At 61.9% G+C, this 55,160-nt stretch carries 58 protein-coding genes (1 of these 58 only partly in view); 38 read left to right on the forward strand and 20 right to left on the reverse strand.

Going from position 1 to position 55,160, the window contains the following annotated elements:
- Positions 1-249 (forward strand): porin (locus LPJGGPFB_RS08040; protein WP_173419499.1); only part of this gene is annotated, 249 nt, incomplete at its 5' end.
- A 112-nt stretch (positions 250-361) separates the two neighbouring features.
- Here the strand turns inward: LPJGGPFB_RS08040 and LPJGGPFB_RS08045 are convergent.
- Positions 362-1,258, reverse strand: a complete 897-nt coding sequence (locus LPJGGPFB_RS08045) for an alpha/beta fold hydrolase (RefSeq protein WP_173419500.1) — start codon at positions 1,256-1,258, stop codon at positions 362-364.
- 436 nt (positions 1,259-1,694) lie between these two features.
- The gene (locus LPJGGPFB_RS08050) at positions 1,695-3,767 is read right to left on the reverse strand and encodes a lytic transglycosylase domain-containing protein (protein WP_173419501.1); all 2,073 of its coding nucleotides are present in this window, start codon (positions 3,765-3,767) and stop codon (positions 1,695-1,697) included.
- Between the two features lie 296 nt (positions 3,768-4,063).
- Here LPJGGPFB_RS08050 and dapA point away from each other — a divergent pair, with 296 nt between their 5' ends.
- Together dapA and smpB are read left to right on the forward strand one after the other, a co-directional pair.
- On the forward strand, positions 4,064-4,948 hold the full coding sequence (gene dapA / locus LPJGGPFB_RS08055) for a 4-hydroxy-tetrahydrodipicolinate synthase (protein ID WP_173419502.1): 885 nt from the start codon (positions 4,064-4,066) through the stop codon (positions 4,946-4,948).
- Positions 4,948-5,427: an SsrA-binding protein SmpB gene (gene smpB, locus LPJGGPFB_RS08060; RefSeq protein ID WP_173419503.1), complete on the forward strand. Its 480-nt coding sequence runs from the start codon at positions 4,948-4,950 to the stop codon at positions 5,425-5,427. The genes dapA and smpB overlap by 1 nt, the downstream gene beginning before the upstream one ends.
- Positions 5,428-5,498: 71 nt before the next feature.
- Here the strand turns inward: smpB and LPJGGPFB_RS08065 are convergent, their stop codons facing one another.
- On the reverse strand, positions 5,499-6,080 hold the full coding sequence (locus LPJGGPFB_RS08065) for a LabA-like NYN domain-containing protein (protein WP_077503977.1): 582 nt from the start codon (positions 6,078-6,080) through the stop codon (positions 5,499-5,501).
- Between the two features lie 470 nt (positions 6,081-6,550).
- Between LPJGGPFB_RS08065 and rpoZ the strand changes: the two genes are divergently transcribed.
- The 9 genes from rpoZ (at position 6,551) to LPJGGPFB_RS08110 (ending at position 14,741) form a co-directional block, all read left to right on the forward strand.
- Positions 6,551-6,958 (forward strand): DNA-directed RNA polymerase subunit omega, encoded by a 408-nt coding sequence (gene rpoZ, locus LPJGGPFB_RS08070; RefSeq protein WP_077503976.1) that lies wholly within the window; start codon positions 6,551-6,553, stop codon positions 6,956-6,958.
- A gap of 103 nt (positions 6,959-7,061) precedes the next feature.
- Positions 7,062-9,287: a RelA/SpoT family protein gene (locus LPJGGPFB_RS08075; protein WP_173419504.1), complete on the forward strand. Its 2,226-nt coding sequence runs from the start codon at positions 7,062-7,064 to the stop codon at positions 9,285-9,287.
- 203 nt (positions 9,288-9,490) lie between these two features.
- Positions 9,491-9,643 carry a DUF3563 family protein gene (locus LPJGGPFB_RS08080; protein WP_065787305.1) on the forward strand — a complete coding sequence of 51 codons (153 nt, stop codon included), beginning with the start codon at positions 9,491-9,493 and terminating at the stop codon, positions 9,641-9,643.
- 284 nt (positions 9,644-9,927) lie between these two features.
- Entirely contained in the window at positions 9,928-10,392 is a 465-nt protein-coding gene (locus LPJGGPFB_RS08085) for a DUF2062 domain-containing protein (protein ID WP_234902787.1), read from the forward strand.
- Positions 10,389-10,808 (forward strand): holo-ACP synthase, encoded by a 420-nt coding sequence (gene acpS / locus LPJGGPFB_RS08090; protein WP_173419506.1) that lies wholly within the window; start codon positions 10,389-10,391, stop codon positions 10,806-10,808. Before LPJGGPFB_RS08085 ends, acpS begins: the two co-directional genes overlap by 4 nt.
- Before the next feature lie 161 nt (positions 10,809-10,969).
- Entirely contained in the window at positions 10,970-11,713 is a 744-nt protein-coding gene (gene lepB / locus LPJGGPFB_RS08095; RefSeq protein WP_173419507.1) for a signal peptidase I, read from the forward strand.
- Positions 11,713-12,429 carry a ribonuclease III gene (gene rnc / locus LPJGGPFB_RS08100; protein WP_173420992.1) on the forward strand — a complete coding sequence of 239 codons (717 nt, stop codon included), beginning with the start codon at positions 11,713-11,715 and terminating at the stop codon, positions 12,427-12,429. The genes lepB and rnc overlap by 1 nt, the downstream gene beginning before the upstream one ends.
- The gene (era, locus tag LPJGGPFB_RS08105) at positions 12,426-13,367 is read left to right on the forward strand and encodes a GTPase Era (RefSeq protein ID WP_171986893.1); all 942 of its coding nucleotides are present in this window, start codon (positions 12,426-12,428) and stop codon (positions 13,365-13,367) included. Before rnc ends, era begins: the two co-directional genes overlap by 4 nt.
- A 327-nt stretch (positions 13,368-13,694) precedes the next feature.
- Entirely contained in the window at positions 13,695-14,741 is a 1,047-nt protein-coding gene (locus LPJGGPFB_RS08110) for a glutathione S-transferase family protein (RefSeq protein ID WP_173419508.1), read from the forward strand.
- A 34-nt stretch (positions 14,742-14,775) separates the two neighbouring features.
- Here LPJGGPFB_RS08110 and LPJGGPFB_RS08115 read toward each other — a convergent pair whose 3' ends face one another.
- Positions 14,776-14,925, reverse strand: coding sequence for a hypothetical protein (locus LPJGGPFB_RS08115; protein ID WP_173419509.1), 150 nt, complete (start codon positions 14,923-14,925; stop codon positions 14,776-14,778).
- A gap of 111 nt (positions 14,926-15,036) precedes the next feature.
- Here LPJGGPFB_RS08115 and LPJGGPFB_RS08120 point away from each other — a divergent pair, with 111 nt between their 5' ends.
- From LPJGGPFB_RS08120 to LPJGGPFB_RS08130, 3 genes are all read left to right on the forward strand, one after another.
- The gene (locus LPJGGPFB_RS08120) at positions 15,037-16,293 is read left to right on the forward strand and encodes a cyclopropane fatty acid synthase (RefSeq protein WP_173419510.1); all 1,257 of its coding nucleotides are present in this window, start codon (positions 15,037-15,039) and stop codon (positions 16,291-16,293) included.
- Positions 16,294-16,503: 210 nt separating this feature from the next.
- Positions 16,504-18,810 (forward strand): Tex family protein, encoded by a 2,307-nt coding sequence (locus LPJGGPFB_RS08125; protein ID WP_173419511.1) that lies wholly within the window; start codon positions 16,504-16,506, stop codon positions 18,808-18,810.
- Between the two features lie 209 nt (positions 18,811-19,019).
- Positions 19,020-19,337 (forward strand): hypothetical protein, encoded by a 318-nt coding sequence (locus LPJGGPFB_RS08130; RefSeq protein WP_173419512.1) that lies wholly within the window; start codon positions 19,020-19,022, stop codon positions 19,335-19,337.
- A gap of 69 nt (positions 19,338-19,406) precedes the next feature.
- Here the strand turns inward: LPJGGPFB_RS08130 and rkpK are convergent, their stop codons facing one another.
- The 3 genes from rkpK to LPJGGPFB_RS08145 all read right to left on the reverse strand — a co-directional run bounded on the left by rkpK (position 19,407) and on the right by LPJGGPFB_RS08145 (position 22,236).
- Positions 19,407-20,720 carry a UDP-glucose 6-dehydrogenase gene (gene rkpK, locus LPJGGPFB_RS08135; protein WP_173419513.1) on the reverse strand — a complete coding sequence of 438 codons (1,314 nt, stop codon included), beginning with the start codon at positions 20,718-20,720 and terminating at the stop codon, positions 19,407-19,409.
- A 70-nt stretch (positions 20,721-20,790) separates the two neighbouring features.
- On the reverse strand, positions 20,791-21,834 hold the full coding sequence (locus LPJGGPFB_RS08140; RefSeq protein WP_173419514.1) for an NAD-dependent epimerase: 1,044 nt from the start codon (positions 21,832-21,834) through the stop codon (positions 20,791-20,793).
- Between the two features lie 69 nt (positions 21,835-21,903).
- The gene (locus LPJGGPFB_RS08145; protein ID WP_173419515.1) at positions 21,904-22,236 is read right to left on the reverse strand and encodes an ArsR/SmtB family transcription factor; all 333 of its coding nucleotides are present in this window, start codon (positions 22,234-22,236) and stop codon (positions 21,904-21,906) included.
- Positions 22,237-22,285: 49 nt separating this feature from the next.
- Here LPJGGPFB_RS08145 and LPJGGPFB_RS08150 point away from each other — a divergent pair, with 49 nt between their 5' ends.
- On the forward strand, positions 22,286-22,768 hold the full coding sequence (locus LPJGGPFB_RS08150) for an SRPBCC domain-containing protein (protein WP_173419516.1): 483 nt from the start codon (positions 22,286-22,288) through the stop codon (positions 22,766-22,768).
- Positions 22,769-22,809: 41 nt separating this feature from the next.
- Complete coding sequence (locus LPJGGPFB_RS08155) at positions 22,810-23,136, forward strand: VOC family protein (RefSeq protein WP_210264452.1); 327 nt, start codon at positions 22,810-22,812, stop codon at positions 23,134-23,136.
- 16 nt (positions 23,137-23,152) lie between these two features.
- Here LPJGGPFB_RS08155 and LPJGGPFB_RS08160 read toward each other — a convergent pair whose 3' ends face one another.
- Positions 23,153-23,890 carry a L,D-transpeptidase gene (locus LPJGGPFB_RS08160; protein ID WP_173419517.1) on the reverse strand — a complete coding sequence of 246 codons (738 nt, stop codon included), beginning with the start codon at positions 23,888-23,890 and terminating at the stop codon, positions 23,153-23,155.
- Between the two features lie 235 nt (positions 23,891-24,125).
- On the opposite strand from LPJGGPFB_RS08160, the gene recO reads away from it, so the two are divergent.
- The 5 genes from recO to LPJGGPFB_RS08185 all read left to right on the forward strand — a co-directional run bounded on the left by recO (position 24,126) and on the right by LPJGGPFB_RS08185 (position 30,020).
- A complete protein-coding gene (gene recO, locus LPJGGPFB_RS08165; protein ID WP_173419518.1) occupies positions 24,126-24,872 on the forward strand; it encodes a DNA repair protein RecO in 747 nt (248 codons plus the stop codon).
- Positions 24,873-24,886: 14 nt separating this feature from the next.
- A complete protein-coding gene (locus tag LPJGGPFB_RS08170) occupies positions 24,887-25,396 on the forward strand; it encodes a PaaI family thioesterase (RefSeq protein ID WP_173419519.1) in 510 nt (169 codons plus the stop codon).
- A gap of 192 nt (positions 25,397-25,588) precedes the next feature.
- Positions 25,589-28,423, forward strand: coding sequence for a DUF2339 domain-containing protein (locus LPJGGPFB_RS08175; protein WP_173419520.1), 2,835 nt, complete (start codon positions 25,589-25,591; stop codon positions 28,421-28,423).
- A gap of 9 nt (positions 28,424-28,432) precedes the next feature.
- On the forward strand, positions 28,433-29,089 hold the full coding sequence (locus tag LPJGGPFB_RS08180) for an HD domain-containing protein (RefSeq protein WP_173419521.1): 657 nt from the start codon (positions 28,433-28,435) through the stop codon (positions 29,087-29,089).
- Between the two features lie 79 nt (positions 29,090-29,168).
- A complete protein-coding gene (locus LPJGGPFB_RS08185) occupies positions 29,169-30,020 on the forward strand; it encodes an MOSC domain-containing protein (protein WP_173419522.1) in 852 nt (283 codons plus the stop codon).
- 28 nt (positions 30,021-30,048) lie between these two features.
- Here LPJGGPFB_RS08185 and LPJGGPFB_RS08190 read toward each other — a convergent pair whose 3' ends face one another.
- A complete protein-coding gene (locus LPJGGPFB_RS08190; protein WP_173419523.1) occupies positions 30,049-30,972 on the reverse strand; it encodes a phytanoyl-CoA dioxygenase family protein in 924 nt (307 codons plus the stop codon).
- Between the two features lie 129 nt (positions 30,973-31,101).
- On the opposite strand from LPJGGPFB_RS08190, the gene LPJGGPFB_RS08195 reads away from it, so the two are divergent.
- From LPJGGPFB_RS08195 to nadC, 5 genes are all read left to right on the forward strand, one after another.
- On the forward strand, positions 31,102-31,968 hold the full coding sequence (locus LPJGGPFB_RS08195; RefSeq protein ID WP_173419524.1) for a helix-turn-helix domain-containing protein: 867 nt from the start codon (positions 31,102-31,104) through the stop codon (positions 31,966-31,968).
- A 105-nt stretch (positions 31,969-32,073) separates the two neighbouring features.
- Entirely contained in the window at positions 32,074-33,312 is a 1,239-nt protein-coding gene (locus LPJGGPFB_RS08200; RefSeq protein WP_173419525.1) for an MFS transporter, read from the forward strand.
- 169 nt (positions 33,313-33,481) lie between these two features.
- Positions 33,482-34,561, forward strand: coding sequence for a quinolinate synthase NadA (gene nadA / locus LPJGGPFB_RS08205; RefSeq protein WP_173419526.1), 1,080 nt, complete (start codon positions 33,482-33,484; stop codon positions 34,559-34,561).
- A gap of 55 nt (positions 34,562-34,616) precedes the next feature.
- Entirely contained in the window at positions 34,617-36,215 is a 1,599-nt protein-coding gene (locus LPJGGPFB_RS08210; RefSeq protein ID WP_173419527.1) for an L-aspartate oxidase, read from the forward strand.
- A gap of 55 nt (positions 36,216-36,270) precedes the next feature.
- Positions 36,271-37,179, forward strand: coding sequence for a carboxylating nicotinate-nucleotide diphosphorylase (gene nadC, locus LPJGGPFB_RS08215; RefSeq protein ID WP_173419528.1), 909 nt, complete (start codon positions 36,271-36,273; stop codon positions 37,177-37,179).
- A 97-nt stretch (positions 37,180-37,276) separates the two neighbouring features.
- Here nadC and LPJGGPFB_RS08220 read toward each other — a convergent pair whose 3' ends face one another.
- The 9 genes from LPJGGPFB_RS08220 to LPJGGPFB_RS08260 form a co-directional block, all read right to left on the reverse strand.
- Positions 37,277-37,591, reverse strand: coding sequence for a hypothetical protein (locus LPJGGPFB_RS08220; RefSeq protein WP_173419529.1), 315 nt, complete (start codon positions 37,589-37,591; stop codon positions 37,277-37,279).
- A gap of 145 nt (positions 37,592-37,736) precedes the next feature.
- Positions 37,737-38,732 (reverse strand): NUDIX hydrolase, encoded by a 996-nt coding sequence (locus LPJGGPFB_RS08225; RefSeq protein WP_173419530.1) that lies wholly within the window; start codon positions 38,730-38,732, stop codon positions 37,737-37,739.
- The gene (locus LPJGGPFB_RS08230) at positions 38,719-39,258 is read right to left on the reverse strand and encodes a tyrosine phosphatase family protein (protein WP_173419531.1); all 540 of its coding nucleotides are present in this window, start codon (positions 39,256-39,258) and stop codon (positions 38,719-38,721) included. Before LPJGGPFB_RS08230 ends, LPJGGPFB_RS08225 begins: the two co-directional genes overlap by 14 nt.
- A 1-nt stretch (position 39,259) precedes the next feature.
- Positions 39,260-39,868 (reverse strand): HD domain-containing protein, encoded by a 609-nt coding sequence (locus LPJGGPFB_RS08235; protein ID WP_173419532.1) that lies wholly within the window; start codon positions 39,866-39,868, stop codon positions 39,260-39,262.
- Positions 39,865-40,710: a CAF17-like 4Fe-4S cluster assembly/insertion protein YgfZ gene (gene ygfZ, locus LPJGGPFB_RS08240; RefSeq protein ID WP_173419533.1), complete on the reverse strand. Its 846-nt coding sequence runs from the start codon at positions 40,708-40,710 to the stop codon at positions 39,865-39,867. Before ygfZ ends, LPJGGPFB_RS08235 begins: the two co-directional genes overlap by 4 nt.
- Before the next feature lie 258 nt (positions 40,711-40,968).
- On the reverse strand, positions 40,969-41,739 hold the full coding sequence (locus tag LPJGGPFB_RS08245) for a hypothetical protein (protein WP_173419534.1): 771 nt from the start codon (positions 41,737-41,739) through the stop codon (positions 40,969-40,971).
- 17 nt (positions 41,740-41,756) lie between these two features.
- Entirely contained in the window at positions 41,757-42,026 is a 270-nt protein-coding gene (locus LPJGGPFB_RS08250; protein WP_115420638.1) for a hypothetical protein, read from the reverse strand.
- A 159-nt stretch (positions 42,027-42,185) separates the two neighbouring features.
- Positions 42,186-42,638, reverse strand: coding sequence for a TIGR02301 family protein (locus LPJGGPFB_RS08255; protein WP_173420994.1), 453 nt, complete (start codon positions 42,636-42,638; stop codon positions 42,186-42,188).
- Positions 42,638-43,108, reverse strand: a complete 471-nt coding sequence (locus tag LPJGGPFB_RS08260) for an NUDIX hydrolase (RefSeq protein WP_173420995.1) — start codon at positions 43,106-43,108, stop codon at positions 42,638-42,640. Before LPJGGPFB_RS08260 ends, LPJGGPFB_RS08255 begins: the two co-directional genes overlap by 1 nt.
- Before the next feature lie 58 nt (positions 43,109-43,166).
- On the opposite strand from LPJGGPFB_RS08260, the gene LPJGGPFB_RS08265 reads away from it, so the two are divergent.
- Positions 43,167-43,946 (forward strand): SOS response-associated peptidase, encoded by a 780-nt coding sequence (locus LPJGGPFB_RS08265; RefSeq protein WP_173420996.1) that lies wholly within the window; start codon positions 43,167-43,169, stop codon positions 43,944-43,946.
- 13 nt (positions 43,947-43,959) lie between these two features.
- On the opposite strand, the gene LPJGGPFB_RS08270 is transcribed toward LPJGGPFB_RS08265, so the two are convergent.
- A complete protein-coding gene (locus LPJGGPFB_RS08270; protein WP_173418166.1) occupies positions 43,960-44,148 on the reverse strand; it encodes a hypothetical protein in 189 nt (62 codons plus the stop codon).
- A gap of 377 nt (positions 44,149-44,525) precedes the next feature.
- Here LPJGGPFB_RS08270 and cysS point away from each other — a divergent pair, with 377 nt between their 5' ends.
- The 8 genes from cysS to rarD all read left to right on the forward strand — a co-directional run bounded on the left by cysS (position 44,526) and on the right by rarD (position 51,656).
- Positions 44,526-45,917 carry a cysteine--tRNA ligase gene (cysS, locus tag LPJGGPFB_RS08275; protein WP_173419535.1) on the forward strand — a complete coding sequence of 464 codons (1,392 nt, stop codon included), beginning with the start codon at positions 44,526-44,528 and terminating at the stop codon, positions 45,915-45,917.
- 111 nt (positions 45,918-46,028) lie between these two features.
- Positions 46,029-46,424, forward strand: coding sequence for a VOC family protein (locus LPJGGPFB_RS08280; RefSeq protein WP_173419536.1), 396 nt, complete (start codon positions 46,029-46,031; stop codon positions 46,422-46,424).
- Positions 46,421-46,912, forward strand: coding sequence for a GFA family protein (locus tag LPJGGPFB_RS08285; RefSeq protein WP_173419537.1), 492 nt, complete (start codon positions 46,421-46,423; stop codon positions 46,910-46,912). The genes LPJGGPFB_RS08280 and LPJGGPFB_RS08285 overlap by 4 nt, the downstream gene beginning before the upstream one ends.
- Positions 46,909-47,385, forward strand: a complete 477-nt coding sequence (locus tag LPJGGPFB_RS08290; RefSeq protein WP_173419538.1) for a GFA family protein — start codon at positions 46,909-46,911, stop codon at positions 47,383-47,385. Before LPJGGPFB_RS08285 ends, LPJGGPFB_RS08290 begins: the two co-directional genes overlap by 4 nt.
- Positions 47,382-47,882: a GFA family protein gene (locus tag LPJGGPFB_RS08295; protein ID WP_173419539.1), complete on the forward strand. Its 501-nt coding sequence runs from the start codon at positions 47,382-47,384 to the stop codon at positions 47,880-47,882. The genes LPJGGPFB_RS08290 and LPJGGPFB_RS08295 overlap by 4 nt, the downstream gene beginning before the upstream one ends.
- Positions 47,882-48,844, forward strand: a complete 963-nt coding sequence (gene pip / locus LPJGGPFB_RS08300) for a prolyl aminopeptidase (protein WP_173420997.1) — start codon at positions 47,882-47,884, stop codon at positions 48,842-48,844. Before LPJGGPFB_RS08295 ends, pip begins: the two co-directional genes overlap by 1 nt.
- Positions 48,845-48,870: 26 nt before the next feature.
- Entirely contained in the window at positions 48,871-50,487 is a 1,617-nt protein-coding gene (gene cimA / locus LPJGGPFB_RS08305; protein WP_173419540.1) for a citramalate synthase, read from the forward strand.
- 230 nt (positions 50,488-50,717) lie between these two features.
- Positions 50,718-51,656 (forward strand): EamA family transporter RarD, encoded by a 939-nt coding sequence (rarD, locus tag LPJGGPFB_RS08310; protein WP_173419541.1) that lies wholly within the window; start codon positions 50,718-50,720, stop codon positions 51,654-51,656.
- Positions 51,657-51,729: 73 nt separating this feature from the next.
- On the opposite strand, the gene LPJGGPFB_RS08315 is transcribed toward rarD, so the two are convergent.
- Complete coding sequence (locus LPJGGPFB_RS08315; protein ID WP_173419542.1) at positions 51,730-52,350, reverse strand: LOG family protein; 621 nt, start codon at positions 52,348-52,350, stop codon at positions 51,730-51,732.
- 243 nt (positions 52,351-52,593) lie between these two features.
- Here LPJGGPFB_RS08315 and LPJGGPFB_RS08320 point away from each other — a divergent pair, with 243 nt between their 5' ends.
- Positions 52,594-54,390, forward strand: coding sequence for a LysM peptidoglycan-binding domain-containing protein (locus LPJGGPFB_RS08320; protein WP_173419543.1), 1,797 nt, complete (start codon positions 52,594-52,596; stop codon positions 54,388-54,390).
- Positions 54,391-54,585: 195 nt separating this feature from the next.
- On the forward strand, positions 54,586-55,160 hold the 5' portion of the coding sequence (locus tag LPJGGPFB_RS08325) for an ABCB family ABC transporter ATP-binding protein/permease (protein ID WP_173419544.1). Its footprint extends 1,336 nt past the window's final position; only the first 575 of its 1,911 coding nucleotides appear in the window; the start codon lies at positions 54,586-54,588; its stop codon lies off the right edge, out of view.

The raw sequence follows: 55,160 nt of genomic DNA on the forward strand, positions 1-55,160 counted from the left end.
TCGTACGCCTTCAAGGCAACCGACAAGCTGAAGATCACCCCCGGTGCTCAGTACTTCGGCGATCTGAACGACGGCAACTTCGGCTTCGACAGCGGCCTCGACAAGTGGCGCGCTGGCGTGACCCTCGACTACGCGATCACCGAAGGTCTGGCGACCCGCGTGTCGGTTCAGTACGAAGACGAAGATCAAGTCGGCGGTGGCTCTGAGGACCAGGTTTTTGGTTTCGTCCGCCTGCAGCGCGACTTCTAATCTGATCTGACCTCGGTCAGATTAGAGAAGCCCGGCTTTCGAGCCGGGCTTTTTCGTTTTTGCGCAAAGGTCGGTGGAGCCGTTTCGTTGTGATGAATGTCACAGGCCCTGTTTAAGCACCGCGCACAATAGTCTCCAGAAATTCAGCGATGTCTTGCTTGAGGTCACCGACATGCAGCAGTGGCGCGTGTCCCTGGCCAAGTGCGGTAACGGAAGTCATTTTCTGATGCCGACGGTGCATTTCGGTGGCTGTTTCTTCGGCCAGCAACCGTGTGTTTTCTCCTCGGACGAGTAACAAAGGGTATTGGCCGAGCGCCTGAAAGGGCTCCCAGAGATCGGGCAGGGGAGTGCTGTCGTCGAGTGGTAGCAACTGCTTCGCAATTGCCTGGTCAAAGTCCGGGACTGGATATCCATTTTCATCGCGGTAAATGGCGTTCGCCATGTCGCGCCAATCGGTTTCGCCAAGTACCGGAAACTCTGTGCCGTGCAAGGCTCGAAGATGAGCCGGCGCATCTTCCCAGGTCTGCGGTCTGCCACCGTTATTGAGGTATTCGCGGATTGCGAGCAATCCACCACGTTCGATCACGGGGCCGATATCGTTTAGCACCACGGCGGCAATGAGCGACGGCGTCTGTTGCGCGAGCAGATGCAGGATCAATCCGCCGCGGGACGTGCCGATGAAAACTGCTCTCTCAATTCCAAGTGTATGGCAGGCCGTGATCACGTCGTTCGTTTCTACGGGGATGCTGTAGCGGCTCTTGTCCGGATCGCGCTCCGATTGTCCACGGCCGCGGTAGTCGAGGCAGAAGACAGTGCGCGAGCCACCGACCGGCGATGAGAGATGTTGTGCGAGGAAATGGAAGTCGCGGCTGTTGCGCGTGAGGCCCGCAAGGCACACGACGGGTAAAGAACCGCCAACTTCGAGCGATTTGTGGCCATAGATACGTGCGTAGAGCCGCAAGCCGTCGTTCGATAAAAAATAGCGCTCGCTAAAACCGTCCTGCCGCATGGCTCTGGCCTTTCCTCTGATCGTCAAAGAGAGAATAGAGCGCATTCGGGGAAAGTGCGAAGAGCTTCTTCGTCAGAAAATTTGTAAAAACAAAGAGGTAGAGCTGTTTCGGTGACCCCGTTCGAGCTTGAACAACTTTAGTGACCGCGCTTGGGTCGCCATGTCGTGATGCCGCGACCTTTGTCAGTGCGACAGGCGTAAGCATGGGGGTGAAAAATCGCGCTCCCGCAGTTTGCCAGCGTAAATTTTAGAGCATGTCGCGCAAAAGTGTGCCGCGGTTTTGCGATAACGACATGCGCAAAAACAAGAACTTAAAGCGCACCAAGCGAATCTGAAAGATCGCGAAGCGCTTAACTGCGCAGATGTCTTGCTGCAGTGGCTTGAGTGGACGCCCGTCTCGGGCGTTTACCAGGGGCTTTGCTGCCGTTTCACGTCGCTAGGACGGTGAACGTCCCATCCTGAGATCTTCAACGATATCAGCGCTTTGGCCGAGCCGCACCTTGTAGACCTGGTAGTTTTCCATGACACGCTGGACATAATTGCGCGTTTCCTGGAACGGGATGCGCTCGATCCAGTCGACGACCTCGTCGATTGGCTTGCCGCGGGGATCGCCATAGCGGCTGAGCCAGTCCGGGACGCGGCGCGGGCCGGCATTGTAGGCGATGAAGGTGAGAATGTAGGACCCGCCGAAGCTGTTGATCTGTTCGCCGAGATAATGCGCGCCGAGGGTGGCGTTGTATCCGGCATCGCTCGTCAACCTGTCCTTGGAATAGGCAAGACCGTAGCGGCTTGCCACGCCTTTGGCGGTTCCCGGCAGCAGCTGCAGCAGGCCTCGCGCGTTGGCGGTTGAGACAGCCGCAGGATTGAAGGCGCTTTCCTGGCGCGCGATCGCATAGGCGAGCGCCTTGCCCGAGCCGTCGATGTTGGCGGTCGGCGGGATGACGCCGACGGGAAAGGCGAGGGCTGCGACGTCGATGCCGCGGCCGAAGGCCGTCTTGCCGATCTGAAGCGAAAGCTGGTGATTGCGGGTTTTTTCGGCGCGGGCCGAAAGGATGGCCAACTCGCCAGGGCTTGTCAGTTCCTCGGCCAATGCCCGGTAGATGCTGTCGGCGCGCCAGCCGTGGCCTGCCGATTCGAGCCGTGAGATGGCGCGAACCGCCTCGCGGCTTTCGAAACGGGCGCGGTCTTCGGCTGAGGGCGCCGGATAGGTCACGTTAAGCACCTTGCGGCCGAGCCGTGCGGCCGCGAGCTGGCCGTAGAACGTGCCTGGAAACCGGGCGGCATTGGCGAAATAGTCCTTGGCGTTCCCCGGTCCACCGGCTTCCGCCGATCGTCCAAGCCAGTACCAGGCGCGCGATGCGGAAAGCGGTCTGGTGGAAACATCGAGAATGCGTCGGAAATGCCGCGCGGCGGCAGCCGGGTCTTCCTTGCCACGCAGTGCGTACCAGCCGGCATGAAACTCCGCATCGACGATATCGGTCGCTTCGGTTGCCCTGTGGTTGGCGGCGACCTGATAGGCGCCGCGGAAATCCCCCTTGTCAAGCAGCCCGCGGCTGATGATCCGCTGCTCGGTCCACCACTCTCCGGGATTGATCAGCGCGTCCTCGTCGCTTGGCATCGTCGCCAGCAGCTTGGCGGCCTCCGCATACTTGTCCTGTTTGCGGAGGTTCTCGATGCGGATAAACAGGTAGGCTGGGTCCTTATGCCAAGAGGGGTCCACCGCCGATATCAGCGCCGTGGCATTGGTGCCGCCACGGTTGACCGCCGCCCAGGCGCGATAGAGAGACTGCGCCTTGCCAAGATCGCTGAAGCGTTCCGCCTGCTCGACGCGATTGCGATAAAGCAGCATCGCCATTCGCCGTCTGTGATCGGCGACTGTCAGCAGGCCCGAAAATTCGGAAAGGATCTGGGTCTCCACATCCTTGTCGAGCCCTTGCTTGAACCAGAGCGCACGCAAGCGCGTGGCGGCCGTCGCACTTTGCCCCTGGGCCACAAGCGCGCGGGCAAGAATGATCGTGCCTTCCGTGGTTTCAGGCTGTGTCTGGCCGAAGGCCGCAACAACGTCGGCTGCCTGCGGGTTCTCGCGATAGAGAGCACGTTCGGAGTTGGCACGCAGCGATTTGAGGCCGGGCCACCCCTGCAGTTCGCGCTGGGCACTGGCGATTTCGAAGGAGCGGATGCCGCGTTGGCCCGAGACGGCGATCGCCCAGGTCAGAATGTGACGGTCGAGCGTGCCGTCAGCCATGCGGTTTCGCACGGCGATTGCCGTGGCGGGGTCCTTGTTGGAAAGCGCGTTCAGCCCGAGTTTCAGCTCACTTTGGATCGGCGATGGCGTTGCGTGGATCGCGCCGGTGATGTCCTTACCGGAAACGCGACCAGCCTTGTCAGAGATCGCCGGTTTGGCGCCCGGTACCGGCACTTTGTTTGGGGGCTCGGAAGAAAGGGCCGACGAGGCCAGAAGCGCTGCGCCGACCATGGCGGCGACAGGCAGAAGAATTGATCCGCGCATCAAGAGCCCCGTGTTTCCCCGTGTCTCGCATTCATTTGCCGCCGGATTGCCTAACGAAAGGTTACCGGGATTTACCGATCATCGCAATTGCATCGCCGGGCGCCTTAGTACCGGATGGCAAGCGACGAGGATTATACGGCTTCAACGTCAAGCTTTTACGTGAAAACCGGCATGAAATGCCGTGTCACGGCGCTTGCCGCAGCCCCCTCACATGATTATGGTGCGGCAGTTTTTTAACCGTCGATTACGGCCAAAGCGTGAGTGTGCTTGCGTCTTTGAGCCGTCAGGAGTTGTGCATGTTCAAGGGTTCCATTCCCGCTCTCGTAACACCGTTTACCGCCGCGGGCGCTGTGGATGCGGAAGGTTTCGTCGCGCATGTGGAATGGCAGATAAAAGAGGGCAGCACTGGCCTCGTGCCCGTCGGCACGACTGGCGAATCCCCGACCCTTTCGCATTCCGAGCACAAGCAGGTCGTCGAACTCTGCATCAAGGCGGCCGCCGGGCGAGTGCCCGTGATTGCCGGCGCCGGCTCCAACAACACCATCGAAGCCGTCGAGCTTGCGCAACATGCCGAAAAGGCGGGTGCGGATGCGGTGCTTGTCGTCACGCCTTACTACAACAAGCCGACGCAGAAGGGCCTGTTCGCCCACTTTTCGGCGATCGCGGAAAGCGTGAAGCTGCCGATCGTCATCTATAATATCCCCGGCCGTTCCGTCGTCGACATGAGCGTCGAAACGATGGCTGCGCTCGCCAAGGCCTACCCGACGATCATTGGCGTCAAGGATGCGACCGGCAAGATCGAACGCGTATCCGAGCAGCGCATGGCCTGCGGCAAGGATTTCGTCCAGCTTTCCGGCGAAGACGCAACGGCGCTCGGCTTCAACGCCCATGGCGGCGTCGGCTGCATCTCGGTGACGGCAAACGTCGCGCCGCGGCTTTGTGCTGAATTCCAGCAGGCCACGCTTGCCGGCGACTATGCGAAGGCGCTGGACTATCAAGACAAGTTGATGCCGCTGCACAAGGCCATCTTCATGGAGCCTGGCCTTTGCGGCGCCAAGTACGCGCTGAACCGTCTCGGCCGCATGAGCCGCGCTGTTCGTTCGCCGTTGCTTTCGACACTCGAGCCAGCAACGGAAGCCGCAATCGATTCGGCGCTCAGGCATGCAGGATTGATGAACTGATGGCACCCAAGGGAAGCCAGCGCACAGTCAAGAAAATTGTCGCGGAAAACCGCAAGGCCCGCTTCAACTACGAGATCGTCGATACCTACGAGGCCGGTATGGTTCTGACCGGAACCGAGGTCAAGTCGCTGCGCGAAGGCAAGGCAAATATTGCGGAATCCTACGCCACCGACGAGGGCGGGGAGATCTGGCTGATCAATTCCTATCTGCCGGAATACCTGCAGGCAAACCGCTTCAACCACGAGCCTCGCCGTCGGCGCAAGCTGTTGCTGTCCAAGCGCGAGGTCAACCGGCTGCAGGGCGCCGTCAACCGTGAAGGCATGTCGCTCATTCCGCTCAAGATCTATTTCAACGATCAGGGCAGGGCCAAGCTTGAATTGGCGCTGGGCAAGGGCAAGAAGTTGCACGACAAGCGCGAAAGCGCCAAGGAGCGCGATTGGAACCGGCAGAAGAGCCGGTTGCTCAAGGACCGGGGCTGAACGCAGCCCCGCGCTCGCCACGGCGCGGACGTGGCTCTTTCTTTACTGATTGGCGAGTGGTGGGGTTGGGCTCAGATCTCGACGGGGTCTGCCACTGGCTCGATATGCTGGCGGGGGGTGCGCTCGGACGGGTCGCGGCCGATTTCCGCGCGCAGCGTGACGAGATCGATAAAGTGATCGGCCTGGCGACGCAGGTCATCGGCGATCATTGGCGGCTGGGTCGACATCGTCGACACGACCGAGACCTTTCGACCCTTGCGCTGCAGCGCCTCGACGAGCGTGGTGAAGTCGCCATCGCCCGAGAAGATCACCAGGTGATCAACGGTTTCCGATTGTTCCATGGCGTCGATCGCGAGTTCGATGTCCATGTTGCCCTTGATCTTGCGACGGCCGAGCGAGTCGGTGAATTCCTTGGCCGGCTTGGTCACGACCTTGTAGCCGTTGTAGTCCAGCCAGTCGATCAGCGGACGGATCGAAGAATATTCCTGGTCCTCGATGAGAGCCGTGTAGTAGTAGGCGCGCAGCAAGTAGCCGCGTTTCTGAAATGCCTTGAGCAGTTTGCGATAATCGATGTCGAAACCGAGGCTCTTCGATGCGGCGTAGAGATTGGCGCCGTCGATAAAAAGAGCGATCTTCTCGCGTGGATCAAACATCGTTATTCCTTTTTAGTGCGCATCTCGCTCGGCTAAGCGGCCCTTCGGCGAATGCGCGAAAATACGTCGATTACATTAATAATTGCTGATATTGCAAATAATGTAGTTAACCACTTGCATTATTCCAAGCGGCTTCCCGCGAATATAGCTAGTTTTAGCAGTTGCTGCAGTTCGTCCACATCGCAAGTCTGCAGTTTCTACCAGACGTTTCCGGTCTGCATTTGGAAGTGCAACCAGGGTATGTATTCGCGAAGTCTAGCCCGCCCGCGTGGCATTTTACCATGCAACACGGGGTGATGTGAGCGCTCAGTGCAGGAAAAACTTGAACTCCTGTTGTTTTGATTGTATCCGAGCGGCTAATTCCAGAAATCGGAGCCGATGAGGCCGTCATCCGGCGGCCGTTCCGGTCTCGTGTCGTTAATCCGTGCTGCGGCGATGATCGCCGCGCTTTGAGCCCAAAAGGACAGGCAATGGCCCGCGTCACCGTCGAAGATTGCATTGACAAGGTCGACAACCGTTTCGAACTCGTGCTGCTCGCCAGCCACCGCGCCCGCCTGATCTCGCAGGGCGCAGCGATCACCATCGATCGCGACAATGACAAGAACCCCGTGGTCGCACTGCGCGAAATCGCCGACGAGACCCTCTCGCCGGGCGACCTCAAGGAAGACCTGATCCATTCGCTGCAGAAGCATGTCGAAGTGGACGAGCCCGAGCCCGATCCGGCTTCGCTGGTTCAGGCCGATGCCGACACGACGTTTGCCGCGACGGCGGAAGACGACGATCAGCCGGAAGCAATCACCTTCGACCGCATGTCGGAAGAAGAGCTGCTGGCCGGCATCGAGGGCCTGGTGCCCCCGGAAAAGAGCGACGACTACTGAGATCCGTAACGGAACAAACGTTCCCGCGTGTTATCAAAGCAGTGCGCCACTCGTATGATTGGCGCACTTTTTTTATTGTCTTTTCCCACGGAGCCGCCCGCGAATGATGCGCCAATACGAGCTCGTTGAGCGCGTTCAGAAGTACAAGCCCGACGTCAATGAAGCCCTGTTGAACAAGGCTTACGTCTACGCCATGCAGAAGCATGGGCAGCAGAAGCGGGCAAGCGGCGACCCCTACATTTCCCACCCGTTGGAAGTCGCGGCGATCCTGACTGAAATGCATCTGGACGAATCGACCATCGCGGTCGCACTCCTGCACGACACGATCGAGGATACGACAGCGACCCGGCAGGAGATCGACGATCTCTTCGGCGAGGATATCGGCGCGCTCGTCGAGGGCCTGACCAAGATCAAGAAACTCGATCTCGTCACCAAGAAAGCCAAGCAGGCCGAAAACCTGCGCAAGCTGTTGCTGGCGATCTCCGACGACGTGCGCGTCCTCCTGGTCAAGCTTGCCGATCGTCTGCACAATATGCGCACGCTCGACCATATGACGGCCGAGAAGCGCGCGCGCATCTCCGAGGAGACGATGGACATCTATGCGCCGCTCGCCGGGCGCATGGGCATGCAGGATATGCGCGAGGAACTGGAAAACCTCTCGTTCCGCCATATCAATCCGGAGGCTTTCGAGACCGTCACCCGGCGCTTGGAAGAATTGTCCGAGCGCAACGAGGGCCTGATCAAGAAGATCGAAGACGAACTGACCGAGCTGCTCCAGGCTGAGGGCTTGAAGGGCGCGCAGGTCAAAGGGCGGCAGAAGAAGCCCTATTCGGTCTTCCGCAAGATGCAGTCGAAATCCCTGTCCTTCGAGCAGCTATCCGACGTCTGGGGCTTTCGTATCGTCGTCGACGATATCCCGTCGTGCTATCGCGCGCTCGGCATCGTGCACACACGCTGGCGCGTCGTACCCGGTCGTTTCAAGGATTACATCTCGACCCCGAAGCAGAACGACTATCAGTCGATCCACACGACCATCGTCGGGCCTTCGCGTCAGCGCATCGAGCTGCAGATCCGCACACGACGGATGAACGACATCGCCGAGTACGGTATTGCGGCGCATTCGCTCTACAAGGACGGCGAGGGCGCATCGACAGAGACTGCCCTGTCGCCGACATCGAATGCCTATTCCTGGCTGCGGCGCACGATTGAATCGCTGGCCGAAGGCGATAATCCGGAGGAGTTTCTCGAGCACACCAAGCTCGAGCTTTTCCAGGACCAGGTGTTCTGCTTCACGCCGAAGGGGCAGCTCATTGCGCTGCCGCGCGGCGCGACGCCGATCGACTTCGCATATGCGGTCCATACCAACATTGGCGACACCTGCGTCGGGGCCAAGATCAACGGCCGCATCATGCCGCTGGTGACGCGCCTCAACAACGGCGACGAAGTCGAGATCATCCGCTCGGGCATCCAGGTGCCGCCGCCCGCATGGGAAGAGATCGTTGTCACCGGCAAGGCGCGCTCCGCCATCCGGCGCGCGACGCGGGCGGCCATCCGCAAGCAATATGCCGGCCTCGGCTACCGAATTCTCGAGCGAACCTTCGAGCGCGCCGGCAAGACGTTTTCGCGTGAGGCCCTGAAGCCTGCGCTGCACCGGCTCGGACACAAAGAGGTCGAGGATGCGATCGCATCGGTCGGGCGCGGCGAGCTGTCGTCGCTCGATGTCCTGCGTGCAGTGTTCCCCGATCACCAGGATGAACGCGTCACCGTCAAGCCGAATGCCGACGACGGCTGGTTCAACATGCGCAGTGCGGCCGGCATGGTGTTCAAGTTACCCGGTCGATCCAAGGAAGCGGGCGAGCCGGCGCAGGCGGAAGGTCCGGAAGCGTTGCCGATCCGCGGGCTCTCGGGCAATGCCGGCGTGCATTTCAGCGCTGCCGGCGCTGTTCCCGGAGATCGTATCGTCGGCATCATGGAGAAGGACAAGGGGATCACCATCTATCCGATCCAGTCACCGATCCTGCAGAAGTTCGATGACGAGCCCGAGCGCTGGATCGACGTGCGCTGGGATCTGGACGAGGCCAACAGCAGCCGGTTCATGGCGCGGATCGCCATCAGTGCCTTGAACGAGCCAGGCACGCTGGCCGAAGTCGCGCAATCGATCGCAACGAGCGATGTCAATATCCGCTCGCTCTCCATGGGGCGCGTGGCTGCGGACTTCAGTGAGTTGCAGTTCGATCTGGAGGTCTGGGACCTCAGGCAGCTGAACCATCTGATTACCCAGCTGAAAGAACTGCCGAGCATTTCGACGGTCAAGCGCCTCTTCGAATGAAGGGGCGCTGGTTGTCGTCATCGCACTCCCATCGGCTCGGCATGCGCGTGCGTTTTACGCAGCTGCCTTGAAATCAGGCAGACCAAGGCTTGAAAAGCGGCAAGGCATGCTTGCCGCGCATGGCTGCCGTCTTTTCATGGCTCTGGTGGAACAGTGACCTCTAAACTATCTTCTGGATCGGGAGGTAAACGAAGAGGTTTGCCATGTTTAATCAGTTGAAGAAGATCACCCGCGCTCTGCGCGTCGCCACTCAGGAAGAGCGCGAGCTTGCCTATCTCAACGGTTCGGTCGATCGCATCGATCTCGAATACCGTCAGCGTCAGATCGATCGCGGCCTGTTCCGCAACGGCTACTAAGCTGCTGCCTGTTCCCGCATGAGGGTGGGAAAGGCGAGCCATGCGTCAGGCGAATGGCTCATTCGTGATCGCTGCACCATACGCCACCGGGTTGCAAGCAGCAGGCATGACGCCTATCTTGCGGCCTTCAAACAGGCGGACACGCTGTCTTGTGCCGACTGGCGGTGTCGAGATGCGGTCATGACGGCATAATGTTATTCAGACGTAGAAAACCGGTCACGATTTCCGAAAGGCTTCGCGCGCTTGTTTGGCCGCGCAAGGGCTTTCGGCGCGGCCCGCGTTATATGGCGCTGCGTGTTCTGCGCCTGTCATCGTCACCGCATTCGATTGCGGTAGGCGTTGCCGCAGGTGCGGCGTCGTCATTCACGCCGTTCTTCGGGCTGCATATCGTCATTGCGGTCGCGCTTGCTTCCGTGTTCTCCGGCAATCTGCTTGCTGCAGCGATCACGACGGCGCTCGCCAATCCGGTGACGATCCCGATGATCCTGACGGCGTCCTACGAGCTTGGCAGCGTCATCATCGGCCAGCAGGCGGCAGAGGTGGCGACTGGCGCGGATGTCGCGCATATGGTCGAACACCTGGAGTTTTCGGCCCTTTGGGGCCCTGTGTTCAAGCCGATGCTGATCGGATCGGTTCCGCTTGCCGCCGCCGGCGCCTTGATCTTCTATCCCCTGGCCTATCAGGCCGCCCGTCTCTTTCAGTCCCGCCGTCGACGCGCACGCTCGACCGGGACAAGGTCCACACCATGATTATCGGTATCGGCAGCGACCTCATCGACATCAGGCGCATCGAAAACTCGCTCTCGCGTTTCGGCGAGCGTTTCGTCAATCGCTGCTTCACCGAAGTGGAGATCGCAAAGTCCGAGGGCCGGAAGAACCGCGCCGCCTCCTATGCCAAACGCTTCGCAGCCAAGGAGGCCTGCTCAAAGGCACTCGGCACGGGGATAGCGCACGGCGTCTTCTGGAAAGACATGGGCGTCATCAATTTGCCCGGTGGCAAGCCGACCATGCATTTGAGCGGTGGTGCTGCCGAACGGCTTCAGGCGATGGTACCGAAGGGGCATCGCGCGGCAATCCATCTGACGATTACCGACGATTTTCCGCTGGCGCAGGCCTTCGTGATTATCGAAGCACTGCCCGTTGCCCCGCCAGAGGGAACGGTTTAGAGCATTCCGTTGAGAAAACCGGGGCTGCCCGTTTGCGTGGGCCGGCCATCGCGGCAGAGCTAACAAGTGCGCATCCCCCTTTGGGGCTGGAACGAGCGCAAACGACAGTTGATTGAGCGGCACGCTTCAAGCGCGTGCCGATGACAAAGGAAGACAGCAGCGTGGCAGAAAAGACAGAAGCGAAGCAGAGCGGTCTCTGGGAGAATGTGAAGGTCATCATCCAGGCACTGCTCCTGGCCGTGGTCATTCGCACCGTCTTCTTTCAGCCCTTCACCATTCCGTCCGGCTCGATGATGCCGACCCTGCTTGTCGGCGACTACATCTTCGTCAACAAGTTCGCCTACGGCTACTCCAAGTATTCGCTGCCGTTCTCGCCGGATCTGTTTTCCGGCCGCATCTTCGCAAGCGAGCCGGAGCGCGGCGATATCGTCGTCTTCCGCTTCCCGCCGAACCCGGACATCGACTACATCAAGCGTCTGGTCGGCCTGCCGGGCGATCGCATCCAGGTGCGCAACAGCATTCTCTATGTCAACGACAAGCCCATCGACCGGGTGCCTGACGGCGTCTTCCGCGCCGACGACCAGTACGACACCGGCGGCGACGTGCCTGTCTACCGCGAAACCATGGACAACGGCGTTTCCTATGACACGCTCGACCAGTTCCCGGATTCGCGCGGCGACAACACCCGCGAGTTCATCGTGCCCGAAGGGCATTACTTCATGATGGGCGACAATCGCGACAACTCGGCCGACAGCCGCTTTGACGTGGGCTTCGTGCCCGCCGAAAATCTTGTCGGCCGCGCCAGCCTGATCTTCTTCTCGCTCGGCAACGACACCTCGTTCCGCGAGATCTGGAAGTGGCCGGCGAACCTGCGCTACGACCGCCTGTTCAAGGCGGTCGAATGATGAAGGCGCGGTCGCTAAGCGCGGAAGATCGGGCCAAGCTCGAGGCCGTGATTGGCTATCAGTTCAGCGAGAAGGAACGGCTCGACCGGGCGCTGACCCATTCCAGCGCCCGCAATGCCAGAGGCTCGAATTATCAGCGGCTCGAATTCCTCGGAGATCGGGTGCTGGGGCTTTGCATCTCCGAGCTTCTCTTCCAGACATTTCACGACGCCAACGAGGGCGAGCTTTCGGTGCGACTGAACCAGCTCGTCAGCGCCGAGAGCTGCGCTTTGGTCGCCGACGACCTGGAACTGCACCAGTTTATCCGCACCGGTTCCGACGTGAAGAAAATCACCGGCAAGGCGATGATGAATGTGCGCGCCGATGTGGTAGAGTCGCTCATCGCCGCGATCTATCTTGACGGCGGGCTGGAGGCGGCGCGCAAATTCGTGCTGCTTCACTGGAAAGAGCGTGCGACCCGCGCCGACGGCGCCCGTCGCGATGCCAAGACTGAATTGCAGGAATGGGCGCATGCCAAGTTTGGTATCGCGCCGGCATACCGGACGGATGACCGTTCCGGCCCCGACCACGATCCGCGTTTCACCGTGACTGTTGAGGTCGCCGGCGTTGCGCCTGAGACCGGGACGGATCGATCCAAGCGCGGCGCCGAGCAGGTGGCCGCGACGAAATTGTTGGAACGCGAAGGCGTGTGGCGGAAAATCTCCGCCGGAAAATGACGGAAAACATGACGGATATGGAAAAAGATACGGGCGCCGAAAGCGCGCCGACCCACTCGGGTTTCGTGGCGCTGATCGGCGCCACCAATGCCGGCAAGTCGACGCTGGTCAACCGCCTCGTGGGCGCCAAGGTTTCGATCGTCAGCCACAAGGTGCAGACGACCCGGGCGATCGTGCGCGGCATTGCCATCCACGACAACGCACAGATCGTCTTCATGGATACGCCCGGCATCTTCAAGCCCCGGCGCCGGCTCGACCGGGCCATGGTGACGACCGCCTGGGGCGGCGCCAAGGATGCCGACGTGATCATGCTGTTGATCGACAGCGAGCGTGGCCTGAAGGGCGATGCGGAAACGATCCTGCAGGGCCTGAAGGAAGTCCACCAGCCGAAGATCCTGGTTCTGAACAAGATCGACCAGGTCAGGCCGGAGGATCTGCTGAAGCTCGCGGCAGCGGCCAACGAGACGATCCAGTTCGAGCGCACCTTCATGATCTCGGCGCTGACCGGCTCCGGTTGCAAGGACCTTATGGATTATCTCGCCGAAAAGCTGCCGGAAGGTCCCTGGTATTATCCTGAGGATCAGATCTCCGACCTGCCGATGCGCCAGCTTGCGGCCGAAATCACCCGCGAAAAGCTGTTCCTGCGCCTGCACCAGGAGCTTCCCTATGCCTCGCATGTCGAAACCGAGAAGTGGGAAGAGCGCAAGGACGGGTCCGTTCGTATCGAACAGGTGATCTACGTCGAGCGCGAAAGCCAGAAGAAGATTGCACTCGGCAAGAACGGCGATGCGATCAAGGCGATCTCCACCGCGTCGCGCAAGGAAATCTCCGAGATCCTCGAACAACCGGTTCACCTCTTCCTATTCGTCAAGGTGCGCGAAAACTGGGGCGACGACCCCGAGCGCTTCCGCGAAATGGGTCTTGAGTTCCCGCGCTGATCGGCGCGTTTCACAAACTGCATTGACGCCGCTCGCCAGCCTTGCTGGCGGGCGGTTTTATTTGAAACGTGAACCTCGGCTTCACAGGCACTCGCCGGACCATCAAGGCGCAAGCTGGATCGTCTCCGCACGGTTGGTCAAGACGTAGTCCGAGCGGCTCTCCGGCACCAATTCACGATCTTCGGCACTGTCGACACCCGTGGCGACGCCGCCGCTCTTTGCATGTGGTCGCCATATTGCGAACGATCTGTCACCCCGCGGTCGAATTGACCGGCTTGCGTACGCGTGAGAGGGAAGCAGCGTTCCCGCAGGTTCAGGAGAGAAGTCATGCCGCAGCTCGTCGATGGAAAATGGGTCAAGGGCGACGTTGCAGCGAGCGAGATGAAGGGTGGGGCCTTTCATCGCGAGCCGACCCGTTTCCGCAGCTGGATCACGGCCGATGGCGGCCCCGGGCCGAACGGGCAGCCAGGCCTTCCGGCGGAAGCCGGACGCTACCGCCTGTTCGTTTCCTATCTCTGCCCCTGGGCGTCGCGCACGATCGCCTTTCGCAATCTGAAGGGGTTGGAGGACGTTATCGGTCTGACGGTTTCCAGCCCAATGCTTGGCGACGACGGCTGGGTCTATGATGAGCCTGTCGATGCCGGCGCGCGCGTCGGTCTGATCCGCTACCATCACGAACTCTATACAGCGAGCGACGCCGGCTACACCGGCAAGGTATCGGTTCCCGTTCTCTGGGATATGAAGGAAGGGCGCATCGTCAACAACGAGTCCGCCGACATCATCCGCATTCTGAATTCGGCCTTCGACGAGCTCACCGGCAACCGCCTCGATTTCTATCCGGATGCGTTGCGCGCGGAGATCGATCGCTGGAACAGCCCGATTTACGAGCGCGTCAACAACGGCGTCTATCGCGCCGGTTTTGCGAAGACTCAGAATGCCTATGACGAGGCGGTCGCGAGCCTGTTCGAGATGCTCGACACACTCGAGCACCACCTGACGACCAACCGGTACATCGCCGGTGAATACCTGACCGAGGCCGATATCCGTCTGTTCGTGACACTCGTCCGTTTCGACGCGGCCTATCACGGCGTCTTCAAGTGCAACATCCGCCGGATCGAAGACTATCCGGTGCTGTCCAACTATCTCAGAGAAATCTACCAATGGCCGGGGATCGCCGAGACGGTGCGCATCGACCATATCAAGCAAGGCTACTACGGCATCACACATGTCAATCCGACCCACATCGTGCCCGCCGGCCCCTTGCTCGATTTCACCCGCCGCCATGATCGCCATTCGCTACCGGGTCGCGGGGTCGCCGGCGCTGACGTGAGGTCGGCCGATTTGCTAAGCAAACAAATCTTTGAGGGCGCATAAAGAGCCCATTGCCAATCGATCGAAGCTTACTACGTTAGTGGAAGTTCTGATGGATAGGAGCCCGATGGCGGCTGGCCTCAAGCGGCTCCGGCAATGCGCGCACGAGGAGCGTGGGATGTTTGCCGGATGCGGTGCGGCCACGAACGAGCCGGTTTTCGCCGCTTCCGGACGTACGCCGCGTCATGTCTCGCGCTCCGCGTCATGCCGCATCGCCTCTCGGAAGCCCCGATAGAACCCGGCCCCGCCGCCGTGCCCTTGCCACGGGACGGATGCGTTGATCTGGCAGGGGATGGCTATGAATGCGGCATTGTTGAATATGCTTCGCCGTCTGGTGCGCAAGGGCAATCTGACGGTGTTCTTTTCGTCCGGTGAACAAGTGATTCTGGGCGACGGCTCGGGCAAGCCGGCAACGGTCCGTATTATCGATGCAGAAGCTGAAAAGGCGATTGCCGTCGATCCCAGCCTTCGTTTTGGCGAACTCTACATGGACGGACGGGCCGTCATCGAGCACGGCGATATCTTCGACGTGCTCTCGATCGCCAAGGTAAACGGCCTCGAGCATGCGGCGACCGTTTCCAACATGCTGGTTGCTCTTCAGCATGTGCTGCGCCAGCAGGTGAAGAGCCGGATGCCGGTCAATCGCAACCGGCACAATGTTGCCCATCACTATGATCTCGACCGCAAGCTCTTCAATCTGTTTCTGGATCAGGACTGGCAATATTCCTGTGCCTATTTCGAGCTGCCGGGCATCTCGCTCGACGAAGCCCAGCTCGCCAAGAAGCGCCATATCACCGCCAAGCTGTTGCTGAAGCCTGGTCAGAAGGTGCTTGAGATCGGCTCCGGCTGGGGCGGGATGGCCATGTATCTGGCGGAATCCTCCGGCGTCGAGGTGACGGGCATCACGCTGAGCGAAGAACAGCTGAAGATCTCGCGTGAGCGGGCAGCCAAGCGTGGCCTGTCCGATCGCGTCCGCTTCGAACTCCAGGATTACAGGACGATGCAGGGGCGGCAGTTCGATCGCATTGTCTCGGTCGGCATGTTCGAACATGTCGGCATTGGCAACTATGGCCGGTTCTTTCGCAAAGTCAGGGAGCTGCTGAAGCCGGATGGCGTCATGCTGCTGCACTCCATCGGGCAAGTCTACAAGCCCTGGGCAACCAATCCCTGGATCGAGAAATACATCTTTCCCGGCGGATACATTCCCGCACTCTCCGAAGTCTTTCCGTCAGTGGAAAGCACACGTCTTCTGGTCAAGGATGTCGAGATCTTGCCGATGCACTATGCCTGGACATTGAGAGCGTGGCGGCAGCGCTTCCTGGCGCGACGCGAAGAGGTGGTAAAACTGTTCGACGAACGCTTTTTCCGGATGTGGGAGTTCTATCTTGCCGCGTCCGAAGCGGCCTTCCTGCATGACAAACACTTCATCTTCCAGCTGCAGCTGTCGCCGTCGCTTGAAACCGTGCCTTTCGCGCGCGGTTACATCGAGGCGAAGGAACGGGAGCTGATGGAATTCGAGAAGACCCGTCCGCCGCTCGAGCCGGTGGACATCTAAGGCATGCCGCCCGAAAGCGCGGCGCCTTCGGCAAACCGACACGCCTAAAAGCCAAAGTCCATGACGCGTCGTATGGATCCGTTCATAGGCGACGTGTTCTGATCGCCCATCTCCTGTGGAGTTCCGGTTTTGCCGCGCAGGCCTTCACTTGGCCTTGAAGGCCTGCGCCTTTATGGTCGCCGACTGAAAACAGGAAAGACGGATCCCACCATGGCCAGCCCAGCAAAACCAATCGCCGCCATCATTGCCAGCGAGATCAAGGCGACGATCCCCCAGGTCATCGCCGCCGTGGAGCTGCTCGACGAGGGCGCGACGGTGCCGTTTATCGCCCGTTACCGCAAGGAGGTGACCGGCGGGCTCGACGACACGCAGCTGCGGACGCTGGCCGAACGGTTGACCTATTTGCGCGAACTGGAGGCAAGGCGGGGTTCGATCATCGAATCCATCCGCGGACAGGGCAAGCTGACCGACGAACTCGAAGCCAAGATCGCCGCAGTCGAAACCAAGGCCGAGCTCGAGGACATCTATCTGCCGTACAAGCCGAAGCGGCGCACCAAGGCCGAGATTGCCAGGGAGCGTGGACTCGGTCCGCTTGCCGAAGCCATTCTTGCCGACCGGACGATTGCACCGGCTGATCGTGCCGGCGCGTTTCTGACGGCCGATGTGCCCGATGTGAAGACGGCCCTCGACGGCGCGCGCGACATTATCGCCGAAGGCATGACGGAGAATGCCGACCTGCTCGGGCGCCTGCGCAATCATATGAAGGGCGCGGCGTTCCTGCGAGCCAAGGTCGTCGACGGCAAACAGGATGCGGGTGCAAAGTTCTCGGACTATTTCGACCATTCCGAACGCTGGGCGACGACGCCGGGTCACCGGGCGCTCGCCATGCTGCGCGGCTGGAACGAAGAGGTGCTGTCAGTCGATATCGTCGTCGATCAGGACGATACGTCCCCGGTCAAACCGGTGGAGCGCATGATCGCCGCCGCCTACACTGTCGGCGGGCAGCTGCCGGGCGACAAGTGGCTGGCGGAAGTCATCGGTTGGACCTGGCGCGTGAAGCTGTCCATGTCCCTCTCGCTCGACCTGATGCGCGAACTGCGCGAGCGGGCAGAAGAGGAAGCGATCCACGTCTTTGCGCGCAATCTGAAGGATTTGCTGTTGGCAGCTCCTGCCGGTTCGCGCGCTACCATGGGGCTGGACCCAGGCATCCGCACCGGCGTCAAGGTTGCCGTCGTCGACGGCACGGGCAAGCTGTTGGAGACGACGACCGTTTACCCGTTCCCGCCGAAGAACGATGTGCGCGGCACGCAGGCCGAACTTGCATCGCTGATCCGCAAGCACAAGATCGAGCTGATCGCGATCGGCAACGGCACCGGCAGCCGCGAAACGGAAAAGCTGGTTGCCGACATGCTCGCGCAATTGCCGGCACCGAAGCCGACCAAGGTCATCGTTTCCGAGGCCGGCGCGTCGGTCTATTCCGCTTCCGAGACGGCAGCCCTTGAGTTCCCCGGCCTCGACGTCTCGCTGCGTGGCGCTGTCTCCATCGCCCGGCGCCTGCAGGATCCGTTGGCCGAACTCGTCAAGATCGAGCCGAAATCGATCGGCGTCGGCCAGTATCAGCACGACGTCGACCAGTCGAAGCTCAGCCGCTCGCTGGACGCGGTGGTGGAAGACGCGGTGAACGCGGTTGGAGTCGATGTGAACACGGCCTCGGCGCCGTTGCTCGCGCGTGTCTCGGGTCTCGGCAAGTCATCGGCGGAAGCGATCGTCGCGCACCGTGATGCCACTGGGCCGTTTGCCAGCCGTAAGGAATTGCTGAACGTGGCGCGTCTCGGCGCCCGCACCTTCGAACAGTGCGCCGGCTTCCTGCGCATTCCTGATGGCAAGGAGCCGCTCGATGCGTCCTCAGTCCATCCGGAAGCCTATGGCATCGCCAAGAAGATCGTCGCTGCCTGCGGGCGGGACGTGCGTTCGCTGATGGGCGACAGCGCGGCGTTGCAGAAGCTCGACCCACGCGTCTTCGTCGACGACCGTTTCGGTCTGCCGACGGTCAAGGACATTCTGGCCGAACTCGAAAAGCCGGGCCGCGACCCGCGCCCGAGCTTCAAGACCGCAACATTTGCCGACGGCATCGACGACATCAAGGACCTGAAGGTCGGCATGCAGCTCGAAGGCACCGTGACCAATGTTGCCGCCTTCGGCGCCTTCGTCGATATCGGCGTCCACCAGGATGGCCTCGTCCACGTCTCGCAACTGGCCGACCGGTTCGTGAAGGACCCGCATGAGGTGGTCAAGGCCGGCGACGTGGTTCGGGTGCGGGTGACCGAGGTGGATGTGCCGCGCAAGCGCATCGGACTGACGATGCGTAAGGACGGCGGTGCCGATACGGGCCGCGAGGCGAAGGCGCCGGCATCGAACAATGCCAATCGCGGCGCGCCTGTGCGTCCGCAGAAGCAAGCTCAGCCGTCGCAAGGCGCCTTCGGTGCCGCGCTTATGGAAGCGATGAAGCGCAAATAATGCGTGTAGCCCGGAAGTCGTACGGACTTCCGGGCTATCCTCTATGAATTAGGTAATTGTAATATATCCAGCGCGCCGCCATACTGATCTGGTGGCGGCACCTGTATCGTGTCGCGAGCAAGTGCCGATCATAACCATGCCGGTCTACGGCGGACGAGGTCAGCGGAAACTCCTTTTCCGCCGGGTTTCCCGGCGAAAGGAGGTGCGTCATGGGACGCGATGTGATCCGTGGCCTCGCTCGAGCCGTCATATTGGCGGCCGCAGTGACGGCACATCCAAACCCGGCAAGTTCGCAAGCTGTTGCGAACTGCGCCCAGCGATCGGAAGTGATCGAATTTCTCCTGCGCCAGTACCAGGAAAAGCCCGCTGGGATCGGCTTGATCAACCAGCACGCGGTGATGGAAATTTATGCCGCCGACAGCGGCACCTGGACCCTGATCGTCACTGACGTGGCCGGCCGAAGCTGCGTCATCCTCGCCGGGAAAAGCTGGGAGGCGCTGCCACCCCAGCCGGTACCGAAGGCGTGAACCTGTTGCTGCCTGCCAGAGGTGGTCGCCGGGTGCAGTACCCGGCGAGAAATGTCCTGTCTGACGGCCTCAGTTCGGTCGCCCGACGCTGGCATAGGCAAAACCGTGCTTTGCCACTTCGTCCGGCCGATAAATATTCCTGAGATCGACCAGAACCGGTTCCTTCATCACGGCCTTCAGCCGGCGGAAATCGAGCGCGCGGAACTCGTTCCATTCGGTCACGATCACCAGCACGTCGGCGTCAGTGGCGGCCTCGTAAGGGTCTTTGGCAAAATCGAGCCCCTCCATCAGCTTCTTGGCATTTTCCATGCCTTCCGGATCATAGCCGACGACATGGGCACCGGCATCCTGCAGGGTCTGGACCACCGTGATGGCCGGACTGTCGCGCATGTCGTCGGTGTTCGGCTTGAAGGTCAGGCCGAGAACGGCGATCTTGCGGCCGCGCACGTCGCCGCCGGCAGCCGCGATCACCTTGCGGCCCATGGCGCGCTTGCGGTTGTCGTTGATCGCGACCGTTGTCTCGACCAGGCGCACGGGGCTGTCGAAGTCCTGGGCAGTCTTGACCAGCGCCAGCGTGTCCTTGGGGAAGCAGGAGCCACCATAACCCGGGCCGGCATGCAGGAATTTGCCGCCGATGCGGCCGTCGAGGCCGATACCGCGGGCCACATCCTGGACATTGGCATCGACCTTCTCGCAAAGGTCGGCCATCTCGTTGATGAAAGTGATCTTCATCGCCAGGAAGGCATTGCCAGCATACTTGATCAGTTCGGAGGTGCGGCGTGAGGTGAAGACCAGCGGCGCCTGGTTGAGGTAGAGCGGGCGGTAGACTTCGGTCATGACCTCGCGCGCACGCTCATCATCGTCGGCAAGGCCGATGACGATGCGGTCGGGACGCTTAAAGTCCTCGATCGCGGCACCTTCGCGCAGGAATTCCGGATTGGAGACCACCGCGAAATCCGCGTCCGGGTTGGTTTCGCGGATGATGCGCTCGACTTCGTCGCCGGTGCCGACCGGAACCGTCGATTTGGTCACGATCACGGTGAAACCCTTGAGGTTGACGGCAATCTCGCGCGCTGCGGCGTAGACGTAGGAAAGGTCTGCATGGCCGTCGCCGCGGCGCGACGGCGTACCGACGGCGATGAAGATCACGTCGCTGTCGGCAACCGCCGAAACGAGATCGGTGGTGAACGACAGGCGGCCGGACTGGACGTTGCTGGCGACGAGATGATCGAGGCCCGGTTCGAAGATCGGGATGCGTCCCTGCATCAGGGCGTCGATCTTGCTTTCGTCCTTGTCGAGACAGACCACGTCATGGCCGAAATCGGCAAAACACACACCCGATACAAGTCCGACATAGCCGGCGCCGATCATCGTGACTTTCATCTGCTCTTCCTTTTGTTGCGAGAGCTTCGCTTATGCAGAGTATTGGCGACGGCGGTCGTCGCCGATCGGCTCAGGCTTGGCGGGCTGGCGAGCCGGCCTTTTCAGGGCGACCGTAATATTCGTCATACCATGCCGCAAAGCGGGCGACGCCATCTTCCACCGAAATCGACGGTTTGAAATCGGTGAGCGCCTCCAGGAGATCCGGAGACGCATAAGTGCGCGGCACGTCGCCCTGCTGCATTGGCAGCAGGTTGCGCAGCGCCGGGCGGCCGACCGCCTTTTCGATGGTTTCGATGAAGGTCATCAGCTCGACCGGCTGGCCGCCACCGATGTTGACGACCCGGAACGGTGCCTGCAGCGACAGCGTGTCCGCAGCCTTTTCGGATGGCACCCGGTTTTCCTCGGCAGGAACGACATGGGAGAGCCTGAGAATGCCTTCGACCAGATCGTCGATATAGGTGAAGTCGCGGCTCATCCGGCCTTCGCCGTAGATGTCGATCGGCCTGTCGTTGTGGATGGCATCGATGAACTTGAACAGCGCCATGTCGGGCCGGCCCCAGGGGCCATAGACCGTGAAGAAGCGGAAGGCCGTCGTCGGCACCTTGTAGAGATGGGCGTAGCTGTGCGCCATCAGCTCCATCGATTTCTTCGTCGCCGCATAGATCGTCATCGGCTCGTCTGCCCGGTCGGTCTCGGCGAACGGGATCTTTTCGTTGGCGCCGTAGATCGACGAGGTCGAAGCCAGCATCAGGTGCTTGGGGCCGATTTCACGTGCCAGTTCCAGCATGTTCCAGGAGCCGATGAGGTTGGAATCCACATAGGCCTTGGGATTTTCCAGGCTGTAGCGGACACCCGCCTGGGCCGCCAGGTGGATGATGACCTCCGGCTCGGCAAGCTCTGCGGCGTGATCAAGCGCATCCCGGTCTTCCAGCATGCCGACGACCGCCTTGAAGCCGTTGGAGCGGGCGAGGATCGCATGCCGCTGCTCCTTGAGCGTCACGTCGTAATAGGGCGTCATTCCGTCGAAGCCGACGACGAAATGTCCCTCGTCGATCAGTCGCTTGGCAAGGTGGAAACCGATGAAGCCGGCCGTGCCGGTGATGAGGTAGCGCAAGACGATATCCCCAGATTGCGTTGTCGCGCGTTCATACGAAGAAAGCTGGGCGATGGAAAGCCGAAACCGTCATTCCGTGGGGTGGTCGAGGCCTTGCTGCAGGGCGGAAAGGACGGACATCGCGTGGCCGGCATACTGGCTGATCCAGCGATGATGGATGGCCTGGATCGGCATGGCGTTGAGATGGTTCCAGCGCTCCCGGCCCTCACGCTGGACGATCACCAGCTCGGCCTCTTCGAGAACTTTCAGATGCTGCATGACGGTGCAGCGGTCCAGGTTTGAAAACCGCAGGCAGAGCATGCCGGTCGTCTGCGGCTCATCCTTGAGGGCATCGAGGATTTGCCGGCGAAAGCCGTTAGCGAGGGCCTTGAAAACAAGGTCGTCTTTCGATTCGGTTGACATGTTATGTTTTTATAACATATGCTGCACCAGCACAATGGGAGAAGAGGTCATGTCTTTCGAATTCCGGGTGAATGGACGTATCGATCGGCCCGTCGCCGAGGTTTTCGACGCTGTGGTCAATCCGGATCAGATCAGCAGATATTTCGTCACCCTTGGTGGGGTCAGCGGGCCCATGGTGCCCGGCACGACGGTCACCTGGTGGGGCAATGTGCCGATTGAGGTCGAGGCCGTCGAACCGCATGAGCGCATCGTTTTTCGTTGGGATGCGATGGTCGAGAAAGGGGAGGAGCCTTATCGCACCACGGTCGAGATGCGCTTCAAGCCGCTCGACGATGGTGCCACCATGGTGACGATCGCTGAGACCGGCTGGCGCGAAAATGCCCGTGGACAGAAGAGTTCCTACATGAACTGCGAAGGCTGGTCGCAGATGCTGGCCTGCATGAAGGCCTGGCTCGAATACGGCATCAACCTGCGTCAGGGCTACTACGTCAGCGAATTGTCCGGGCAGCCGGCGACCGAACCGCAGCTCTGAGGGAGATCGCCGTGACGATTACCGGTGGAATCAACATCGCTATGAAGGTGCCGTCGCATCAGTACGAGGCGGTCGTCGCCTTCTACCGCGACACGCTCGGCCTGGAGCCCTTCGATGAGAAGGCGCCGGCCAAGGGCTTTATCCTCGGCCCCAACAGGCTCTGGATCGACGAAGCGCCGAACTACAGCCAGGCGGAAGTATGGCTCGAACTCTTCACCGATGACCATGAGGCAGCACTCGGCAGGCTTGCCGAAAAAGGTGTGGTGCGCTGTGACGTAGTCGAGGATCTTGGCGAGGGTTTTCGCGGCGGCTGGATCATGAACCCCGCCAACATCGTGCACATGGTGCGGACGCCGGACGCCTGGTAGGCGTCCGGCGACGGGTTTAGTACATCAGCGGTTCGCCTGCATTTGCCGGCGTCGACATCGGGGCGAGCATCTCGTTCACCGGCGCTTGTGCCTGCAGGACGACGACGCGCGAATCCCTCGGGACGCGGTTGTAGAGGTCGATGATATCTGGGTTGAAGAGCCGGATGCAGCCGCTCGACACGGCCTTGCCGATCGACCAGGCCTCGGTGGTGCCGTGGATACGGAACAGGGTGTCGCGGTCGCCCTGGAACAGATAGAGCGCGCGCGGTCCAAGCGGGTTGCGCACGCCGGGCTCCATGCCGCCGGCAAGCGGACCGTAACGTTCCGGTTCGCGTGCCACCATGCTGGAGGTCGGCGTCCAGCGCGGCCATTCGGCCTTGCGCCCAATGCGGGCTTCGCCTTCAAACTCGAGGCCGGCCTTGCCGACGCCGATGCCATAGCGCATCGCCATGCCGCCATCCTGGACCAGGTAGAGGAAGCGGTTTTGCGTGTCGATCACGATCGTGCCGGGCGGCTCATGGGTGGCGTAGGCGACCTGCTGGCGCAGGTAGCGCGTGTCGACCTTGCTGATGTCGATGGCGTCGAGCGAAAACTTTTCGTCGGGCTTCGGTCCGTACATCGCGACATAGTAGGGATCGGGTCCCTTCGGCTTCGCCGGTCCGCCGCTGGTCACGCAGCCCGCGAGCGTGGATGTGGCAAGAAGAAGGGCGAAGAGCTGCGCCAAGCGGCCGGCGCTGTTCCGGGACACACACATAATCGGGTCAATATTCCTGCTGATTGCATTTCGGGAAGGAGCGGACGTTGCCGCCGTGCATTGCCGTTCTAACGTCGAACATGGCCTCGGGGAGGCGCGAGTATGGCGAAATCGAGGCAATCAACGAGTGTAGCCGAAAGGCGACAGTGCGGGTGCAGCTTGAAAGCGTTTCGTCGCGCCCCTCCACCGGCATCATCGCTTGATCCGCTTTCCATCGCGGGTGTATGCCTTTTTCATGCAATGGAGCGATCAGGCCATCATTCTCGGGATCCGGCGGCACGGCGAAAGCTCTGCCATCGCCGAAGTCATGACGGCGTCCCGAGGTCGGCATCTGGGCATGGTGCGCTCCGGCCGTTCGCGGGCCATGCAGCCTGTGCTTCAGCCGGGAAATACCGTCGAATTGACCTGGCGAGCGCGGCTCGACGAGCACATGGGCGAGTTTCGCATCGAGCCGCTCGAGCTTCGGGCCGCAAGGCTGATGGAGACGGCGACCTCCGTCTACGGCATCCAGGCGCTTGGCGCGCTTCTGCGCCTGCTGCCGGAGCGCGATCCCCATCCTCATCTCTACGAGGCGCTCGCCGTCATCGTCGATCACCTCGAAGATCCGGCTGATGCGGGAGAACTGTTCGTGCGCTTCGAGCTCGCCGTCCTGAACGATCTCGGCTTCGGGCTCGATCTGACCGAGTGCGTGGCGACCGGAGCGCGCGACGATCTCGCCTATGTGTCACCGAAGTCGGGGCGGGCGGTCTGCCGCGCTGCCGGCATGCCCTATGCCGACCGAATGTTGGTGCTGCCGGAGTTTCTCGCCGTCGAGGCACGAAGTGCGGCCGACTATGACAGTCTTGCTGCAGCCTTCCGCCTGACGGCCTTCTTTCTCAATCGCCATGTCTACGAGCCGCGCGGCCTCAAGGTTTCGTCCGCGCGCGATGGTTTCGTCAACGCCGCGCTGAAGGCCTTGAAGCCTTCGTCGTCCGCCGCGTGAGCAAGGAGTACTTAATGTTCCAAGAGCTCTTCCCCGGCATGCCCGTTTCCGGCATCGGCGTTCTGCCGTTGGATCGCGTTGCCAGCGATGGCGGCCTCAAGGTCATGCAGGATCTCTTGAAGGGCGACCTGCCGGCGCCGCCGATGTCGGCGACGCTCAAGTTCGGCCTGACTGAGGTCGAAGACGGTCGGGTGGTCTTCAAGGGGCTGCCGACCGAGGAACACCTGAACCCGCTCGGCACCGTACATGGCGGTTGGACGGCGACGGTGATGGATTCGGCGCTCGGATGCGCGGTGTTCACGACCTTGAAGCCCGGCGAGGGCTACACCACCGTCGAATTCAAGGTGAACCTGGTTCGCCCGCTGCTGCCGGGCATGGGCGAGGTTTTCTGCGAGGGCAAAATCGTCCACCGTGGCCGGACTATCGCCACCTCGGAGGCCTGGCTGCGCGACGCCGGCGGCAAGCTCCTGGCCCACGGTACGGAAACCTGCGCGATCTTCCCGATCGACAATCTGCGCCGATAACGGCGGACCGTCGCCAGCCCGATTTTGATATTGCACTAACCGTCGTTTGACCGCGCTCGCCTTCGAAGGCGCGTGCAGAATTTAAACATTTGCGCGAAGAGATCGAAGCTCTCAACCGTCTATGCCTTTGGCGGCCGCGCAAAAATCTGTATGGTCACGGTCGGCCTGCGAATGTAGCCGCCAGGGGAAAACATGATTGAACTGATTGCCTTAGTCGCATTTGCTCTGGCGCTCTCCGCCTTCTTGAACGGTCGCAAGACAAGGGAACGGTTGGACAGCGAAGTCGCAGCGCTCAAGAAAGAGATCGCACGGCTGGGCGCGACGCCGGGCCTTATGCCAGCGGCAGACGACATCGCTTCGGAGCAGGCGGCCGCGGGTGCCGAACGCTCCGCCGAGGCAGCGATCGACGATGACGAAGGTGTCGAAACGCTCTCGGCGAGCGCCCGCGAAGGGGCGAGGATCTTCGGTAACGCCGAATCGGCTGCGGTCGAAACCGCGCCCGACGAAGCCCTGTCGGCGAGCGTCGAGGCAACCACCGTCGACGGGACAACAACTCGGCAGGTCGAAAGCCTCGAAAGCCGTCTCGGCGCACGCTGGGCCGTCTGGGTCGGCGGCATAGCGCTGGCGCTTGGCGGCGTCTTCATGGTCAAATATTCGATCGATGCAGGTCTCTTAAGCCCGGCCGTCCGGCTGACGCTCGCAGCCCTTTTCGGCCTGCTTCTGGCCGGTGCCGGCGAGGTTATTCGCCGTCGCGCCGTACCCGTCATCGCCAACGAATTCCAGAATGCGATGATCCCGGGCATTCTGACGGCCGCCGGTGCCGTCACACTCTTCGGTGTCGCCTACGCGGCCTATGAGATCTATGGCTACATCGGCACGACGACTGCCTTCGTTCTGCTGGCGATGATTTCGCTTGGCACCGTGGGCCTGTCGCTGCTGCACGGGCAGGCGTTGGCCGGCCTTGGCTTGCTGGCGTCACTGATCACACCGTTGCTGGTGTCGAGTGACGAGCCACGCCCGTGGGTGCTTTTCGGCTTCCTGTCGGTCGTCTGGCTGGCGACGCTGCTGGCGTCGCGGCTGCGGCGCTGGATGGTGGTGCCGACGCTTGCCAATGTCGGCATTGGGCTCTGGGGGCTCGCCTATGTCACCGCCGTCTCGCCCTTCGAGGCGATTCCGGTCGCCTTCGCGCTGCTGGTGATGCTCCTGGGTGTTGGCTTCGTCTGGCCGGGTGCCGCGGAAACAGACATGGACGCGCTCGCCGCGCCGTTGCCGGAGGTGACGAACCGCCCAGTTGCGGTTGCAGGCCCCTGGGAGAAGCTGTTCACGCCGGCCTATGCGGCGATCAGTGTGTCCGCCGCCATCGTCGCCACCGTGCTGGCGCTGATCTTCATCAGCCCGGCGGTCAGCGCTATCAGCTATCCCGTCAAGGAGTTCTTCGTCGTCATTGCAGCCCTGGCAGCGCTCGGGGCATCGCGGGCAAATGCCGTCTATCTGGCCCTGCTGTCTGCTCTCGGCGCCATCGCCGGCATCAGCACTCTGACGGCGCTGAGCGGCGTGCTTGCCTATCTCGATCCTTCGCTCGCAGGCATTGCGCCCGAGATCGTCCTGCCGAGCCGGACCGCGACGCTGACCGCGCTGCTGCTGGCAACGCTGTTCGTCTTGTGCGGCGCGTTCGTGCTTTCCCGCCGCCTGCGGGAACACCCGCAGTTTGCCATCCTCTGGGCCGGCATTGCCGCCGCCGTGCCCGTCGCGCTCACGATGATGTCGTTCCTGATGACGGGCAACTACGCCTTCGACCTGCCGCACGGCCTTTACGCGCTCGTCGTCGGTGGCGGCTTGCTGGCCTTTGCCGACTGGCTCTATCGTCGCAACAGTGAGACGGAAGGTCTGGATATCGCTGCAAGCCTTCTCGTCGGCGGTTCCTTCGCGCTGTTAGTCATTGCGCTGCATGCCTGGACGGACGGCCTGGCCACGACCCTGGCGATCGCTTTGCTTGGGACCGCCTATGCCGGCGCGACCCGCGTCCGAACCTGGCCGATCTTGCCCTGGATGACAGGAGCAGCCGCAATCGTCGTCCTCGGCCGCATCGCCTGGGAGCCGACGATCGTCGGAGCGGAAAACCTCGGCACCACGCCGGTGTTCAACGCACTGTTGCCGGGCTATGCCATTCCGGCACTGTTGCTCGTCGCCTCCGCCTATCTCGTTCGCTCCTGGCCGGATGTGCGTGTGCGCAACCTGCTGCAGGCGCTGGCGAGCCTCTTCGTGCTATTGACGCTGGCGATCCTCGTTCGCCATGCCATGAACGGCGGCGTGCTCGACAGCGCCGTGCCGACGCTCGGCGAGCAGTCGATCTACACATTGCTGGCGATCGGTGCCTCCGGCGTGTTCATGACACTCGACATGAAATCGCCAAGTCCTGTCTTCCGCTATGGCGGCATGGGGCTCGGGGTGCTCTCGATGCTCTCGGTTCTCTCCGCCCATCTCTTCGGGCTCAACCCCTATTTCAGCGGCGAGCTGCTCGGACGCATCCCGTTCTTCGATCTGCTGCTGATCGGCTATCTCCTGCCCGGCATCGGCTATGCCGCTCTCGCCTGGTACGCCCGCGACAAGCGCCCGCTGCCTTATGTGATGGCGCTCGCCGTCAGCGGCGCGGTCCTTGCCTTCGCCTGGGCGACGCTCTCGGTGCGCCGTCTCTGGCAGGGCGAAAACGTTGTCGACTGGAAAGGCTTCCTGCAGGGTGAGACCTACACCTATTCGGTCGTCTGGCTGCTGCTCGGCGTCGCTCTGCTGGTGCTCGGTTCGCGCTTCAATGCCAAGAGCATTCGCATCGCCTCGGCCGTGCTCGTCTTCATCGCCGTGCTGAAGGTCTTCCTGATCGATATGTCCAATCTCGAAGGTTTCCTGCGCGCACTGTCCTTCATCGGGCTCGGTGGCGTCCTGATCGGCATCGGCCTGTTCTACCAGAAGATCCTGTCGGGCGTCGGCGTGACGCAGCAGCCTTCCGCCGCGCCGACACAGCCGCAATAGGAAATGGACGTGACCCGAAGTTCAGCCCTGGCTGCCGCGTTCGCGCCGCATGCCGACCTCGCCGCCGTTTTGCTGCCGCAGGCCTTTGCTGCAGACGACGGTTCGCACGATGCATCCCACCTGATCCGCGTCTGGAAGAATGCCGCGCGGATCCATGCGGAGGAGGGCGGCGCTGAACGCGTGCTTGCCGCAGCCGTTTTGCTGCACGACTGCGTTTCGGTGGAGAAGAATTCACCGCATCGCATGCAGGCCTCGAGGCTGGCGGCGGAAAAGGCAACTGACATCCTGCGCAATCTCGATTGGTCGGCGGAAGACATCGTGTCGGTCGCCCATGCGATCCTCACCCACAGCTTTTCCGCCAACATCGCGCCCGAGACGATCGAGGCGAAGATCCTGCAGGACGCCGACCGGCTTGATGCGATCGGCATGGTCGGTGCCGCCCGCTGCTTCTACATCGCCGGACGCATGGGCAGCGGCCTCTACGACCCGCTCGACCCCTTGGCCGAGGATCGCGAGCTCGACGACAAGGCCTTTGCCATCGACCATTTCGAGACCAAGCTGTTCAAGCTCGCCGACGGTTTCCAGACGGCTGCCGGCCGCAGGCTGGCGCTTGAGCGCCAGCAGCGGCTGCGCGATGTGCTTGCCATGATGCTGGATGAAATCTAAGTCTTTCAACCCATTGCTGCCGTCCGGTGAATCAGATCGCGAACGGCCTGAATCAATTTCTGAACGGGGAGCGTTTTCGATGAAGGTGACCGGACTGAACATTCATCCGCTGAAGAGCGGCCGGGCGATCCCGCTTGAGACGGTCACCGTCAACCTCGACGGTTTCGAGGGTGACCGTCGTTTCATGCTCGTGGAGCCGGACGGGCGCTTCATCACCCAGCGCGAACTGCAGACGCTCGCCCAGGTCGAGGCACACCACATCGATGGCGGCGTGCATTTGAAGATGGGTGATAGGGCGCTCTCTGTCCGGTTCGATCCGGACCAGCGGCTCGGCGTTCGCGTGTGGGCCAGCGACGTCGACGCGGCGGTGGCCGACGATGCCGCAAACGAGACCCTGTCGACCTGGTTCGGCCGGCCCGTCAAGCTTGCCCAGATGGATGCCTCGGCGGAACGCTTCGTCGGTGAGGAGTGGGCCGGCACCGCAGCCCCCGTCGGGTTTGCCGACGGCTTTCCTATCCTGATCACCACGACCGGCTCGCTCGCGGATCTCAACAGGACTCTCGCGCAAAAGGGGCAGGAGCCCGTCGGCATGGACCGTTTCCGCACCAACATCCTGCTCGATTGCGACGAGGCCTGGGACGAGGATTTCTGGGAGAGCCTGGAGATCGGCGGCATCCGCTTCGATTTCGTCAAGCCCTGCGCCCGCTGCATCATGACCACCCAGGATCAGATCACCGGCGAGCGCATCGGCGGTAATCCGATCCAAGGGCTGGCTGAAAAGCGCATGTCTGCCGACCGCCGCGTCGCCGGCGTGCTGTTCGGCTGGAACGTCGTGCCGCGCGGCGAGGGCGTCTTGAAGCTCGGCGACGAGGCCCGCATAGTCGGCCGGCGCGCCGAACGCTGGCCGATGAAGGTACGCGCCTCCGCTTGAGATGCGGAAGCGCCCCGTTGCGTCTGCCTCAGAACCAGGGCGTGACACCGAGCAGTTTTGCTCCGAGGTCCGAGAGGTTGGCGGGCGTCGCATTGTGTTTTTCCCATTCGCGCGGGTCGCCCGGAAAGGCGTCGCGCTTCGGATGGTCGAGCTCGCGCCAGAGCCGCATGCGTTCTTCGCGTTCGGCCCTGTTGTCCCACTCGGCCGGGTGCATGGAAATGTACTGCGCCATGCGCACTCTTCCATCGGAATGGTTGGGCCGCACGCCATGGGCAAGCAGACTGTTGAAGATCATCAGGTCGCCGGCCTCCATCTCGATGTTGACGGTCGACAGGCCTGACATGTCGGGGTGCATCGGGTCCCTGTCGGCGGGTTGTGTCTTTTCCCAGGCCTCGAAATTCTCGAACAGCGCGGGCACGCACTGAAAACCACCGACGTCGCCATCCTGCTTTTTCAGGCTGAGCACGCCCTGGACACCGATCGGCAAGGGCCGGATCGAGGTGTCGACGTCCCAGTGGATGAATCCGTTGGGATTGCCTTTGACCTTCTTCGGCGGGTTGAGATTGGCCCGGTCGATCGTCACCCAAAGGTCTTCGCGATCCCAGATGTCGACGAAGGCGCCGTAGACGCGCGGCTCCTGGCGATTGTCCCAGAGATACTGGTGATTGTAGATCTCCAGCATGCCGGTGCCGTTTAGTTCCTTCATCTTATGCTCGCGGCGCTGCGGCGCGTACCAGGTTGAAGGGTCGGTGGGATCCTTGTCGTCGAAGCGCCAGAGCAGGTCGACGAGCCGCTCGACATTGGCGGCCGGGACGGCCTGCCGGACGATGACGTATCCCCTGGTGATCCAGTGCTGCCAGTCTTCCTCCGAAAGCACGCGCAAGGGCAGGCGCTTCTTGATCTCCTTCAGCTGAGTGTCGGCGACGGTGGTGGGATGGCTATCTCTGAGCATGCGCATGGGCTCCTCTCATCTGCGTCTGTCTGTCGATGCAGAAAGATTAGGCGTTCCGTACCGGGGTATGTTGCCCTTCAAAGGCAAAGTTTGATACTAATCTGGCGTCATCGAGAGGTTTGGCGCAATATGAAGGCCGTTCTACAGAAGATTGCCCGACCGACGGACGCATCATCAATCCTGCTCGACCGTCGGCTCGACGATTGCATTCCGTTTCAATGGCATCACCATCCGGAGTTCGAGCTGACCCTGACGCTGAATTCGCGCGGCCAGCGTTTCGTCGGCGATCACATCGGGACCTATGATGACGGTGATCTCGTGCTGGTCGGGTCGAACCTGCCGCACACCTGGCTTTCTTCATCCAAGGTCGATGAAGCGGCGCCGCATGTGGCGCTGGTGCTCTGGTTTCATCCCGAGTGGGTGGAGCGGATGCAGGACGGTTTCGTCGAGCTCGGCCCGGTGAGGGCGATGTTCGATCGCTCGGCGCCCGGGCTGCAGTTCTCGCAAGATGCCGCGCGTCGCGTCCGGCCTTTGTTCGAGCGGCTGCGCACGCTGGCGCCGGAAGAGCGGTTGCCCGACGTCCTTGCCTTGCTGACCATCCTTGCGCGCGACGAACACGCAGCCCCCTTGTCGAACCGGGTCGTCGCACCTTCGGGGCGAGCCGTTGATCGTGGTCGGCTCGATCGCGTGCTCGACCATATCCATCTGAACTATGCCGAAAACCCTTCGATGGACGAGCTTGCGGACATTGCGGCCCTCAGCCTCTCGGGCCTGCATCGCCTGTTCCTGCGCCATCTCGACATGCCGATCTCGGAGTATCTGATGCGGCTCAGGATCGGCGAGGCCTGTGCATTGCTGTCTGGAACCGGAAAGTCCGTTGCCCATGTAGCGGAGATGGTCGGCTATCGCTCGATCGCCAATTTCAACCGCCAGTTCAAGGCGCAGAAGGCTATGACCCCACGGCAGTTTCGCGAGAAGTTCCAGGCAAACAGATGAAGTTTTCCGGGGCCATCAATTCCGGTGATCGCGCCGTCAATTTAATTGGCTTTTATCTATTTTAGCGCCCGCGTAGGATCTTGGCTCGTCATCAGGAGAAGACCTATGTCCGCTATTTCGGGAGCATCCGTGCCGTCGAGCGTCCGCCAGGAAATGCCCTGGCTGATCATCGCCGCCGGCTCGATCGTCGCGATGCTCACCTTCGGTCCGCGCTCGGCAATGGGTTTCTTTCAACTGCCGATGCTGGCCGATACAGGGTGGGACCGTACGACCTTCGGTCTCGCCATGGCATTGCAGAACCTGTGCTGGGGCGTGAGCCAGCCGTTCTTCGGCGCAATCGCAGACAAGTTCGGCACCTGGCGTGTGTTGACCATGTCCGGGCTTCTCTATGCTTCGGGTCTCATCATCATGGCCCACGCCGATGCGCCGATCTGGTTGCACATCGGTGGCGGCGTGCTGATCGGCATGGCCGTCGGCTCCGGCTCGTTCGGCATTCTGCTTTCCGCCTTCGCCCGCAACGTCACGCCGCATCAGCGCTCCATGGCGTTCGGCATCTGCACGGCGGCGGGCTCGGCCGGCATGTTCCTGTTCGCGCCTCTCAGTCAGGGGCTGATTTCCGCCTACGGCTGGTCCGACAGCCTTGTCTATCTCGGCGTACTGATGCTGCTCGTGCCGCTCTTTGCCATTCCGTTGCGTGGAAACTCGTCCTCCGGCATCCAATCCGAAACACAGTACAAGCAGTCGATCGGCGAGGCGTTGAAGGAGGCGCTGGGGCATAAGAGCTACGTCCTGCTGGTCTCGGGCTTCTTCGTCTGCGGCTATCAGGTGGCGTTCATCACCGCGCATTTTCCCGCCTATATCGGCGACATCGGTATCGATGCCCGTTATGCGGTGATTGCGCTGGCGCTGATCGGGTTCTTCAACATCATCGGCTCGCTGTCTGCCGGCTTCATCGGTCAGCGCTACTCCAAGCCCTATTTCCTCGCGTGGATCTACATCGCCCGCTCGGTCGCCGTCACAGCATTTCTGCTGCTGCCGCAATCGCCGACCTCGGTCATCGTCTTTGCGATCGTCATGGGCCTGCTCTGGCTTTCGACCGTGCCGCCGACGAACGCGCTTGTCGCCATCATGTTCGGTACGCGCCATCTCGGGCTGCTTGGCGGCATCGTATTTCTCTCGCACCAGGTCGGCTCGTTCTTGGGCGTGTGGATGGGCGGATACCTCTATGACCACTTCGGTTCCTATGATCCGGTGTGGTGGCTGGGTGTGGCGCTCGGCCTGTTTGCCGCCGTCGTTCATTGGCCGATCGAGGAAAAGGCCGTTGCCCGGCCGGCCGTGGCCTGAAGAAAACCGTGAACGCAACGTCGCGAAATGCGACGTTGCGTTCTTGAAATCTGTCACAAAACTTTCTAAATCAACCCATGCGGCTTTGCCGCTTTTGTTTTGGTTCAATTATGCTCAGTTTGAGCATAATTGAAGAGCCGCCCGAGAGAGGGGCGGAGAGGAGACTTCGATGACGCAGCTCGATTCCCGTACGCAAGGCGTGGCGAACCCGGTTTTTGTAAGCGCCGCCCAGCGCTTCGGCATCATCGAACGACCTGAGCTTGCTTTCACGCCGGCGGTCGCACGCGAGACGGAGCACCTCTACGACAAGGTGAAAGACTTCATTCCGGCCATCGAGTGGCCCGTTTATGCGCCCTACGTTCACGCCATCAACCGGCTGAAGAAGGAGCGCAACGCCGTCATCCTCGCCCACAATTACCAGACGCCGGATATCTTCCATTGCGTCGCCGATATCGTCGGCGATTCGCTGCAGCTTGCCCGCGACGCCGCCAAGGTCGATGCCGAGATCATCATCCAGTGCGGCGTGCACTTCATGGCCGAGACCTCGAAGCTGTTGAGCCCGGAAAAGACGGTGCTGATCCCGGACGGCAAGGCCGGCTGCTCGCTGTCGGAATCGATCACCGGTGCCGACGTGCGCTTGTTGAAGCAGCGCTACCCCGGCGTTCCCGTCGTCACCTATGTCAATACCTCTGCCGACGTGAAGGCCGAGACCGATATCTGCTGCACCTCATCGAACGTGCTTGCGGTCGTCGAGAGCTTCGCCTCGGACACGGTGCTGTGCATCCCGGACGAATATCTGGCGATGAACGTCGCCCGCCAGACCAACAAGAAGATCCTCACCTGGAAGGGCCACTGTGAGGTGCACGAGCGCTTCACCGCCGCCGAATTGCTGGCCTACAAGGAGGCCAATCCGGGCATCGAGATCATCGGCCATCCCGAGTGCCACCCGGATGTGATTGCCGTGTGCGATTTCGCCGGCTCGACATCTGGCATGATCAACTACGTCAAGGACAACCGCCCGTCGAAGGTCCTGCTCGTCACCGAATGCTCGATGGCGTCGAACATCCAGGCAGAGATCGAGGGGGTCGAGTTCATCAAGCCGTGCAACCTCTGTCCGCACATGAAGCGCATCACGCTGCCGAAGATCCTCGACAGCCTGCTGACCATGACGGAAGAGGTTCTGGTCGATCCCTCGATCGCCGACCGGGCGCGCCTTGCGGTCGAGCGCATGGTCAACCTCAAGCAATAACACCTGGCGGGCGAAAGGCCCGGCATACAAGCATGCGCTGGAGGAGAGCCGCACCATGCTGAGAGATCATTTCCGCCCGCAGTCCTTCAACGGGATTGACGACATCGTCATCGTCGGCGGTGGCCTTGCAGGCCTCTTCTGTGCGCTGAAGCTCAGCCCGCGGCCGGTGACCATTCTGGCCGCAGCCCCGATCGGCCACGGCGCCTCGTCGGCCTGGGCGCAAGGGGGCATCGCCGCGGCGATGAGCCCCGGCGATACCTTCGAAAAGCACGTCGCCGACACGCTGACCGCGGGTGCCGGTATCGTCGACGAGAAGATGACGCGCATGATGGTGGCCGAAGGTCCGGCGCGTATCCACGACCTGCTTGAATATGGCGTACCCTTCGACCGCGATCTCGAGGGTAAGCTGATCCTGTCGCGGGAGGCGGCCCATTCGGAGCGCCGCATCGTTCGCGTCAAGGGCGACATGGCCGGCAAGGCGATCATGGAAGCGCTGATCACGGCGGTGCGCAACACGCCCTCGATCCGGGTCATCGAAGGCTACGTGGTCGAAGAGCTGGTGCGCGAGGGCCGCTTCATCTCCGGCGTCATCGCGAGGCCCGATGCCGGTCAGTCGAAGAAGCGCGTTTCGTTCCCGGCGCGCGCCGTGGTTCTCTGCTCCGGCGGCATCGGCCACCTCTATGCGGTGACGACCAACCCCTGGGAAGCCTGCGGCCAGGGCCTCGGCATGGCGGCGAGGGCGGGCGCAATCATCGCCGATCCGGAATTCGTCCAGTTCCACCCGACCGCCATCAACATCGGCAAGGATCCGGCGCCGCTTGCGACCGAAGCCTTGCGTGGCGACGGCGCCCATCTCATCAATTCGGCCGGGCACCGCTTCATGCTCGACATTCACCCGGATGGCGAGCTCGCCCCGCGCGACATCGTCTCGCGCGGCGTCTTCGCCGAGGTTCAGGCCGGACGCGGTGCGTTTCTCGATTGCACCAAGGCGGTCGGCAAACATTTCCCGGATATGTTCCCGACGGTCTATGCCTCCTGCATCGGTGCCGGCATCGACCCGGTGACACAACCGATTCCGGTCGTTCCGGCGGTGCATTATCATATGGGTGGCGTTCTGACGGATGCCGAAGGTCGCACCTCGATCGACGGTCTTTGGGCGGCCGGCGAAGTGACGTCGACCGGCGTGCACGGCGCCAACAGGCTCGCTTCAAATTCTCTGCTGGAGGCCGTGGTCTTCGCGGCGCGCATCGCCGAAAACATCAAGGGCACCCTGCCGACGCCGCAGCTGACCCAATGGGGCGACAACGCCGGCGAGAACGACGATCCCGTCACGGTGGAAGACAGCCCGCAGCTCACCGTCCTGCGCGGCCTGATGAGTGACTGCGTGGGCGTCGTCAGGACGCGCGAGAGCCTGTTGCGGGCGATCCGCCAGATCTCGGCGCTCGAGCGCGACAATGCCCGCATGCGCTTCACCAACATCCTGACCACGGCCAAGCTGATTGCCGTCGGCGCGCTTCGGCGCACCGAGAGCCGTGGCGGCCATTACCGCGCCGATTGCCCTTCGGAGCAGCCGGAGTGGCGCCGCCGCACCTACCTGACGCTGGCCGAGGCGAACCGCCTGGCGGCCGAGGTCGCGGAAACCGAAACGGCCTGACCATGACGACGTCATGGCCACGGCCTTGAGAAGACAGACAGGGAATAACGACCAGATGACCGCAGCCCTTCGCCCCGAACTGCCCGCCCTGATGGTCGAGGATCAGGTCCGTGCCGCCTTGCTCGAAGATCTCGGCCGCGCCGGCGACATCACCACCCTGTCGACCATCGGGCCGGAACTGATGGCAACGGCCGGAATGAATTCGCGGGATCCAGGCGTGATTGCCGGGCTCGAACTGGCACGAACGGCGTTCCGTCTCATTGACCCCGCCATCGTCTTCGACGCTCTGGTTGCCGAGGGTGACCGCGTGACACCGGGAACGGCGATTGCCCGGATCTCCGGCCGCGCCCGCGGGCTTCTTTCAGCCGAACGCGTCGGCTTGAACTTCCTCATGCATCTCTCGGGCATTGCCACCTACACGGCGAAATTTGCCGACGAGATTGCCCATACGCGCGCAAAGGTCTGCTGCACGCGCAAGACCATTCCCGGCTTGCGTGCTTTGGAGAAATACGCCGTTCGCCTCGGCGGCGGCTCCAACCATCGCTACGGCCTCGACGATGCGGTGCTGATCAAGGACAACCACATCGCTGTCTCCGGCGGCGTTGCCGGTGCCGTTCACGCGGCTCGCGCCTACTGTGGTCATCTGGTCAAGATCGAGATCGAGGTTGATGGCCTCGACCAGATGCGTGAGGCTTTGACGGCGGCACCTGACGTCATCCTGCTCGACAATATGGGGCCGGATCGCCTGCGCGAAGCCGTGGCCATCAATGCCGCCCATTGGCAGCTTGGCGGCGACGCCTATGCCGCCGATCCCAGGCGCACGCGTCTCGAAGCTTCGGGCAACGTCAAGATCGACACTGTCCGTGCCATCGCCGAGACAGGCGTCGACTATATCTCGACCTCCAAGATCACCATGGCGGCACCGACGCTCGACATCGGTCTCGACGTTGCGATCAAGCGCTGAAGTTCCGCAGCAAAGGTTGAAGCGCCACGCGCAAATCGATGAATCGACTCCGGTTTAAGGCGTTCTCCAGCGATTGCCCGAACCGCCGGAACAGGTGCTAGCGTTGCTGGATGAAGGGGCAAACGACGCGCTGGTCGATGGTGATCTCCGTGCCGCAGTCATAGCGGCAGATCTTGAACTGCCCTCGCATGTCCTGGCCGTTGAGATTGCAAATCGTCACCCCGGGTAGGCCGCCGCCCATCGGGTTGTTCCTGAAATAGTCGGGGATCGCCTTGTTACCCTGCGGGTTCGGCACGACAGGCTGGTCCGAACGGTTGTTGAAATAGTCGGGCACCGCATTGCCCCCCTGCGGGTTCGGCAGGATAGGCTGATCGGTCAGGAGACTGGTGAGCAGCGCAAGCGCAAGCAACATTTACTCTTCCTTGGCCGGCAGGGCCGACGCTTCATCTAAGTGAAGGAATATAGCACTCACCGGCCGAAGTGTTAGATGCGGCCCGCATTTAACGCTGCAACTGCCATTTCATCGCCAGCAAGACTGCACGACCGCTTCCCGAATGCTATGCGGACGACGAGCGGCCACCCACCTTGAGGCCGGGGGCTGGTCTCTCGTCGAGAATCTGGCGCCGGAAGCGGAATAGGGCCGCCGGCCTTCCGCCGGTCGATGCCAGCGTCATGCCGGTCGGCTCGACCAGTTCTGCGCCTTCGACCAAGCGCCGGAAATTCTGCTTGTGGAGGTGCCGGCCGGAAATAGCCTCCACAGTCGCCTGCAGATCGGTAAGCGTGAATTCGGGCGGCATCAATTCGAAGATGACAGGCCGGTATTTGATCTTGCCGCGCAGGCGGGCAATCGCGGTTGCGACGATACGGCGGTGGTCGTGGCGCATCGCCTGCCCGGCGACAGCGCCGTCCTGCTCCCGGCTCCGGCCGTCGATCGCTGCCTCGCGCACGAGACCCGCCTCGTAGAGCAGTTCGTAGCGCTCGAGCACGCGCTCCTCGTCCCAGGGGAAATCGCCGAGGCCGAAGGCAAGACGGATGCGCGCGCGTCGCTGGGTGCTCGGGGCCATGCGATCGTCATCGGATGGGCCAAGCTCCCACCGCGACAGCGCCGGCAAGATCATCTGGTCGAGGATCGGGGGGCGGCCCTGTCGCCAGTCTTCCCACGGGAGATAGCCGTACCAGTCGCGCCAATGCGCTCCCGCCTCGGCCAGCCGCTCGGTGTTCTCGGTATCGGTCTGCGTCAGGGCGAGATAGCCGACCGAGACCATGTGCTTGCCTTCTTCGCCGGGCAGCCGTTGCCGTCCGCGATCGCCGAAGGTGTAGAGCTGTTCGATGTAACCGAGTTTGAGCGCCGTGCGCTTTTCCACCCGGTCGCGCAGACTGGTCTCGAAGGTGCGGTGACGGGCGGGATCGAAGGGGCCGAAAGGCAGGCTGTCGTGCGCGTCACCGTCCGCCTCGTTGATGGCCAGGATGCGCGGGCTGCGATTGACGACGGCGACGATGGCCGCGTTGAGACCGATTTCGACCGTGACTGCCTGCATCTCAGTCGCCAACATTGGCTCCCTCGGCAACAAGTGGCAGCACGAAGGGGACATTGCCGTCCGTATCCGCGCCGCGACCGATCGAACGTACGGCAGCGACCAACCGCCCGCCGCGCGACAGAACGGCGTCACCGATTTCGACCAATCGCGTGTTCGGCGTCGCATAGGGCGAGACAAGCCGCAGCTTCTCGACCAGGTCCTGGTCGTCCAGCTCGGGCTCGACGGCAAGCGCGGCGATAAGGGCGGCGGCCGGCGATCTCGAAACCCCCATCCAGCAATGAACGAGCATCGGGCGCGTGCGGTCCCAGCCTTTGGCGAAGGCGATGATCTGCTGGACGTGCTCCTCCTGCGGCGCGATGAGCCCGCCGGTGCCGGCAAAGCTGATATCGTTCATCCCGAGCGTCAGGTGCCGCGCCTTGGAGATCACGGCCGGACGGTGGAAATCTTGCCCCTTGGCAACGAGGCTCAGCATTTCGGTGCAACCGTGACGGACAGCCATCTCGGCGATGCGTGCAAGCGGCGATACGACGATCCGGGGCATCTCAGGCACTCACCTTGGCTGTAGCACGTTCCGCTTCGAGGGTGGCGAAACGCTCGGTAAACAGGCGCTGGGCCTCGATGGCCGGCAAAGGGTCGATCAGCAGGCCGTCGCGGGTGATGCCGCGCGGCTGCCCGAAGAACTTTCGTGCTTCTTCCGTCGAAAAGCCGGCAAGCAGGGTGGCTTCGAAATAGGCGGCGACATGGTCTGCCTTCTTGATCCGGTCCTTGAGCTCCTTCGAGCAATGGGCCGGAAGCCCGAAGCGTAAATGGATGGCGCTTTCCAGTCGGCTCTCGACCAGCTTGTAGCCGCCGCCGACCACGGCCTTGAACGGAGAGATCATGTCGCCGATGACATATTCCGGCGCGTCGTGCAGCAATGCGAACAGGCAGTCGTCGGCGTTGCACTTGTAGCTGCGCCGAAAGATGTCCTCGACGACGAGGCTGTGCTGGGCGACCGAGAAGGCATGGTCGCCGGCCGTCTGTCCGTTCCAGCGGGCAACGCGGGCAAGACCATGAGCGATGTCGCTGATCTCGACATCAAGCGGCGACGGGTCGAGCAGATCGAGCCGCCTGCCGGAAAGCATACGCTGCCAGGCGCGCGTCGAGGTCATGCGCTTGCCTCGTCGGCGGTGGTGGGAAAGGAAAGTCCGGTCCATTCCGGCAGCGTCAAGGTGACCGACACGTCGCCCGCAAGCAGCTCAACCCCGTTGGCCATCGCTTCGCCTGCCTTGTCGATGCGCACGATCGCGAGCGCTGATGCACCGCGCACCGTGCCGAGCGTGCCGATCGACTTGCCTTCAGCCGTGATCGCCGTGCCGCTTGGCGGAAGCGTTGACGCGCCGGCGACGATCACCACGCGGCGGCGCGGCGTGCCGCGATGTTGCATGCGCGAAACCACTTCCTGGCCGACATAGCAGCCCTTGCGGAAGGAGAGCGCGCCGTTCTTGTCCATCAGCACATCGTGTGGGAAGGCGTCCTGCAGCGCGTAATCGGGGCCGGAAACGGCAATGCCGGAGACGATCCGGAGTTGATCGAGGTCGCCAGCGGACGTTGCGTCCGTCTCGGCCTCGCCGTAGGAGCGAAACACCGCGGCACCCGCCTTCTCGAAGCGGTGGTCGCGGTAACCGCCGGCCTGCGGCTCGTCAAAGGCAATGATGGTGGGCGTCGCCGTGTCGAGCGACAGGGTCACCGCCGAACGCAGCTTGTACATGGTCAGCCTCTTCAACAGCGCCTCGGCCTGGTCGGCCGCGGTTTCCAGTCTGAAGCCGTCGCCATCGCGGGAAATCATGAAGTCGAACAGGATCTTGCCCTGCGGCGTCAAAAGCGCGCCGGGTCTGGCCTCATCGCGGGTGAGGGCATCGAGATCGGTGGTGATCAACCCCTGGAGAAGATCTTCCGCATCCTTGCCGGCAACGGAGACAATCGCGCGGTCGTCGAGGCGAACTCTGGGCATGGCTCGAATCCTGTTCACATTGCCGAACAGGTAGGATGTTCAGGGATGAACGGCAAGCGTGTCACCGGCGCTTAAAGCGCTTCATCTTTAAACGGACGCGATTCTGCTGGCTCAAAACGGTCGTTCCGCACGAAGGATGGCGCAGAGCGATGCGGATCCATCGGGCAAGTCATCCGGCCCTTTGGGTCGGCCGCTTTCAGCCGACCCAAAGGGCCGGATGAATTTCGGCAGAACGCTTCTGTTTAGACATGAAGCGCCCTAGTCGCCGGCGATGAAAAATTTCCACTTCCCGTCGGGCATGATGCCGACCCGGTAGAAGTTGTAGCTGCCGAATTCTTCCATGTCGGCAAAATCGCCCGCCGTCACCAGGCGGAAGAGATCGACTTTTTCCGGAGCTGTCAGCGACGCGAGCGGCTTTTCGGCGAAGTAGGGCCAGACATAGGCTTCCTGCGGCGTGCCCTTGTCGACCTGGACGAAGCCCGTCGAAAGCACGTCGAGCAGGATTGCAAGGATCTCGACGCCGTCCTGGTCGCCGGACAGGCTTTTGAGGATGGCGATCGGGTCTTCATCAGCGCTGACGCCGGTAACCTGAGTCTGAGTCGGGCCCTTGCCGAGAAGCGGACGCAATCGCTCGATATCGCCGGAAGCCGCCGCCTCGACGATCAGCTCGCGCATGCGCGCCACGGGCGCCGGGATCTTGGAAACGTCGCTCAGGACTTCGATCGGCTCGACCGTCTTTGGCTCTTCAACGGCCTGATCTTCCTTGGTGATCGTCACCGTTTTTTTGATCAGCGGGTCCGGCATCGGAATTTCGAGCGGGAGCTTTTCTTCCTGATCCGGCTCTTCCTCAACAGGCTCGGCTGGCGGAGGGGCGGTGTTCTGGTCGCTCGCAACGGCCTTGGGTTCGTCCTGCAATTCGCTGAGCGCAAACGCAGGCGCCGTCATCACCGGAGCGCAAAATGCGACACCGGCCAGAAGCAGCGTAACAAGGCGAACCGGAAAGGTCCGGTTGGCATGGTTCCGGCTCATAGGGGCAGTCCTGATAATTACTGAAGCGAGCGTTGGGGCGAAAATTCACCGGCGAGCATGCGCTCGCGAAGCGAATTGAGCATCGCTTCCGCACCGTCTTCACCATGAAGCCGAACGGTTTCCCGCATGGCTAGAGCGATGGCCGCATCGGCGATGATCTCTGGCTCGATGCCATCAGCCATGCCGTCCGCCCAGGCTTCGTTCTGGTGTTCCAGCGCTGCCTGCATTTTCTCGTGGACGATCATGTCATCGATGTCGGTCAGGCTTGGTTCCATCATTCGTTCCATGCGACTTCCATTGCTGCAAGTGGCTCACTTTAACGTCGTTCCGCTGAACCTCAACTGAACGACCGTGACCCGGTTGTCACTTCTTACCACTCTCTTAACGAAATTAGCAGCCTTTTCCCGAAACGACACGGGGTCGTGAGAAAAGAGGTTAATTTATTGCTAATTTCCAAAGCGGGCGACGATTTCTGACGCAAGTGTTGCTCCTTCGGCACGATATCGATGTTCGGCGACGATCGCCGGCTGTGTGCAAGTCGTGTAAACAGAGGCAAAGGTACGATACCCGCGGTTGAAGGCGGCGGTCATCCTCTCGCGCCTTTTGGCCTCATTGGCCGTTTCCTTGTCGATCAAAGCCTGCATCGAGCGCCGCCAGACGTCTTCGGGCTCCTTGACGCAGAGATTGCGCAAATAGTGGACCGATCCAAGGACCTCGGCGAGGCGAATCAGCCGTTGGTCGTAGGGAGTCGGTTTTTCTTCGACGACAACGGGCGCGGGTGCTTGCACCTGCGCCTTGTCCTGCGGCGGTGCCGCCGTTTTCTGCGCGGCAGTGGCCGTGGCCGTGGCGAGCACGAGGGTCGTCACGGTCAGGCGGATGATCGTAGGGCCGAATGTCATCATCCCATCAAGTCCGAATCGACGGCTGTTTCAAGGCGCACGCCAGTCTTTGCGTTTGTCACGGCGTCGGCCACCAGTTTTTCCACGCATTCGCGAACGCTGTCAGGGATGGGAAGCGCGAAGATCTCGTCCGGCGTGAACCAGCCAAGCCCGGCCGCGTCGTCGCTTGCGATCGCGACCGCGGTTGCGTCCGCCTGCGCTCTGAAGACGGAGAGGAAGAAATGGCGTCCCTCCGATTCCTTGCCCGGCAGGTCGTAAGTTTCGAACAGGGCGGGATTGCAGGCACGAATGCCGGTCTCTTCCAGCAATTCGCGCAAGGCCGTCTCTTCCGGCGTTTCACCCGGCTCGGCGCGGCCGCCCGGAAACGCGTACATGTCAGCCGAAGGCGGATTGGCACGTCGCACCAAGAGGTAACGGCCATCGCGTTCGAGAATGACGGAGGAGGCGAGTTCGGGTGACTTCGGCATGATGGAATCAATTTCGATCGGTATCGTTGACCCATCCTACGTGAAGTGCCACATCCATGTCATGTGCGGACGTTTTGCGCTGACGGCGACGCCGGAAGAATTGATCGAACTGTTCGGCCTGCTGGAAAGCGATGACTTTCCGGCGCGCTTCAATATTGCGCCCACGCAGCCGATCATCGTCGTCGTGGCAGCTGATGGCGGCGGGCCCGGCAGCAACCTGCCTGAGCGCAGAGCGCTTCTGGTTCGCTGGGGCTTTACGCCCGGCTGGGTCAAGGACCCCAGGGATTTTCCACTTCTGATCAATGCCCGCGCCGAGACGGCGATCGAGAAGGCGTCTTTTCGCGCGGCGATGCGCCACCGTCGCGTGCTCGTCCCGGCGTCCGGCTTCTACGAATGGCATCGTCCCGCCAAGGGCAGCGGTGAGGCATCACAGGCCTACTGGATCCGCCCGCGCAAGGGCGGTATCGTTGCCTTTGCCGGCCTGATGGAGACGTGGTCTTCCCCAGACGGTTCCGAGGTCGACACCGGCGCAGTGCTGACGACGAGCGCCAATCCGGCAATCGCACCCATTCACGACCGCATGCCTGTGGTCATTCAGCCGGAAGATTTTGCACGCTGGCTGGACTGCAAGACCCAGGAACCGCGCGACGTCCTCGATCTGATGGTGCCGGCACCGGAAGATTATTTCGAGGCGATCCCCGTTTCCGACAAGGTCAACAAGGTGGCGAATGCCGGGCCGGATATTCAGGAAGCGGTCGTCCCGCAGGTGGTGCCGAAGGTGCCGGCAAAGAACGACAAGAACGGGGACAAGCCCGACGACGGGCAAATGTCCCTGTTCTGATGCCGGTCAGTCCTCAGGCGGGCTGCTTCTTCAGCTTGGCCGCGGGTTTTGCCTTTATCTGCAGTGCAGCGGCAAGCACGGCTTTCAGGCCGAGCGGGCGATACTGTTGAACGAGATCTGCGGATGTCTTGGCGATATCGGTGGTCTTGGCGGCCTTCACGTGCATGCACTCCTTGATGCTTTCCCTGGACCGGAAACTCATCGTTGTCGCTTGTGTAAACCACAACGATGCTCCTCCTCGGCTTCTCCGGAGACAGGAATCATGGCGCAGGGCCAAACTGCGCCGCGAATCTCCTTCCCGCGTGGCGATCCCAGATAAGCCAAATCATGACAAATCCATGACCATGCCAGCGTCTTGATAGTCGGCTGTGCTTCGCAGGCCGCTGACCACTTGACCGACGCCATGCGAAGCGCGATAAGTGAGCCCATGAAAACGGTTACCTGCATTATCTGCCGGAAGATTATTCGCTAGCGCTCCGCTGGCCTGGCCGTTTTCGTCTCCCGAAATCCAAGATGACAAACGCGCGGGCCTCCCGGGCGCCGTATTTCTGACGGTTGCATGCGTATTGGAGATTTGGAATGGGCGGAGTGCCGACACTTAAGCTGTACAACACGCTGACACGGGAGAAGGTCGATTTCAAACCGATCGATCCCGACAATGTCCGCATGTATGTCTGCGGCCCGACCGTCTACGACTATGCCCATATCGGCAATGCGCGTCCGGTCATCGTCTTCGATATCCTGTTCCGGCTGCTTCGCCATGTCTACAGCGAGCAGAAGGTCACCTATGTTCGCAACATCACCGACGTCGATGACAAGATCAACGCGCGGGCGTTGCGCGACTATCCCGGCCTGCCGCTGAACGAGGCGATCCGGCATGTGACCGAGAAGACCGAGACGCAATTCCTCGAAGATGCCAAGTCACTCGGTTGCCTTGACCCTGACGTGCAGCCGCGCGCGACGGACAACATTCCGCAGATGATCGACATCATCGACAAGCTGATCGCCAAGGGCCATGCCTATAAGGCCGGCGGCGAGGTGCTGTTCGATACCAAGTCGATGCCGGACTACGGGCAACTTTCCAAGCGCAATCTCGACGAGCAGCAGGCCGGTGCCCGCGTCGCCGTCGAGGCGCACAAGAAGCATCCCGGCGATTTCGTGCTCTGGAAACTTTCGGCCGATCACGAACCCGGCTGGGACAGCCCTTGGGGCAGGGGCCGTCCGGGCTGGCACATCGAGTGCTCGGCCATGAGCGGGCGTTACCTCGGCGAGGTTTTCGATATCCACGGCGGCGGGCTCGACCTCATCTTCCCGCACCACGAAAACGAGATCGCCCAGTCGCGTTGCGCTCACGGCACGGATGTGATGGCGAATGTCTGGATGCACAACGGCTTCCTGCAGGTCGAAGGCCGCAAGATGTCGAAGTCCGAAGGCAACTTCGTCACCATCTATGAGTTGCTGCACACCGAAAAGTTCGGCGGCCGGAAATGGCCGGGCGACGTGTTGCGCCTTGCCATGCTGATGACCCATTACCGCGAGCCGATCGACTTTTCGATCAAGCGGCTGGAAGAGGCCGAGCATCTGCTGTCGAAATGGCCGGTGCCGGGCGACGCCAAGGGCGAGGTCGACCCAGCGATCGTCACAGCGCTGTCGGATGACTTGAACACGGTGGCGGCTGTCCAGGCGCTGCATGCACTGGCGCAGAAGGCGGCTGGTGATCCGGCGTTCAAGGGCAGCTTTGCTGCAAGCGCGTCACTGCTCGGCATCGTGCCGCAGGCGGTCGAACTCGACGAAGCCGTCGTTCACGAAGTCGATGGCCGCGTGCGGGCGCGTCTGGAATTGCTCAAAGCCAAGGATTTCGCCGCTGCCGACAGGATCCGCGACGATCTGCTGGCTCAGGGCATCCAGCTCAAGGACGGCAAGGACCCGGCGACCGGCGAACGCGTGACAACCTGGGACGTCAAGCGATGAAATACGTCCGCCATTCCTTGCCCTCGTCAGTGACCACTGGGTGTTAGGGCAGGGAACGGCGATCGCGGCATGGCGGTGTGAAGCAACGGCGATGAGGGAGGAGTTCGTGCAATGATCGATCATACTGGCATTTCGGTCGCGGATTTCGACCGGGCGAAATCGTTCTACGACAGCGCATTCGCACCTCTGGGAGCATCGCTCCTGATGATGGTGCCGCCGGAGCATACTGGCGGCGTCAAGGTCGGCGGCTATGGCCGCGAACGCCCGGTCTTCTGGCTGCATGAGGCCGCTGCCGGCCCTGGCCGGCACTATGCCTTCACGGCGCGCAGCCGTAGCGAAGTCGATGCCTTTTATGAGGCGGCTCTTGCCGCCGGCGGCCGCGACAACGGCAAGCCGGGCCTGCGCCCGCATTACCACCCGGATTATTATGGCGCCTTCGTCTTCGATCCCGACGGCAACAATATCGAGGCGGTCTGCCATGCCCCGCCTGAGGAGACCTCGCGATGAGCCTCGACAACAGGCCGCATTACACCGGCGGCTGCCAGTGCGGTGCCGTGCGCTTCCGTGTCGAGGGCGTTCTTGGCGACGCGTCCGTCTGCCATTGCCGCATGTGCCAGAAGGCGAGCGGAAACTTCTACCTGCCGCTGGTGTCGGTGCGCGGCGCAACCGTCACCTGGACACGCGGCGAACGCAAACGCTTCCAGTCGTCCAATTTTGGTTGGCGCGGGTTCTGTGGCGATTGTGGCACGCCGCTGACCTACGAGGCGCCCGACGGCATGGCGCTGGCGATCGCCGCCTTCGACGAGCCGCAGGGCATCGTGCCGACGATCCAGTGGGGCATCGAGGCCAAGCTGCCCTATGTCGACAAGGTTCCCGAGCTTCCGGGAGAAGAGACGATGGCCGATGCCGAGGCGGTGTCATTCCTTGCCGATCTCGTTTCCTACCAGCATCCCGATCATGACACTGAAACCTGGCCCCCGGAGGACAAGAAATGACGGAGACTGTTCGAACAGGCGGGTGCCAATGCGGTGCTGTGCGCTTCCGCATCCGCGGTCAGCTCGGCCGTCCGTCGATCTGCCATTGCCGCATGTGCCAGAAGCAGTTCGGCTCTTTCTTTTCCGCGCTGGTGACGGCGCCGAAGGACGGCGTCGAATGGACCCGAGACGCCCCGAGCTATTTCCAGTCCTCGGTCAATATCGATCGCGGCTTCTGCGCGAAGTGCGGCACGCCGATGATCTATCGCCATCCCGGCGGCCTGGAGATTGCCATCGGCACCTTCGACGATCGCAGTGATCTGGCGCCGCAAATCCAGGTCAACTACGCTTCGCGGCTTCCCTGGGTCGAGACTATATTCGACCAGCCGGCGCTGACGGATCCGGATTTCTATAGCCGGCAGGAGAGCATAATCTCCTTCCAGCATCCCGATCACGAGACTGAGCAGTGGCACGAGCCTGGAGTGTTCAAATGACGATTGCGCGCATCTTTACCGGCGGCTGCCAGTGCGGAGCGGTTCGCTACCGCGCCGAAGGCGTGCTGGCGGATGCGCATATCTGTCACTGTCGCATGTGCCAGAAGGCGTCCGGCAACTACTTCATGCCGCTCGCCAACATCGCCCGCGACAATTTCGACATCACCCGCGGGCAACCCTCTTGGTTCCGCTCCTCGCATCTGGTGCGCCGCGGCTTCTGCCACGATTGCGGAACGCCGCTGTTCTATGACATGCCGGACGAGGATTTCCTCAACATCGTGCTCGGTTCACTCGACGATCCGGACGACTTGCCGCCGGTTTATCAGTCGGGCGTGGAATCGCGCATGGTCTGGTTTTCGCGGCTGGCGAAGCTTCCCGAACGGCAGAGCGACGACGGCAGCGAACTGTCGGCCACCCGACATCTGCTCGTGCTCGAAACCAACCGCCAGCATCCCGATTACGACACGGTGCACTGGCCACCGATGAAAGACAGATGATGACTGCTGAATTGCGTACGCTTTACCCTGAGATCGAACCCTATGCGTCGGGCCAACTCGACGTCGGCGACGGTCATTCGGTCTATTGGGAACGGGTGGGCACCCCAGGTGCCAAGCCGGCCGTGTTCCTGCATGGCGGTCCCGGTGGCACGATCTCGCCGAACCATCGCCGGCTGTTCGACCCGGTGCTCTACGACGTGACGCTGTTCGACCAGCGCGGTTGTGGCAAGTCGACGCCGCATGCGGAGATCGAAGCCAATACCACGTGGCACCTCGTCGCCGATATCGAACGTCTGCGTCAGATCGCCGGCGTTGAGAGGTGGCTGGTGTTCGGCGGCTCCTGGGGATCGACGCTGGCGATCGCCTATGCGGAGAAGCACCCCGAGCGCGTCACCGAACTGGTGCTGCGCGGGATCTATACGCTCACCAAGGCAGAGCTCGACTGGTACTATCAGTTCGGTGTCTCGGAAATGTTTCCGGATAAATGGGAGCGCTTCATCGCGCCGATCCCGGAGAACGAGCGCCACGAGATGATGCATGCCTACCACCGGCGTCTGACCAGCGATAACAGGGCGACGCGGCTTGCGGCGGCCAAGAGCTGGAGCATCTGGGAAGGCGAGACGATTACGCTGCTTCCGGAACTGTCGACCAGCGGCCGCTTCGAGGAGGACGAGTTCGCCGATGCCTTCGCCCGCATCGAGAACCATTTCTTCGTCAATGCCGGCTGGATGGAGGACGGGCAATTGCTGCGCGACGCCCATCGTCTGCACGGCATTCCCGGCGTCATCATCCAGGGACGCTACGACATGCCATGCCCGGCGAAATATGCCTGGCAATTGCACAAGGCCTGGCCGGAAGCCGAGTTCCACCTGATCGAGGGGGCAGGGCACGCCTATTCCGAGCCCGGTATCCTCGACCGGCTGATCCGCGCGACGGACACATATGCAGGCAAGACCGAGTAACGACTGAGCATTATTGGAAACGAGCCATGACCAGGGAACGCATCTATCTCTTCGACACGACGCTACGGGACGGGCAACAGACGCCCGGCATCGACTTTTCCGTCGAGGACAAGATCGCGATTAGCGCATTGCTCGACGATTTCGGCATGGACTATGTCGAAGGCGGTTATCCCGGAGCGAACCCAACCGACACCGAGTTCTTCAAGCGCCGTCGCACGAAGAAGGCGTCCTTCGTCGCCTTCGGCATGACCAAGCGCGCCGGCGTTTCCGCCTCGAACGATCCGGGCCTTGCCGCCCTGCTCGAAGCAAAGAGCGATGCGATCTGTCTCGTGGCCAAGAGCTGGGATTATCACGTGGCCGTGGCGCTCGGCTGTACCAACGAGGAAAATCTCGACAACATCAGCCTGTCGGTCGCAGCCGTCGTCGGGGCCGGCCGCGAGGCGATGGTCGACTGCGAGCATTTCTTCGACGGCTACAAGGCGAACCCCGCCTATGCACTCGCCTGCGCCAAGGCAGCGTTCGAAGCCGGTGCGCGCTGGATCGTGCTGTGCGATACCAATGGCGGCACGCAGCCGCATGAAGTGCGCGAGATCGTCTCGGCTGTCATCGCGGCTGGCGTGCCTGGCGCCAATCTCGGCATCCACGCCCATAACGACACAGGCCAGGCGATTGCCAATTCGCTTGCAGCCGTCGAGGCCGGCGTCCGCCAGATCCAGGGGACGCTGAACGGCATTGGCGAGCGCTGCGGCAACGCCAATCTGGTGACGCTGATCCCGACCTTGGCGCTGAAGGAAATCTATTCGAGCCGGTTCGAAACGGCGATCGATGCCGACCGTCTGTTGGAGCTGACCAAGCTCTCGCATGCCTTCGATGAGCTGTTGAACCGTTCGCCCGACATGCAGGCGCCTTATGTTGGTGCCTCGGCGTTCGCCACCAAGGCCGGCATTCATGCCTCGGCGCTCCTGAAGGATCCGCGCACCTATGAGCATATTGCTCCCGAAAGCGTCGGCAATCTGCGCAAGGTCATGGTGTCGGACCAGGGCGGCAAGGCGAACTTCATCAACGCCTTGAAGCGCCGCGGCATCGTTGTGAGCAAGGACGATCCCAAGCTCGACAAGCTGATCGCGATCGTCAAGGAACGCGAGGCGACCGGCTATGCCTATGAAGGTGCCGACGCGAGCTTCGCACTGCTGGCAAGCCGCATCCTTGGAACAGTGCCGGATTTCTTCCACGTCGAAAGTTTCCGGGTGATGGTCGAGCGCCGCTTCGACGCGAACGGTCACCTGAAGACCGTATCGGAAGCGGTGGTTCGGGTCATTGTCGATGGCGAGACCATGATGTCGGTTGCCGAGGGCCACGGCCCGGTCAACGCGCTCGATCTGGCGCTGCGCAAGGATCTCGGCAAGTACCAGTCCGAAATCGAGGACCTGGAGCTTGCGGACTACAAGGTTCGTATCCTCAACGGCGGGACCGAGGCGATCACCCGCGTTCTGATCGAATCGACCGATGGCACGGGCGCGCGCTGGTGGACGGTGGGGGTCTCCGACAACATCATCGACGCCTCGTTCCAGGCGCTAATGGACAGTATCATCTTCAAGCTCCTGAAGAACCGTGATCATGTCGGGCTGATCGCCGCCGAATAACGCGTCGTTCCGAGCGAAAAGGGCAAGGGGCGTTCATGGCGGCCCGCTCCTGCCCAAAGTATGAGCAAAATTCACCATCCGTTCACGGAAATGAATTGGTGCATTGAGGGGCATTGGAGTACGACGCCCTACGGAAGGGTTCGTTAGTCGCTGAGGCTACGCCTTCGATTGCGACCGGAGCGGGCGTCAACGCCACGATAGCCTCCGGCGAATACACCAGGAAAAACACCATGGCCGAGCCGAACGCGAAAGTACCCGCAGAAAACACCGATTCCGCTCAAGGCTTCGCCTTTGCGCTGACGGCCTATCTGCTCTGGGGATTCCTGCCTTTCTTCATGAAGGCGATCGCCCATATCCCGGCGCCGGAAGTGGTGGCGCACCGTATCGTCTGGTCGGTTCCGCTCGCAGGTCTCGTGCTCGTCTGGCTCGGGCGCACGGAAGACGTCAAGGTCGCGCTTCGCTCACCGAGGATGCTGCGCATGGCGGCTCTGACGGCCGTACTCATCACCATCAACTGGGGCATTTATGTCTGGGCGATCGGTGCGGGTCGGGCGATCGAGACCGCGCTCGGCTACTACATCAATCCGCTGTTTTCGATTTTCCTCGGTGCACTGCTTCTGAAGGAAAAGCCGAGCCCGGCACAGATGGTCGCGATCGCACTGGCGGCAGCCGCCGTTGCCGTGCTTGCCTTCGATGCCGGCGGTCTACCCTGGGTGTCGATCGGGCTCTGCCTCTCCTGGGGCTTCTACGCCTTCTTCCGCAAGACGTTGCCGATCGGGCCGAACCAGGGCTTCTTCCTCGAAGTTCTGCTGCTCAGCATTCCGGCGATCGGCTACATCATCTGGCTCGAAACGACCGGCCAGGGGCATTTCGGCGATACCGGTATGACGGACGTGCTGTGGCTGTTGTCCTGCGGCATCGTCACCGCCATTCCGCTGATGATCTATGCCAACGGCGCCAAGCTGCTGCGGCTGTCGACCATCGGCATCATGCAATACATTGCGCCGACGATGATCTTCCTGATCGCCGTCTTCGTCTTCCACGAGCCCTTTGGAACAGCAAAGCTGATCGCCTTCGCGCTGATCTGGGCGGCCCTCGTCATCTATTCCGGCGCCATGCTGGCACAAAGCCGCGCCCGTCGGGCCGAACAGGTCAGCCCGGCTGAATAGGCGATTGCGGCAAGCATAAAAAAGGCGCGCCCAGCAGGCGCGCCTTTTTGGTTTTAGGGGAGATAGTCGGGGCCTAGAGGCGAGAGATTATCTCGGCTTCGCCTTCGCGACCGTTTGCACCGCCAGCCGCCGCGAGAATTGCCGGCACGATGTCCTCGGCCCGCTCGACGACGAGCGGCTGGACGAGGTGGGCGGTGTGCACGAAGCCTTCGTCGCGCATATGCTGCAAGAGGTCCAGCATCGGCTTCCAGAAGTCGTTCATATTGCCGAAGACCATCGGCTTGCGGTGACGCCCGAGCTGCGCCCAGGTCATGATCTCGACAATCTCTTCAAGCGTGCCGATACCGCCCGGCAGTGCCACGAACGCGTCGGCCCGCTCGAACATGGTGTGCTTGCGCTCGTGCATGTCGGCCGTGACGATCAGCTCGTTGAGCTGGCCGAGCGAATGGCGTGTCGCTTCCTTGTCCATCAGGAACTCGGGGATGATGCCGGTGACCTCGCCGCCATTGGAAAGCACGCCGCTTGCGACCGCTCCCATGATGCCCCGGGTGCCGCCGCCATAGACCAGCCTGAGGCCATGGTCGGCGATCGAGCGGCCGAGCGCGCGGCCGGCTTCCATGTAAATCGGGTCGCGTCCGGGCTGTGAGCCGCAGTAGACGCAGATGGATCGAATCGTGCCTGTTTCAGTGTTCATCCGGTCAAAAAACATTGCAGCGCAGCAAGGGTCAAGAAAAATGAGGGGAAAGCTTAGTTCACGGCACTTGCGGAAGGGGCGGCTTCTTGTCTGCTACACTAGGAATCGCTAGCAATTTCAGGGATCGATTGAAGAAATTGGGCGGGTAGCTCGCAGTTGCGCTATAATGATTGCGCAAGCCCCGCGCCTTAGGCCGATGAGAGGGCATGCGCGGAGCTTAGCTCCGCTCCTGTGGAGAGTGGCATGATCAAGAACAAGGCCGGCTGGGTGGCCCTTACTGTCCTTGCGGCAGCAACAGCGTTGATGGTTTTTGTAGTTCAACCGAATTTGCGTGGCGGCAAGGAAGCGTCAGCCGATGGCACGGCAAGTGCTCCGGCCCAAACCGGTGACGCGGCATTGTCGACCGGAGGACCTCAACCCACTCCGGCCGCAAGCACCGAGACTGCCGCGAAGTCCGATGACGCCGCAAAGGTGGCGGAGCCGCAACCGGTCGCAAGCACTGCTGAAGCGAAGCCTCCCGCCGCGGACGCGTCCATTCCCGGTTTTGACGTTCTGCGCGTCGAGCCTGATGGATCGACCGTTGTTGCCGGCCATGCCGCACCAGGCTCCAAGCTCGAGATTCTCAACGGCACCACCGTCGTCGGAACGGCCGACGTCGGCGTGACCGGCGACTTTGCCGCCGTCTTTGACACACCGCTTCCGGCCGGCGACTACCAGCTGACCTTGCGCGCCGTCGGAGAAGACGGCGTTGCCAAGACTTCGCAAGAGGTCGCGACGGTTTCCGTACCGAAGGATGCGACCGGCCAACTGCTTGCCATGGTCTCCAAGCCAGGCGAAGCCAGCCGCCTGCTCACCACGCCCGACGCTCTTGGGAGTGCCACGCAGACGACCGACACGCCCGCCTCGCAGCCGGCTGCCGCGACACCTGCCGACGTGGCGTCGGCAACGCCGCAAACGACGAACGATGCTAGCGCCAACACGGCAAAGCCGAGTGGGGCCGCGGGGCTGCAGGTGACCGCCGTCGAGATCGAAGGCGCGAAGATGTTCGTCGCCGGTAGTGCGAAGCCCGGCGCTCTGGTTCGCATCTATGCAGACGACAAACTGCTCGGTGAAATGAAGGCCGACGACAAAGGCCACTTTGTCGTCGACGGCCAGATCGAGCTTTCGGTTGGCAGCCACATCATACGCGCCGACATGCTGAGCGAAGACGCAAGCAAGGTTGTAATGCGCGCATCCGTACCGTTTGACCGGCCGGCAGGTGCCCAAGTCGCAGCCGTTGCCGGTCCGGTTTCGGCCGCCGCAACGGCCGGGCTCGATGGCTTGCGAGCGGAGGCCGGCAAGGCGCTCGCGCTCTTGAAGGGACTGTTCGCCGACGGCAAGGTGCCGACGGGCGAGCAGCTGGCCGCAGCCCGTTCTGCAAGCGAATTTGCCCTGAAGTCGCTGGCCGATTTCAGGCTCACTGACAATTCCGATCAGGCGTTGGCTGATGAAGTCGCCCGGACGGCGAAGGCTGCAGCCGACGCGCTGGCCGTGCTGAAGGATGCTCCGCAGGATGCCCCGAGTGTCGCAGCGGCACTTGGCAAGGTCGAGGCATCGGTCGGCGCCATCCTCGCCGAGCGCGGCAGCGCAACGCCGGCGGTGACCGCCGCGGCCGAACCGGCCGTGTCGGGCGAGGTCGCCGAGGCTTCCGGTGCGTCGAAGGTCAAGGGTGCCGGTAGCTCGATTGCCAATGACGTCGCGGCTGCGCAGCCTTCGATGGCTACCACGGAAAGCCCGGCCCAGCCGGAAACGGTGGAGCAGGCGCCGCTGAAGGAAAGCAAGAACTCGGTCATCATCCGCCGCGGCGATACGCTCTGGCAGATCTCGCGGCGCGTCTATGGTGCGGGCGTTCGCTACACCACGATCTACCTCGCCAACCAGGAACAGATCGAAAATCCCGATCGGATCCGTCCAGGTCAGGTCTTCGGCGTTCCTGACCAGGCACTTTCCGATGAAGAGTCACGGGAAATTCACAAGAAGCACATGAAACACGAACAATAGGCTGATCATCGATACCCGTTGCATTGCCGTGGTGTCGACGCAGACCTATCTGTCAACCAAGGCGGCGCCTTCAACGAGGCGCCGCTTTTCATTGGATGGCGACGATGGGGCCCGATGACCTTTTCCAAGGTTAGGGCGCCAAGCCATAATTGCGCGGCGATGATGGCCCGACAGTCCGTCAGCGTGAGCGAATGAATGAAAGCGGATCAAGACGTGGCACCTGCGAACCAGACGAAGACGATTTCCGCCGATACGAGCAACCCGTTTCGGACCATCGTTAACCTGTGGCCCTATATGTGGCCTTCGGATAGAGCCGATCTGAAGCTGCGGGTCGTCTGGGCGACGATCATTCTGGTGATTGCCAAGGTCGTGCTGATCCTCGTTCCCTATTTCTTCAAATGGGCGACGGATGCGCTGAACAACAAGCCGGATGCGCTGGGCTTTCTGCCGCAGTTCCTCGGCGGTGCGGTCATGCTCGTGCTTGCCTATAACCTCGCGCGCCTGCTGCAGGCGGGGCTCAACCAGCTGCGTGACGCGCTGTTTGCCAGCGTCGGCCAGCATGCGGTTCGACAACTCGCCTACAAGACCTTCGTGCACATGCACCAGCTGTCGTTGCGCTTCCATCTGGAGCGGCGCACCGGCGGCCTGTCCCGGGTGATCGAGCGCGGCACCAAGGGCATCGAAACGATCGTCCGCTTCACCATCCTGAACAGCGTTCCGACCCTGATCGAATTCCTGCTGACCGCGGTGATCTTCTGGTGGGGCTACGG

It is taken from the genome of Ensifer adhaerens, assembly GCF_013283195.1.
In the GTDB taxonomy this organism is placed as follows: Bacteria; Pseudomonadota; Alphaproteobacteria; order Rhizobiales; family Rhizobiaceae; genus Ensifer; species Ensifer adhaerens_G.

Excerpts from the sequence above, each read along its gene's own strand:
- LPJGGPFB_RS08050 (WP_173419501.1), bottom strand. The coding sequence starts at position 3,767 with ATGCGCGGATCAATTCTTCTGCCTGTCGCCGCCATGGTCGGCGCAGCG.
- LPJGGPFB_RS08270 (WP_173418166.1), bottom strand. The coding sequence starts at position 44,148 with ATGAGTTTCCGGTCCAGGGAAAGCATCAAGGAGTGCATGCACGTGAAG.
- LPJGGPFB_RS08155 (WP_210264452.1), top strand. The coding sequence starts at position 22,810 with ATGAAGGTGCCGTCGCATCAGTACGAGGCGGTCGTCGCCTTCTACCGC.
- LPJGGPFB_RS08210 (WP_173419527.1), top strand. The coding sequence starts at position 34,617 with ATGCTGAGAGATCATTTCCGCCCGCAGTCCTTCAACGGGATTGACGAC.
- smpB (WP_173419503.1), top strand. The coding sequence starts at position 4,948 with ATGGCACCCAAGGGAAGCCAGCGCACAGTCAAGAAAATTGTCGCGGAA.
- LPJGGPFB_RS08235 (WP_173419532.1), bottom strand. The coding sequence starts at position 39,868 with ATGACCTCGACGCGCGCCTGGCAGCGTATGCTTTCCGGCAGGCGGCTC.
- LPJGGPFB_RS08245 (WP_173419534.1), bottom strand. The coding sequence starts at position 41,739 with ATGAGCCGGAACCATGCCAACCGGACCTTTCCGGTTCGCCTTGTTACG.
- LPJGGPFB_RS08315 (WP_173419542.1), bottom strand. The coding sequence starts at position 52,350 with ATGAACACTGAAACAGGCACGATTCGATCCATCTGCGTCTACTGCGGC.
- recO (WP_173419518.1), top strand. The coding sequence starts at position 24,126 with ATGCAATGGAGCGATCAGGCCATCATTCTCGGGATCCGGCGGCACGGC.
- LPJGGPFB_RS08175 (WP_173419520.1), top strand. The coding sequence starts at position 25,589 with ATGATTGAACTGATTGCCTTAGTCGCATTTGCTCTGGCGCTCTCCGCC.
- LPJGGPFB_RS08265 (WP_173420996.1), top strand. The coding sequence starts at position 43,167 with ATGTGCGGACGTTTTGCGCTGACGGCGACGCCGGAAGAATTGATCGAA.
- LPJGGPFB_RS08255 (WP_173420994.1), bottom strand. The coding sequence starts at position 42,638 with ATGACATTCGGCCCTACGATCATCCGCCTGACCGTGACGACCCTCGTG.
- rkpK (WP_173419513.1), bottom strand. The coding sequence starts at position 20,720 with ATGAAAGTCACGATGATCGGCGCCGGCTATGTCGGACTTGTATCGGGT.
- rpoZ (WP_077503976.1), top strand. The coding sequence starts at position 6,551 with ATGGCCCGCGTCACCGTCGAAGATTGCATTGACAAGGTCGACAACCGT.
- era (WP_171986893.1), top strand. The coding sequence starts at position 12,426 with ATGACGGAAAACATGACGGATATGGAAAAAGATACGGGCGCCGAAAGC.
- LPJGGPFB_RS08220 (WP_173419529.1), bottom strand. The coding sequence starts at position 37,591 with ATGTTGCTTGCGCTTGCGCTGCTCACCAGTCTCCTGACCGATCAGCCT.
- nadA (WP_173419526.1), top strand. The coding sequence starts at position 33,482 with ATGACGCAGCTCGATTCCCGTACGCAAGGCGTGGCGAACCCGGTTTTT.
- LPJGGPFB_RS08110 (WP_173419508.1), top strand. The coding sequence starts at position 13,695 with ATGCCGCAGCTCGTCGATGGAAAATGGGTCAAGGGCGACGTTGCAGCG.
- LPJGGPFB_RS08280 (WP_173419536.1), top strand. The coding sequence starts at position 46,029 with ATGATCGATCATACTGGCATTTCGGTCGCGGATTTCGACCGGGCGAAA.
- rnc (WP_173420992.1), top strand. The coding sequence starts at position 11,713 with ATGAAGGCGCGGTCGCTAAGCGCGGAAGATCGGGCCAAGCTCGAGGCC.
- LPJGGPFB_RS08145 (WP_173419515.1), bottom strand. The coding sequence starts at position 22,236 with ATGTCAACCGAATCGAAAGACGACCTTGTTTTCAAGGCCCTCGCTAAC.
- LPJGGPFB_RS08285 (WP_173419537.1), top strand. The coding sequence starts at position 46,421 with ATGAGCCTCGACAACAGGCCGCATTACACCGGCGGCTGCCAGTGCGGT.
- LPJGGPFB_RS08250 (WP_115420638.1), bottom strand. The coding sequence starts at position 42,026 with ATGGAACGAATGATGGAACCAAGCCTGACCGACATCGATGACATGATC.
- LPJGGPFB_RS08075 (WP_173419504.1), top strand. The coding sequence starts at position 7,062 with ATGATGCGCCAATACGAGCTCGTTGAGCGCGTTCAGAAGTACAAGCCC.
- LPJGGPFB_RS08195 (WP_173419524.1), top strand. The coding sequence starts at position 31,102 with ATGAAGGCCGTTCTACAGAAGATTGCCCGACCGACGGACGCATCATCA.
- LPJGGPFB_RS08185 (WP_173419522.1), top strand. The coding sequence starts at position 29,169 with ATGAAGGTGACCGGACTGAACATTCATCCGCTGAAGAGCGGCCGGGCG.
- cysS (WP_173419535.1), top strand. The coding sequence starts at position 44,526 with ATGGGCGGAGTGCCGACACTTAAGCTGTACAACACGCTGACACGGGAG.
- LPJGGPFB_RS08225 (WP_173419530.1), bottom strand. The coding sequence starts at position 38,732 with ATGTTGGCGACTGAGATGCAGGCAGTCACGGTCGAAATCGGTCTCAAC.
- cimA (WP_173419540.1), top strand. The coding sequence starts at position 48,871 with ATGACCAGGGAACGCATCTATCTCTTCGACACGACGCTACGGGACGGG.
- LPJGGPFB_RS08150 (WP_173419516.1), top strand. The coding sequence starts at position 22,286 with ATGTCTTTCGAATTCCGGGTGAATGGACGTATCGATCGGCCCGTCGCC.
- dapA (WP_173419502.1), top strand. The coding sequence starts at position 4,064 with ATGTTCAAGGGTTCCATTCCCGCTCTCGTAACACCGTTTACCGCCGCG.
- rarD (WP_173419541.1), top strand. The coding sequence starts at position 50,718 with ATGGCCGAGCCGAACGCGAAAGTACCCGCAGAAAACACCGATTCCGCT.
- LPJGGPFB_RS08080 (WP_065787305.1), top strand. The coding sequence starts at position 9,491 with ATGTTTAATCAGTTGAAGAAGATCACCCGCGCTCTGCGCGTCGCCACT.
- LPJGGPFB_RS08200 (WP_173419525.1), top strand. The coding sequence starts at position 32,074 with ATGTCCGCTATTTCGGGAGCATCCGTGCCGTCGAGCGTCCGCCAGGAA.
- LPJGGPFB_RS08065 (WP_077503977.1), bottom strand. The coding sequence starts at position 6,080 with ATGTTTGATCCACGCGAGAAGATCGCTCTTTTTATCGACGGCGCCAAT.
- nadC (WP_173419528.1), top strand. The coding sequence starts at position 36,271 with ATGACCGCAGCCCTTCGCCCCGAACTGCCCGCCCTGATGGTCGAGGAT.
- LPJGGPFB_RS08115 (WP_173419509.1), bottom strand. The coding sequence starts at position 14,925 with ATGACGCGGCGTACGTCCGGAAGCGGCGAAAACCGGCTCGTTCGTGGC.
- LPJGGPFB_RS08120 (WP_173419510.1), top strand. The coding sequence starts at position 15,037 with ATGAATGCGGCATTGTTGAATATGCTTCGCCGTCTGGTGCGCAAGGGC.
- LPJGGPFB_RS08160 (WP_173419517.1), bottom strand. The coding sequence starts at position 23,890 with ATGTGTGTGTCCCGGAACAGCGCCGGCCGCTTGGCGCAGCTCTTCGCC.
- acpS (WP_173419506.1), top strand. The coding sequence starts at position 10,389 with ATGATTATCGGTATCGGCAGCGACCTCATCGACATCAGGCGCATCGAA.
- LPJGGPFB_RS08190 (WP_173419523.1), bottom strand. The coding sequence starts at position 30,972 with ATGCTCAGAGATAGCCATCCCACCACCGTCGCCGACACTCAGCTGAAG.
- LPJGGPFB_RS08170 (WP_173419519.1), top strand. The coding sequence starts at position 24,887 with ATGTTCCAAGAGCTCTTCCCCGGCATGCCCGTTTCCGGCATCGGCGTT.
- ygfZ (WP_173419533.1), bottom strand. The coding sequence starts at position 40,710 with ATGCCCAGAGTTCGCCTCGACGACCGCGCGATTGTCTCCGTTGCCGGC.
- LPJGGPFB_RS08230 (WP_173419531.1), bottom strand. The coding sequence starts at position 39,258 with ATGCCCCGGATCGTCGTATCGCCGCTTGCACGCATCGCCGAGATGGCT.
- LPJGGPFB_RS08320 (WP_173419543.1), top strand. The coding sequence starts at position 52,594 with ATGATCAAGAACAAGGCCGGCTGGGTGGCCCTTACTGTCCTTGCGGCA.
- LPJGGPFB_RS08045 (WP_173419500.1), bottom strand. The coding sequence starts at position 1,258 with ATGCGGCAGGACGGTTTTAGCGAGCGCTATTTTTTATCGAACGACGGC.
- LPJGGPFB_RS08125 (WP_173419511.1), top strand. The coding sequence starts at position 16,504 with ATGGCCAGCCCAGCAAAACCAATCGCCGCCATCATTGCCAGCGAGATC.
- LPJGGPFB_RS08085 (WP_234902787.1), top strand. The coding sequence starts at position 9,928 with ATGGCGCTGCGTGTTCTGCGCCTGTCATCGTCACCGCATTCGATTGCG.
- LPJGGPFB_RS08295 (WP_173419539.1), top strand. The coding sequence starts at position 47,382 with ATGACGATTGCGCGCATCTTTACCGGCGGCTGCCAGTGCGGAGCGGTT.
- LPJGGPFB_RS08290 (WP_173419538.1), top strand. The coding sequence starts at position 46,909 with ATGACGGAGACTGTTCGAACAGGCGGGTGCCAATGCGGTGCTGTGCGC.
- LPJGGPFB_RS08130 (WP_173419512.1), top strand. The coding sequence starts at position 19,020 with ATGGGACGCGATGTGATCCGTGGCCTCGCTCGAGCCGTCATATTGGCG.
- pip (WP_173420997.1), top strand. The coding sequence starts at position 47,882 with ATGACTGCTGAATTGCGTACGCTTTACCCTGAGATCGAACCCTATGCG.